General features: G+C 59.9%; 54 protein-coding genes (1 of these 54 running past the window's edge). 39 read left to right on the top strand and 15 right to left on the bottom strand.

Going from position 1 to position 56,926, the window contains the following annotated elements; translation table 11 throughout:
• The 7 genes from cobU to HX868_RS22935 form a co-directional block, all read left to right on the top strand.
• Positions 1-495: the 3' portion of a bifunctional adenosylcobinamide kinase/adenosylcobinamide-phosphate guanylyltransferase gene (cobU, locus tag HX868_RS22965; protein ID WP_177004457.1), read on the top strand. The gene continues 27 nt to the left of window position 1, outside the view; only the last 495 of its 522 coding nucleotides appear in the window; its start codon lies off the left edge, out of view; its stop codon occupies positions 493-495.
• A complete protein-coding gene (gene cobT / locus HX868_RS22960) occupies positions 492-1,547 on the top strand; it encodes a nicotinate-nucleotide--dimethylbenzimidazole phosphoribosyltransferase (RefSeq protein ID WP_177004456.1) in 1,056 nt (351 codons plus the stop codon). The genes cobU and cobT overlap by 4 nt, the downstream gene beginning before the upstream one ends.
• Positions 1,544-2,119: an alpha-ribazole phosphatase family protein gene (gene cobC, locus HX868_RS22955; RefSeq protein ID WP_177004455.1), complete on the top strand. Its 576-nt coding sequence runs from the start codon at positions 1,544-1,546 to the stop codon at positions 2,117-2,119. The genes cobT and cobC overlap by 4 nt, the downstream gene beginning before the upstream one ends.
• A 2-nt stretch (positions 2,120-2,121) precedes the next feature.
• The gene (locus tag HX868_RS22950) at positions 2,122-2,850 is read left to right on the top strand and encodes an adenosylcobinamide-GDP ribazoletransferase (RefSeq protein WP_177004454.1); all 729 of its coding nucleotides are present in this window, start codon (positions 2,122-2,124) and stop codon (positions 2,848-2,850) included.
• 42 nt (positions 2,851-2,892) lie between these two features.
• Complete coding sequence (locus HX868_RS22945) at positions 2,893-3,297, top strand: MarR family winged helix-turn-helix transcriptional regulator (RefSeq protein WP_038847945.1); 405 nt, start codon at positions 2,893-2,895, stop codon at positions 3,295-3,297.
• Positions 3,298-3,360: 63 nt separating this feature from the next.
• Entirely contained in the window at positions 3,361-4,560 is a 1,200-nt protein-coding gene (locus tag HX868_RS22940) for an MFS transporter (RefSeq protein ID WP_161630248.1), read from the top strand.
• Between the two features lie 150 nt (positions 4,561-4,710).
• Complete coding sequence (locus HX868_RS22935; protein WP_122726701.1) at positions 4,711-5,262, top strand: glutathione peroxidase; 552 nt, start codon at positions 4,711-4,713, stop codon at positions 5,260-5,262.
• A gap of 65 nt (positions 5,263-5,327) precedes the next feature.
• Here the strand turns inward: HX868_RS22935 and HX868_RS22930 are convergent, their stop codons facing one another.
• The 4 genes from HX868_RS22930 to HX868_RS22915 form a co-directional block, all read right to left on the bottom strand.
• Positions 5,328-6,614 carry an OmpP1/FadL family transporter gene (locus HX868_RS22930; protein WP_177004453.1) on the bottom strand — a complete coding sequence of 429 codons (1,287 nt, stop codon included), beginning with the start codon at positions 6,612-6,614 and terminating at the stop codon, positions 5,328-5,330.
• A 146-nt stretch (positions 6,615-6,760) separates the two neighbouring features.
• Complete coding sequence (locus HX868_RS22925) at positions 6,761-7,243, bottom strand: hypothetical protein (protein WP_177004452.1); 483 nt, start codon at positions 7,241-7,243, stop codon at positions 6,761-6,763.
• A gap of 280 nt (positions 7,244-7,523) precedes the next feature.
• On the bottom strand, positions 7,524-7,748 hold the full coding sequence (locus HX868_RS22920) for a hypothetical protein (protein WP_005790139.1): 225 nt from the start codon (positions 7,746-7,748) through the stop codon (positions 7,524-7,526).
• 443 nt (positions 7,749-8,191) lie between these two features.
• Positions 8,192-8,497: a hypothetical protein gene (locus HX868_RS22915; RefSeq protein ID WP_177004451.1), complete on the bottom strand. Its 306-nt coding sequence runs from the start codon at positions 8,495-8,497 to the stop codon at positions 8,192-8,194.
• Between the two features lie 457 nt (positions 8,498-8,954).
• Here HX868_RS22915 and HX868_RS22910 point away from each other — a divergent pair, with 457 nt between their 5' ends.
• Positions 8,955-9,278 (top strand): SEL1-like repeat protein, encoded by a 324-nt coding sequence (locus HX868_RS22910; RefSeq protein WP_177004450.1) that lies wholly within the window; start codon positions 8,955-8,957, stop codon positions 9,276-9,278.
• Between the two features lie 175 nt (positions 9,279-9,453).
• Complete coding sequence (locus tag HX868_RS22905; protein ID WP_166794315.1) at positions 9,454-10,818, top strand: DNA recombination protein RmuC; 1,365 nt, start codon at positions 9,454-9,456, stop codon at positions 10,816-10,818.
• A gap of 107 nt (positions 10,819-10,925) precedes the next feature.
• Here the strand turns inward: HX868_RS22905 and HX868_RS22900 are convergent, their stop codons facing one another.
• From HX868_RS22900 to HX868_RS22890, 3 genes are all read right to left on the bottom strand, one after another.
• Positions 10,926-14,396, bottom strand: coding sequence for a hybrid sensor histidine kinase/response regulator (locus HX868_RS22900; RefSeq protein WP_177004449.1), 3,471 nt, complete (start codon positions 14,394-14,396; stop codon positions 10,926-10,928).
• A 118-nt stretch (positions 14,397-14,514) separates the two neighbouring features.
• On the bottom strand, positions 14,515-14,898 hold the full coding sequence (locus HX868_RS22895) for a YbaN family protein (protein ID WP_177004448.1): 384 nt from the start codon (positions 14,896-14,898) through the stop codon (positions 14,515-14,517).
• A 20-nt stretch (positions 14,899-14,918) separates the two neighbouring features.
• Positions 14,919-15,506 (bottom strand): UPF0149 family protein, encoded by a 588-nt coding sequence (locus HX868_RS22890; protein ID WP_016976541.1) that lies wholly within the window; start codon positions 15,504-15,506, stop codon positions 14,919-14,921.
• Positions 15,507-15,781: 275 nt separating this feature from the next.
• Between HX868_RS22890 and recQ the strand changes: the two genes are divergently transcribed.
• Together recQ and HX868_RS22880 are read left to right on the top strand one after the other, a co-directional pair.
• Positions 15,782-17,908 carry a DNA helicase RecQ gene (recQ, locus tag HX868_RS22885; RefSeq protein ID WP_177004447.1) on the top strand — a complete coding sequence of 709 codons (2,127 nt, stop codon included), beginning with the start codon at positions 15,782-15,784 and terminating at the stop codon, positions 17,906-17,908.
• 121 nt (positions 17,909-18,029) lie between these two features.
• Positions 18,030-18,464, top strand: a complete 435-nt coding sequence (locus tag HX868_RS22880; protein WP_028617350.1) for a MarR family transcriptional regulator — start codon at positions 18,030-18,032, stop codon at positions 18,462-18,464.
• A 134-nt stretch (positions 18,465-18,598) separates the two neighbouring features.
• On the opposite strand, the gene HX868_RS22875 is transcribed toward HX868_RS22880, so the two are convergent.
• The gene (locus HX868_RS22875; RefSeq protein WP_095017130.1) at positions 18,599-20,788 is read right to left on the bottom strand and encodes a patatin-like phospholipase family protein; all 2,190 of its coding nucleotides are present in this window, start codon (positions 20,786-20,788) and stop codon (positions 18,599-18,601) included.
• Positions 20,789-20,872: 84 nt separating this feature from the next.
• Here HX868_RS22875 and HX868_RS22870 point away from each other — a divergent pair, with 84 nt between their 5' ends.
• Positions 20,873-21,160, top strand: a complete 288-nt coding sequence (locus HX868_RS22870) for an Rdx family protein (RefSeq protein WP_038849162.1) — start codon at positions 20,873-20,875, stop codon at positions 21,158-21,160.
• A 33-nt stretch (positions 21,161-21,193) separates the two neighbouring features.
• On the opposite strand, the gene HX868_RS22865 is transcribed toward HX868_RS22870, so the two are convergent.
• The 3 genes from HX868_RS22865 to HX868_RS22855 form a co-directional block, all read right to left on the bottom strand.
• Positions 21,194-21,475, bottom strand: a complete 282-nt coding sequence (locus HX868_RS22865) for a hypothetical protein (RefSeq protein ID WP_016976544.1) — start codon at positions 21,473-21,475, stop codon at positions 21,194-21,196.
• A gap of 132 nt (positions 21,476-21,607) precedes the next feature.
• Positions 21,608-22,492 carry a DMT family transporter gene (locus HX868_RS22860; RefSeq protein WP_095017129.1) on the bottom strand — a complete coding sequence of 295 codons (885 nt, stop codon included), beginning with the start codon at positions 22,490-22,492 and terminating at the stop codon, positions 21,608-21,610.
• 99 nt (positions 22,493-22,591) lie between these two features.
• Positions 22,592-23,341, bottom strand: coding sequence for an AraC family transcriptional regulator (locus HX868_RS22855; protein ID WP_177004446.1), 750 nt, complete (start codon positions 23,339-23,341; stop codon positions 22,592-22,594).
• Positions 23,342-23,478: 137 nt separating this feature from the next.
• Between HX868_RS22855 and HX868_RS22850 the strand changes: the two genes are divergently transcribed.
• Positions 23,479-24,288, top strand: a complete 810-nt coding sequence (locus HX868_RS22850; RefSeq protein ID WP_033900731.1) for a UDP-2,3-diacylglucosamine diphosphatase — start codon at positions 23,479-23,481, stop codon at positions 24,286-24,288.
• A 90-nt stretch (positions 24,289-24,378) separates the two neighbouring features.
• On the opposite strand, the gene HX868_RS22845 is transcribed toward HX868_RS22850, so the two are convergent.
• The 3 genes from HX868_RS22845 to phhA form a co-directional block, all read right to left on the bottom strand.
• Positions 24,379-25,575, bottom strand: coding sequence for an amino acid aminotransferase (locus HX868_RS22845; protein ID WP_177004445.1), 1,197 nt, complete (start codon positions 25,573-25,575; stop codon positions 24,379-24,381).
• Positions 25,575-25,931: a 4a-hydroxytetrahydrobiopterin dehydratase gene (locus HX868_RS22840; protein WP_016976549.1), complete on the bottom strand. Its 357-nt coding sequence runs from the start codon at positions 25,929-25,931 to the stop codon at positions 25,575-25,577. The genes HX868_RS22845 and HX868_RS22840 overlap by 1 nt, the downstream gene beginning before the upstream one ends.
• Positions 25,932-26,028: 97 nt before the next feature.
• A complete protein-coding gene (phhA, locus tag HX868_RS22835; RefSeq protein WP_177004444.1) occupies positions 26,029-26,820 on the bottom strand; it encodes a phenylalanine 4-monooxygenase in 792 nt (263 codons plus the stop codon).
• A gap of 257 nt (positions 26,821-27,077) precedes the next feature.
• Here phhA and HX868_RS22830 point away from each other — a divergent pair, with 257 nt between their 5' ends.
• Entirely contained in the window at positions 27,078-28,643 is a 1,566-nt protein-coding gene (locus HX868_RS22830; RefSeq protein WP_177004443.1) for a sigma-54-dependent transcriptional regulator, read from the top strand.
• Between the two features lie 77 nt (positions 28,644-28,720).
• Here HX868_RS22830 and HX868_RS22825 read toward each other — a convergent pair whose 3' ends face one another.
• Positions 28,721-29,509, bottom strand: coding sequence for a hypothetical protein (locus tag HX868_RS22825; protein WP_177004442.1), 789 nt, complete (start codon positions 29,507-29,509; stop codon positions 28,721-28,723).
• 586 nt (positions 29,510-30,095) lie between these two features.
• Here HX868_RS22825 and HX868_RS22820 point away from each other — a divergent pair.
• The 25 genes from HX868_RS22820 (at position 30,096) to HX868_RS22700 (ending at position 56,812) form a co-directional block, all read left to right on the top strand.
• Entirely contained in the window at positions 30,096-30,836 is a 741-nt protein-coding gene (locus tag HX868_RS22820) for a flagellar basal body rod protein FlgF (RefSeq protein ID WP_015885209.1), read from the top strand.
• A gap of 62 nt (positions 30,837-30,898) precedes the next feature.
• The gene (gene flgG / locus HX868_RS22815) at positions 30,899-31,684 is read left to right on the top strand and encodes a flagellar basal-body rod protein FlgG (RefSeq protein WP_005790105.1); all 786 of its coding nucleotides are present in this window, start codon (positions 30,899-30,901) and stop codon (positions 31,682-31,684) included.
• Between the two features lie 53 nt (positions 31,685-31,737).
• Positions 31,738-32,433, top strand: coding sequence for a flagellar basal body L-ring protein FlgH (gene flgH, locus HX868_RS22810; protein WP_033900737.1), 696 nt, complete (start codon positions 31,738-31,740; stop codon positions 32,431-32,433).
• 27 nt (positions 32,434-32,460) lie between these two features.
• Complete coding sequence (locus tag HX868_RS22805) at positions 32,461-33,549, top strand: flagellar basal body P-ring protein FlgI (protein WP_033901075.1); 1,089 nt, start codon at positions 32,461-32,463, stop codon at positions 33,547-33,549.
• 4 nt (positions 33,550-33,553) lie between these two features.
• Complete coding sequence (gene flgJ, locus HX868_RS22800) at positions 33,554-34,825, top strand: flagellar assembly peptidoglycan hydrolase FlgJ (protein ID WP_061449189.1); 1,272 nt, start codon at positions 33,554-33,556, stop codon at positions 34,823-34,825.
• Between the two features lie 10 nt (positions 34,826-34,835).
• Complete coding sequence (gene flgK, locus HX868_RS22795; RefSeq protein ID WP_177004441.1) at positions 34,836-36,890, top strand: flagellar hook-associated protein FlgK; 2,055 nt, start codon at positions 34,836-34,838, stop codon at positions 36,888-36,890.
• 14 nt (positions 36,891-36,904) lie between these two features.
• Positions 36,905-38,500 (top strand): flagellar hook-associated protein 3, encoded by a 1,596-nt coding sequence (locus tag HX868_RS22790; RefSeq protein WP_177004440.1) that lies wholly within the window; start codon positions 36,905-36,907, stop codon positions 38,498-38,500.
• A 275-nt stretch (positions 38,501-38,775) separates the two neighbouring features.
• Positions 38,776-39,705 carry a ketoacyl-ACP synthase III gene (locus tag HX868_RS22785; protein WP_010208730.1) on the top strand — a complete coding sequence of 310 codons (930 nt, stop codon included), beginning with the start codon at positions 38,776-38,778 and terminating at the stop codon, positions 39,703-39,705.
• A gap of 265 nt (positions 39,706-39,970) precedes the next feature.
• Positions 39,971-41,404, top strand: coding sequence for a flagellin N-terminal helical domain-containing protein (locus HX868_RS22780; protein WP_016975629.1), 1,434 nt, complete (start codon positions 39,971-39,973; stop codon positions 41,402-41,404).
• A 74-nt stretch (positions 41,405-41,478) separates the two neighbouring features.
• Entirely contained in the window at positions 41,479-41,835 is a 357-nt protein-coding gene (locus HX868_RS22775; RefSeq protein ID WP_177004439.1) for a flagellar protein FlaG, read from the top strand.
• Between the two features lie 81 nt (positions 41,836-41,916).
• Complete coding sequence (gene fliD, locus HX868_RS22770; protein WP_016975631.1) at positions 41,917-43,308, top strand: flagellar filament capping protein FliD; 1,392 nt, start codon at positions 41,917-41,919, stop codon at positions 43,306-43,308.
• A 137-nt stretch (positions 43,309-43,445) separates the two neighbouring features.
• Positions 43,446-43,835, top strand: a complete 390-nt coding sequence (gene fliS, locus HX868_RS22765; protein ID WP_016975632.1) for a flagellar export chaperone FliS — start codon at positions 43,446-43,448, stop codon at positions 43,833-43,835.
• A 24-nt stretch (positions 43,836-43,859) separates the two neighbouring features.
• Positions 43,860-44,156, top strand: coding sequence for a flagellar protein FliT (fliT, locus tag HX868_RS22760; protein ID WP_177004438.1), 297 nt, complete (start codon positions 43,860-43,862; stop codon positions 44,154-44,156).
• A gap of 168 nt (positions 44,157-44,324) precedes the next feature.
• Positions 44,325-45,800 (top strand): sigma-54 dependent transcriptional regulator, encoded by a 1,476-nt coding sequence (locus HX868_RS22755; RefSeq protein ID WP_016975634.1) that lies wholly within the window; start codon positions 44,325-44,327, stop codon positions 45,798-45,800.
• A gap of 110 nt (positions 45,801-45,910) precedes the next feature.
• On the top strand, positions 45,911-47,122 hold the full coding sequence (locus tag HX868_RS22750; protein WP_095017636.1) for a sensor histidine kinase: 1,212 nt from the start codon (positions 45,911-45,913) through the stop codon (positions 47,120-47,122).
• 7 nt (positions 47,123-47,129) lie between these two features.
• Entirely contained in the window at positions 47,130-48,506 is a 1,377-nt protein-coding gene (locus HX868_RS22745; protein WP_177004437.1) for a sigma-54-dependent transcriptional regulator, read from the top strand.
• Positions 48,507-48,638: 132 nt separating this feature from the next.
• The gene (fliE, locus tag HX868_RS22740; protein WP_015885194.1) at positions 48,639-48,968 is read left to right on the top strand and encodes a flagellar hook-basal body complex protein FliE; all 330 of its coding nucleotides are present in this window, start codon (positions 48,639-48,641) and stop codon (positions 48,966-48,968) included.
• Between the two features lie 16 nt (positions 48,969-48,984).
• Positions 48,985-50,763, top strand: coding sequence for a flagellar basal-body MS-ring/collar protein FliF (fliF, locus tag HX868_RS22735; protein ID WP_016975637.1), 1,779 nt, complete (start codon positions 48,985-48,987; stop codon positions 50,761-50,763).
• Positions 50,756-51,775, top strand: a complete 1,020-nt coding sequence (gene fliG / locus HX868_RS22730; RefSeq protein ID WP_010208743.1) for a flagellar motor switch protein FliG — start codon at positions 50,756-50,758, stop codon at positions 51,773-51,775. Before fliF ends, fliG begins: the two co-directional genes overlap by 8 nt.
• A gap of 10 nt (positions 51,776-51,785) precedes the next feature.
• Positions 51,786-52,550 carry a flagellar assembly protein FliH gene (gene fliH, locus HX868_RS22725; protein WP_177004436.1) on the top strand — a complete coding sequence of 255 codons (765 nt, stop codon included), beginning with the start codon at positions 51,786-51,788 and terminating at the stop codon, positions 52,548-52,550.
• Complete coding sequence (fliI, locus tag HX868_RS22720; protein WP_038847746.1) at positions 52,540-53,898, top strand: flagellar protein export ATPase FliI; 1,359 nt, start codon at positions 52,540-52,542, stop codon at positions 53,896-53,898. The genes fliH and fliI overlap by 11 nt, the downstream gene beginning before the upstream one ends.
• A 3-nt stretch (positions 53,899-53,901) precedes the next feature.
• Positions 53,902-54,351 carry a flagellar export protein FliJ gene (gene fliJ / locus HX868_RS22715; protein ID WP_016975640.1) on the top strand — a complete coding sequence of 150 codons (450 nt, stop codon included), beginning with the start codon at positions 53,902-53,904 and terminating at the stop codon, positions 54,349-54,351.
• A gap of 65 nt (positions 54,352-54,416) precedes the next feature.
• Complete coding sequence (locus HX868_RS22710; RefSeq protein WP_016975641.1) at positions 54,417-54,722, top strand: STAS domain-containing protein; 306 nt, start codon at positions 54,417-54,419, stop codon at positions 54,720-54,722.
• Positions 54,719-56,437, top strand: coding sequence for an ATP-binding SpoIIE family protein phosphatase (locus HX868_RS22705; protein WP_177004435.1), 1,719 nt, complete (start codon positions 54,719-54,721; stop codon positions 56,435-56,437). Before HX868_RS22710 ends, HX868_RS22705 begins: the two co-directional genes overlap by 4 nt.
• Before the next feature lie 30 nt (positions 56,438-56,467).
• Positions 56,468-56,812, top strand: coding sequence for an Hpt domain-containing protein (locus HX868_RS22700; RefSeq protein WP_028617322.1), 345 nt, complete (start codon positions 56,468-56,470; stop codon positions 56,810-56,812).
• The last annotated feature ends 114 nt before the right edge of the window (positions 56,813-56,926 follow it).

The raw sequence follows: 56,926 nt of genomic DNA, 5'->3' as shown, positions 1-56,926 counted from the left end.
CGTTCCGGTAAAAGCCGCCTTGCCGAAAAGCTAGCCAGCGACAGTGGTTTGCCCGTCACTTACATCGCCACCAGCCAACCGCTGGATGGTGAGATGAATCAGCGCGTCGCGCTGCATCGCCAGCGTCGCCCTGACCATTGGGGCCTCATCGAAGAACCCGTCGAACTGGCTCGTGTACTACGCGAAAATGCGGCTGTCGGGCAATGCCTGCTAGTGGATTGCCTGACCCTTTGGCTGACCAATCTGCTGATGCTGGAGGACCCGGATCGCCTGGCGTCCGAACGCGATCAATTGCTGGACACCCTCGCCACGCTGCCGGGTGAAATCATTTTTGTCAGCAACGAGACCGGTCTGGGTGTCGTGCCGCTGGGCGAATTGACTCGCCGCTATGTGGATGAAGCCGGTTGGCTGCATCAAGCCTTGGCCGAGCGCTGTCAGCGTGTTGTCCTGACGGTTGCCGGCCTGCCCCTGACTTTGAAAGGTACTGCGTTATGACTGACACCTGGTGGCTCAACCCTTGTAAGGCGATTGACGCCCAAGCGTACGAACACGCGCTGGCGCGCCAGCAGCAATTGACTAAGCCGGCCGGCTCTCTCGGGCAGCTGGAGGCGCTGGCGGTGCAATTGGCGGGCTTGCAGGGCCAGGTCAAACCGTTGGTGGATCACGTGTGGATTGCCATCTTCGCCGGTGACCACGGCGTGGTCGCGGAAGGCGTGTCGGCGTTTCCTCAGGAAGTCACCGGGCAGATGCTGCTCAACTTTGTCAGCGGTGGCGCGGCCATCAGTGTGTTGGCGCGGCAGCTGGACGCACAGTTGGAGGTGGTCGACCTCGGCACGGTCACGCCGTCCCTGGACCTGCCCGGTGTGCGTCACCTGAATATCGGCGCGGGCACCGCCAATTTCGTCAACGGCCCGGCGATGACCGTGGCTCAGGGGCAGCTCGCCCTGCAGGCCGGCCGCGACAGTGCGCGGCGTGCGTTGGAGAGCGGGGCGCAACTGTTTATCGGTGGCGAGATGGGCATCGGCAACACCACCGCCGCCAGTGCGCTGGCATGTGCCTTGCTCGATTGTCAGGTCAGTGATCTCACGGGGCCCGGTACGGGTTTGAATGCCCAAGGCGTCAGCCACAAGGTGGCCGTGATCGAGCGTGCCCTGGCGCTGCACGCCGGTCAGCGTGGTGATGCGTTGCAGACGCTGTTCAATCTGGGCGGCTTTGAAATTGCCGCGCTGGTGGGCGCCTACCTGGCCTGCGCCCAGGACGGCATCGTGGTGCTGGTGGATGGCTTTATCTGCACCGTGGCGGCGCTGGTCGCGACTCGCTTGAACCCGGCCTGCCGTGAATGGCTGGTGTTCGGCCATCGCGGTGCCGAGACCGGCCATCGTCATGTGTTGCAAAGCCTCGACGCGCAGCCGCTGCTGGAACTGGGCCTGCGCTTGGGCGAAGGCAGCGGCGCGGCGCTGGCAGTTCCGTTGTTGCGTCTGGCGTGTGCATTACACGGGCAGATGGCGACCTTCGCCGAAGCCGCCGTGGCAGACCGCCCGGCATGACTTTGCGCCTGGACCTGTTGCGTCATGGTGAAACCGAGTTGGGCGGCGGCCTGCGCGGTAGCCTGGACGATGCCCTCACCGCCAACGGCTGGGCGCAGATGCGCGCGGCCGTGGTGGCGCAGGGGCCCTGGGACCGTCTGGTCAGCTCGCCGCTGCAACGCTGCGCGCGGTTTGCCGAGGAGTTGGGGGCTCAGTTGAAGCTGCCGGTGACCCTGGAAAAGGATCTGCAAGAGCTGCACTTCGGTGCCTGGGAAGGGCAGAGCGCGGCGGCCTTGATGGAGACCGACGCCGAAGGGCTGGGGTTGTTCTGGGCTGACCCCTACAGCTTTACGCCACCGGAAGGGGAGCCTGTCAGCGCCTTTTCCGACCGGGTCCTGGGCGCTGTCGCACGCTTGCATCAGGCCTATGCCGGTGAGCGTGTGTTGTTGATCAGTCATGGCGGTGTCATGCGTCTGCTACTGGCGCAAGCACGTGGTTTGCCGAGGCAGCAATTGCTGAACGTCGAAGTGGGCCATGGCGGGCTGTTCAGTCTGCACGTCGCTGCTGACGGCTCCCTGAAGGAAGGGGGGTAGACATGTTGCCCTTCTGGATCGCCCTGCAATTTCTCAGCAGCCTGCCGATTCGTCTGCCGGGTATGCCGCAGCCTCAGGAGATGGGGCGCTCGTTGCTGTTTTATCCTGCGGTTGGCCTGTTGTTCGGCGTGCTGTTGTGGGGGCTGAACGCGGTCTTGATGGGCGCGCCGTTGTTGCTGCATGCCGCACTGCTGCTGGCGGCCTGGGTGTTGCTCAGTGGTGGCCTGCACCTGGACGGTTTGGCGGACAGCGCCGATGCCTGGCTCGGCGGTTTTGGCGACCGCGAGCGCACGCTGACGATCATGAAGGACCCACGTAGCGGGCCGATTGCCGTAGTCACCCTCGGGTTGGTGCTGCTGCTCAAGTTCACCGCGTTGGTGGCCTTGATCGAGCAGCGCAACGGCGCCGCACTGATCCTGGCGCCGCTGATCGGCCGCGCGTCGATGCTGGCGCTGTTTCTCACCACGCGCTATGTACGTGCTGGAGGGTTGGGCCAAGCATTGTCGGATCATTTACCGAGAATAGTCGGCCAACAGGTACTGATCCTCAGTGGTTTGGCCTGCATCCTCATTGGCGGCTTCAGTGGCGGGATGGCTGTACTGCTCGCTGTGATCTGCTTCCTAGGGCTGCGCCAGCTGATGGTCAATCGGCTGGGTGGCACCACGGGCGATACCGCAGGCGCCTTGCTGGAGCTGCTGGAAGTCGCGGTTCTGGTCGGCCTGGCGCTGTAACACTTTCTTGCATTTCATTAATCGCGGGTATATACACCTTCCATGCTTGCTTCCCAATGTTTGTGTACCAACCTGCGACGTGCCGCCCGTGGCGTCAGTAGGCATTACGACGGCGCCTTGGATGGCTTCGGGATCAACGTCGCCCAGTATTCTTTGCTGTGTAACTTGCAGCGCCTCGATCAGCCGAGCATTTCCAGCCTGGCGGAAGCCATGGGCCTGGATCGCAGCACCTTGGGGCGCAACCTGCGGGTGTTGGAAGGCGAGGGCCTGGTGCGGTTGGTGGAAGGCGATGACCTGCGCAACCGCCTGGTGATGTTGACCGAGGACGGTGAAGCACGACTGGCCGCGGCATTGCCCGCCTGGGAAGCGGCGCAGCAGAAATTGATCGATCAACTTGGCGCGGAAAAACGCGAAACCTTGTTGGCCTTGCTGGACGAACTCGCCTGAGCGCGGATTTGTTCGAATACAAGCGGGTATATACCCGCGAGCGGAGAATAAGAAATGACCTCGATGTGGCGCACCAGTGGCTGGATTCTTGTAGGGAGTGCGCTGATCCTGGCGTTGTCGTTGGGCGTGCGGCACGGTTTCGGCCTGTTCCTGGCACCGATGAGCAGCGAATTCGGCTGGGGCCGTGAGACCTTCGCCTTTGCCATCGCCTTGCAGAACCTGATCTGGGGCCTGGCGCAACCGTTCACCGGCGCCCTGGCTGACCGCTTTGGCGCGACTAAAGCGGTGTTCGTCGGCGGCGTCCTGTACGCGGCGGGCCTGGTGTTGATGGGCATGTCCGATTCGGCGTGGTCGTTGTCCTTAAGTGCCGGCTTACTGATTGGTATCGGCCTGTCCGGCACCTCGTTCTCGGTGATTCTTGGTGTGGTCGGCCGGGCCGTGGCGCCGGAAAAACGCAGCATGGCCATGGGGATTGCGAGTGCTGCGGGTTCGTTTGGTCAGTTCGCCATGGTGCCGGGCACCTTGGGCTTGATCAGTTGGTTGGGCTGGTCTGCGGCATTGCTGGCACTGGGCCTGATGGTGGCGCTGATTCTGCCGCTGGTGGCGATGCTCAAGGACCGGCCATTGCCGGTGCTGGCGGGTCAGCAAACCTTGCGCGAAGCCTTGAAGGAAGCCTGTTCCCATTCCGGGTTCTGGCTGTTGGCCTTCGGTTTTTTTGTCTGCGGTTTCCAGGTGGTGTTTATCGGCGTGCATTTGCCGGCCTACCTGGTGGATCAGCACTTGCCGGCCACCGTTGGCACCACCGTGCTGGCGCTGATTGGCCTGTTCAATATCTTCGGCACCTACACCGCCGGCTGGCTCGGTGGGCGCATGTCCAAACCGCGCTTGCTGACTGGGCTGTACCTGTTGCGGGCGGTGGTGATCGTATTGTTCCTGTGGGCGCCGGTCACTGAGGTCACCGCCTATCTGTTTGGCATGGCGATGGGCTTCCTGTGGCTGTCTACCGTTCCGCTGACCAACGGCACCGTCGCCACATTGTTCGGTGTACGAAACCTCTCCATGCTCGGTGGGATCGTGTTCCTGTTCCACCAACTCGGTTCGTTCCTGGGTGGCTGGCTGGGCGGGGTGGTCTATGATCGAACCGGCAACTACGATTTGATCTGGCAGGTCGCGATCCTGCTGAGCCTGCTGGCTGCGGCCCTGAATTGGCCGGTACGCGAGCGGCCAGTGGCGCGATTGCAGGCGCAGATGGAGGCGGCATGAGCATAGCGATACGCGGGTTGATACTCGCCGCGGTGTTGGTCTTGATGTTGCTGGCCTGGTGGGGCTGGCAAAACGGCGGGCTGGCGTTGATGCAACTGAGTATGTCGATCTGTTAAGTTCGTGGTTTGACTACTTTCAAGGACACACGACATGCAGATGCGGTGGCTTGCTGTACCCGTCCTGATGGCTATTGGCAGTGCTGCGCTGGCTGCCAGTTGCCCGCCGCTGCTGGAAGGCCAATTGCCCAAGCTGCGCGCTAAGGAATCCATCGACCTGTGCCAGCGCTTTGCCGGCAAGCCCCTGGTCATCGTCAACACCGCCAGCTTTTGCGGGTTCGCCCCACAATTCAAAAGCCTCGAAGCCTTGTACCAGCGTTACAAGGGCGAAGGGCTGGAAGTGATCGGCGTGCCGTCGGATGACTTCAAGCAGGAAGCCAAGACCGGCGAAGAAACCGCCAAGGTCTGCTACGTGAATTACGGCGTGACGTTCACCATGACCGAGCCACAGAAGGTCAAGGGGCCGGATGCGGTGCATTTATTCAAGGTGTTGGCGCAGCAGACCGACGCGCCGCCGAAGTGGAATTTCTACAAGTACGTGGTGGATCGGCAGGGCAAGGTGATCGCCAACTTTTCCAGCCTCACCAAGCCGGACAGTCCGGACATGATCAAGGCGGTAGAGGAGGCGATAGCGTCCAAGCCTTGATCGCCAGCCATTAAAAAGCCCCGACTCCTTTGCAGGAGAGCGGGGCTTTTTTACACCCGTCTGAATCAGAAGGTGTAGGTCATGCCCAGGCCGAAACCGTTGGCACTGTTTTCATACTTGGCGCGGTAGCTGGCGGTCGAAGGGGCTTTGGCGGTGTTGTTCACCTTGACGTCTTCTTCCTGCAGGTACGAGTACGCCAGGTCGATAGTCATGTTATCCATGACCTTGTAGCCCAAGCCGACGCTGAAGATCGTACGGTCGCCGGTCGGAATACGTGGCGAGCGATCGGTATTGTTGGTCGGCGACTGGTCGAAGGTCAGGCCAGTGCGCAGCACCACTTGCTTGGTCAACTGGTACGAGGTACCCACGGCATAGGCCCAGGTGTCGTGCCAGTTCTGCTCTTCGGTGATGGCAGTGAGTTGGCTCGGCGCCAGAGCGCCGCCGCCCAGGCCCGTCACGCCTTCGTTGTTGACGGTGATTTCCTTCAGGCGGCTCCAGCGTGTCCAGGTTGCGCCGCCATAAAGTTTCCAGGCATCAGTCAGGTCTTGAGTGACCGACAGATCGTAGGATTCCGGGGTGTCGATCTTCAACGAGGCGTCGTAGCGGTTGTTACGCAGGAAGCCTTGGGTTTGCGCCGGACCACTCACAGTGGTGTGGCCGTCAAGCTTGTACTTGACCTTGGAGTGGTAGGTCAGGCCGACACGGGTGGTGTCAGTGGCCTGGACCAGTACGCCGATGTTGAAGCCGAGCGCGGTGTCGTCACCCTTGATCTTGACGTTGGTGTCTGAAAAACGAGGGTCGAGCGTCTTGTCCGATTCCAGCACACCGGAAATCCGGTTGATGGTCGGGCCAAAACCGATGGACACGCGGTCGTTGAAGGCATAGCTGACAGTTGGCTGGAAGGTCATGACCTTCACTTCGCTCTTGCTGCCGAAACCTTTGCCTTGGAAGCCGCTTTCGTAGTCGGTTACCAGGCCAAACGGTGCGTACACACCGAAGCCGATAGCCCACTGGTCGTTAAGTTTGTTGGTGTAGAAACCAAATGGCACCGCAGTGAACGGAACCATGTCACCTTTGTTGGAGCCGCGTGAGTTGCCGCCGGTATCGCTGATATCGGTCGAGGCATCAATCGCCGCAACACCGCCCGTGATCTGCTGGCCATTCAGGCGAGCCATACCGGCCGGGTTACCGTAAACAGTGCTTGCATCATCGGCAGAAGAAGAGCGACCTGCGAAACCCGTACCCATCCCGCTGACGCTCTGTTCGTTCAGTGCGAAACCGCTTGCGAACAGTTGGGAGGATGCCATGGCAACGGCGAGGCTAAGTGTGGTCTTGAGCATTACTTTTTTCATTATTAGAACTCCGTGGTGATCACCGCTGCGGAAAGTAACAATAAATTTAAGATCGCGCTATAGGCTGTAATGCAGGAGATAGAGCGGTTTTGTAGGACAATCCGACCAAAATTCAGGTTTTTTGGCGAGTCTTGCAAATTGCCCGGTCAGCAAACCACGTGATTCATGGGTGAAACACAGGTTTGCCAGGCTTGAGTGAAATCGCGCAGCCGTCCTTGTGGGTGAAAAATTTCTTTCCAGATACGTGCCATTGCCAGCACATCACCGGGCGGAGGCAGTGCGGGGGTGTGTTGTTCCACCAACAACCATGCGATGGCCGTGGCGTAACGCAGGTTGACGGTGAGCTCCAGTTGCGGGGCGCTGAGGAACGCGTGCTGGCTTGCGAGCCCGCGTACCAGGCTGGCGCGCTCGGGGTCCAGCGCCAGGTAGTCATCCCACAAGGCGCGGTGGCGCGGTTCGGTGATGCTGTACAGGCCATGCCCACGGCGGTCGTGCAGTGCGGAACCGAGTTCCGACTGGCTGGCGGCAATGCCCAGCAGCAGGGACTCGGCCGTCAGGTTATGGCGGCCGAGGTATATCAAGGTCGGCCGGATCACATAACGACACAATTCGCTGGCAGCGATACCCATACAAGCCTCAATCCGTGAAAGTGGTCGACGAAGCCTGAGAAGGTGGGGGCTTGGCAGCAGTGGATCGGATCTCAGGCTCGCCGGAAGCGGATCATGCCGCTTGAGTTGAAGTGTAGTGTCATATTTGTGATGTAAAGGACTGTTTTTAAAACATCTTCTTCATTTAGTTATAACGTTTATACCTATTTGAACTTAGTGCAAAAGCTCAATTGGCAAATTCCGGGCAATAAAAAACCCTGTTTTTTAAACAGGGTTTTTGTGTTTCAGCGACTCGGGTCGATCAGGCAGTCAGTGCCTGACGGGTACGCTCGATCACGGCCTGCAGCGGTTCTGCGCTGGAGTATTGATCGGGGTACAGGCGTTCGCTGTGACGAGCGATGCCATGTTCGTTGACCAGGGTGAAGCTGAAGCAGCCTTTGCGAGCGGCCATGATCAGGCAGTTCATTGGAGCAAAAGCGTTGGTGAGGGTGCGAATGGCATCCTGAGTATGGATTTGAGCGTTCATATTATTGGTGTTCCTACAAATGACACAGATAAGAACCGTGCCGTATTAAAACGTTCCAGCGACGTTGACCACGATTGATCGAACGAAGAAACCGACTGGAACAAAGCAGCCAGTTTGAAGCGCTGATAAGTTAGGCGCGCTTGGGCTGGCAGGTAGGTACTTAGGAGGGCAGGCAACACAACAGGGGCAAAGGTTCTGGGCCCGGGGTGAAGATCCTGATCAATTTGCAGGTTGGTTCGGTCAGAGTATGGAAACTTCGCAACACCCTTTGCTTGTTCAAAGGCAGTGTCGTCGCAAGTGATACCTGGAAACCATCGAGGTGGTCGATCCCGTGTTGGACAGGGGAGTTGTTCGACCAGAATTGACTTTCAGCTTGGTACTAACGCCGCGGATAGTAACGGATTGAAACAGGTAAGGGAAGTGTGTTAGCTAAAAAACTTTCATCAGCCGCCCAGAAGGCCCCGATAAACCAGCACTGTAGTCGCCGCCGCCAGTGAACAGCCCAGCCCGTAGGCGGCAAGGGTCAGGCGTAGGGATCGGCCGGTCTCGACCACCTTCATCACGTCGCCCATGTCATTTATCCGGCCTTCGCCCAGTTCGATGCACAGGCTCACGGCAGTGAACGCCGCCGACAGCAGGATCGCGATGGCGAACAGCGCCCCATCCGGTGACGGCAGTGCTGCATTGATCCCCAAGGAAACGACGCAGATGGCCAGCAGCAACACGGCGAATAACAGAATCCCTTTCATCAACCCACCCATTGTTGCGTTGTAGGTTGGGGAGTGTGGCGAGCCGGGAAAGATTTGAAAAGTCCCTGGTTTGCCCCTGCGGTAACATTTCTGTAGCGGGTGGCTTCAAAAAAAGCCGACGATATAACCATCGGATGGGTACTTGTGCACATTGGTTGCAGGGTGTGTAACCGTACTGTCAACTGTGCGATGTGACCACCATTTGCCTGCAATGGAAATTTAAGTCAATGAAAAATCTGGCTTTTTTTTATTGGTGAAAAAATCGTCAGTTTGACTGCGGCCCCCATTCCATGGGGCTTTGCGCGAGTTCAAGGGGGGTTGTCCACTGAGTTATCCACAGCTTCTGTGGATTGTCCCGAGCGCTTGCTCTAGAACGGGCGTGCAGAGTTTTTTCAGCTTTACCTGTACGAAAAAAAGAGTAGAGTGGCGCGCCTTCCGTTCTGTCCCACAGTGCTTTATGAAGTTTCGCTCAGTATCACCTTCTGTTACCGACGCCCCTCAAACTGTTACCGCTCCCAAGCGCTTCTCCTTGAAAGTTGCCCTGTGGTTGCTCGACAGCCCGCGCCTGGGTCACAACCCCAACGTCAAGCACTTCGCCGGGCGTTTGCTCAAGCAGCCGGCCCGTGAAGGGGTGGTCGCTGCACAGAGCCGCCTGGGCCAACTGATGTGCCGCGAATGCGGGAATGCCCGCGACCGCCGCATCGGCCACGACCTGCTACGGCTGGCCGCCCGCGCCGGTGACCGGCGCGCCCAGCGCGAATTGGGCCAGGTCGAAGACTGAGCTGTCCTCAGGCCCTGCGCTCCGCTAACCTTGGTTTTTTTCGGTGATGGCAGACATGTCTATGGTTTTTGACTGGACCAGTATTGCCCTGGGCCTCGCTGGCGCGGCCGTGCCTTTATTGGCCGTGTGTTGGCAGCTTCAGCGACGCCTGAGCTCACGCATGTCCGGCTGGGAACTGCTCGAAGAACGCCTGGCCACCGCGCAATTGGCCCAGGAAGGTCTCGCTGCGCAGTTGGATGCCAGCCGCGATGAGATCAGCGATTTAAGCCAGGCCAATGCCGCCAAGCAGGCTGACCTGGCCGCTGTGCGCCGCGAAGTCGAGCTATTGCAGATCGACCGCGATAATGCGCGCGACGCCGCCCATGCGTGGAACCTCGACCGCAGCGCAAAAGAGACCGAGCTGCGCCGCCTCGATGCCTTATCGGCCGCCTTGCGCGCCGAACTGCGTGAACAACAGGACAGTCATCAACAACGCCTGACCGACCTGCAAGGCTCGCGCGATGAGCTGCGTGCGCAATTCGCCGAGCTGGCCGGCAAGATCTTCGACGAGCGCGAACAGCGCTTCGCCGAAACCAGCCAGGAACGTTTGGGCCAATTGCTTGATCCCTTGAAGGAGCGCATCCAGTCCTTCGAGAAGCGTGTGGAAGAAAGCTATCAGAACGAGGCGCGCGAGCGTTTTTCCCTGGCTAAAGAGTTGGAGCGCCTACAGCAGCTGAACCTGCGCCTGTCGGACGAGGCCACCAACCTGACCCGCGCGCTCAAGGGCCAGAAAACCCAAGGTAACTGGGGTGAGCTGATCCTTGAACGGGTGTTGGAGCATGCAGGCCTGGAAAAGGGCCGCGAGTACCAGACCCAGGTCAGCCTCAAAGGCCCGGATGGCGAGCGATTCCAGCCCGACGTGCTGATCATGTTGCCCGGCGACAAGCAGGTGGTGGTGGACTCCAAGGTCAGTCTCACTGCGTATCAGCAGTACGTGGCGGCGGATGACGAAGTGATCGGCCAGGCAGCTCTGAAGCAGCATGTGCTGTCGCTGCGAAACCACGTCAAAGGTTTGGCCGGAAAGGATTACAAACGCCTGGAAGGCCTGCACAGCCTGGATTTCGTGTTGCTGTTCGTGCCGATCGAGGCGGCGTTTTCTGCTGCATTGCAGGCCGAGCCCAACCTCTTCCAGGAAGCGTTTGACCGCCACATCGTGATCGTCAGCCCGACCACCTTGCTCGCGACCCTGCGCGTGATCGACAGCTTGTGGAAGCAGGAACGCCAGAGCCAGAACGCCCGGGAAATCGCCGAACGCGCCGGGTGGCTGTACGACAAGTTCGTACTGTTTATCCAGGACCTGGACGAAGTGGGCAACCGCTTGCAGCAGTTGGATAAGGCTTACAGCGCGGCGCGAAACAAGCTGACAGATGGACGCGGAAATCTGGTCAGCCGCACTGAGCAACTGAGGTTGCTGGGAGCTCGTGCGAGTAAAAGCCTGCCGGCTGACTTGCTGGAGCGGGCGATGACGGATTCAGATGGCGTGGCCCATCTTCCTGAATAAACGATCGCCTTTTGTAGGAGCGAGCTTGCTCGCGAAAAACATTAACGATAACGCGGGCATTTTGAATGACCGTGTTGCCTGTGCGTTCTTCGCGAGCAAGCTCGCTCCTACAGAGGTAGGTGTCTGCTTAAAAGTGCCCGCAACGCCGCCGGCTTCACCGGCTTGGCCAGGTAATCCAACCCCGCCGCATGCACCTCGGCCACCATTTCCGGTCGGCCGTCGGCACTGATCACCACGCCGGGAATCGGCTCGGCCAATTGTGCGCGCAGCCAACCCATCAGCTCAGTACCGGTTTCGCCATGGTCCAGGTGGTAGTCCACCAGAGCCAGTTGCGGGCGCACACCGTCGGCGAGCAACGCCGCACACTGCGCCTGGTCGGTGGCGGTCCACACCTCGCAGCCCCAACGGGTCAACAGGCTGCGCATGCCTATCAGGATGCTCTCTTCATTATCCACACACAGCACCTGTGCACCGCTCAACGGCAGTCCGGTTTCCTGGGGTGTCTTGACCTGCGGGCTGGCCTGGTTGCGCGCCAACGGCACGCGCACGCTGAACACGCTGCCTTTGTCTGGCCATGAACGCACGCTCAACCGATGGCCGAGCACGCGACATAAGCCGTCGGCGATTGCCAGGCCCAGGCCCAGGCCTTTCTCTGCGCGGGTCTGGTGGCTGTCCAAGCGCTTGAATTCTTCGAAGATCACCTTCTGTTTATCCAGCGGGATACCGGGGCCACGGTCCCACACTTCCAGGCACAGCTCGCCCTTGCGTCGGCGTACGCCAAGCAGCACCGGGCCGTCGGCATAACGGAAAGCGTTGGTGAGAAAATTCTGCAGGATGCGCCGCAGCAACTTGATGTCGCTGTCGACGCGCAAGCGACTGCCGCGCAGGCGGAAACGCAGGCCTTGTTCCTGGGCCAGCGCCTTGAACTCCGCGCCCAAGGTGTCGAACAGTTCGTTGAGTACGAACGGCTGGCGCTGCGGATTGATCTTGCCGTTTTCCAGGCGTGAGATATCCAGCAGGTCGCTGATCAGGTCTTCGGCGGAACGCAATGAGCTGTCCAGGTGATGCACCAATTGCCGGGCTTCGCTGGAGAGGCCGTCGTTCTGGTGGGAGAGGGCGGCGGAAAACAGGCGTGCGGCATTCAAAGGTTGCATCAAGTCATGGCTGACCGCCGCCAGGAAGCGGGTCTTCGACTGGCTGGCGGACTCGGCCACGCCCTTGGCGTCGGTGAGCGCCACATTGAGTTGCGACAGTTCATGGGTGCGCTCGGTCACCCGTTGTTCCAAACCTTCGTTGGCCTCGGTGAGCGCCTGCTCGGCTTCTCGGAACGCGGTAATGTCGGTGAAACTCATCACAAAACCGCCGCCGGGCATCGGGTTGCCGATCAACTCGATCACCCGGCCATTGGGGAACAAGCGCTCGGAGGTGTGCGCGCGGCCCTGGCGCATCCAATGCAGCCGTCGCGCCACATGCACTTCGGCCTCGCCCGGTCCGCACAGGCCGCGTTCGGCGTTGTAGCGGATGATGTCGGCGATAGGTCGACCCACGCTGATCAGGCCGTCCGGGTAGTTGAACAGCTCCAGATAACGCCGGTTCCAGGCCACCAACTTGAGGGACTGGTCGACCACGCTGATGCCCTGGGTAATGTTCTCGATGGCGCCTTGTAGTAATGCGCGGTTGAATTGCAACACTTCCGACGCTTCGTCGGCGATGCGGACTACGTCTTCCAGCTGCATTTCCCGCCCTTCGATGGCGGCTTTTACGACCGCACGTGTCGAAGATGCCCCCAGCACGCCAGCCAATAGCCGCTCGGTATGGGCGATCCAATCATTGTCGGCATTCTGGTTAGGGTTGAAGCCTTTGCCCTGGCGATAGGCGAAGCGGATAAAGCTTTGCTGGGCGCGTTCTTCACCGACAAAGCGCGCCGCCAGGCTGAGCAAGTCGCTGATTTGCACCGACAGCATCGAGCGAGCGCTGGCACGTTGGCTGATTTCCTGGCCGATGAAACGTCCGGCTTGCCAGTGCTCGGATACCCGCGTGCGGGACAGCATCGACACCCACACAAACAGCGTGAAGTTACCCGCCAGGGAGAACACGGTGCCCAAGGTCAATGAGGTGACGGACAGACCCAGCGGGTGGGAATGCATCCACGTCAATCCTGGGAAAAGGCTGAGGGACCAGCCCAGGCTTTTCGCCGTCACCGGTAGGACCAAGGTGTAGAACCACAGGAAAGTACCAGCTGCCAGCCCGGCAAACACCCCGCGTCGGTTGGCTTGTTTCCAATACAACGCACCGAGCATGGCCGGAGCCAGTTGCGTCACGGCGGCAAAGGCGATCTGGCCGATGGTCGCCAGGCTCGCGGTGGAGCCCAGCAGGCGATAGCTGACATAAGCCAGTAACAGAATGATCACGATGCTCACGCGGCGTACCGACAGCATCCAGTGGCGGAACACTTCGAACGGCCGCTCGGCGCTGGAACGACGCAGCAGCCAGGGCAGCAGCATGTCGTTGGATACCATGGTCGACAAGGCGATGCTTGCCACGATGACCATGCCGGTGGCGGCTGATGCGCCACCGATAAATGCCAACACGGCCAGCGCGGGATGAGCTTCGGCCATCGGCAGGCTGATCACGTAGGAGTCCGGCAGTACCGAGCTGGGCAGCATCATCTTGCCGCCCAAGGCGATCGGTACTACAAACAGTGCGGCAAGAATCAGATAGGCGGGAAACACCCACTTGGCCAGGCGCAGGTCCTGCGGGTCGATGTTCTCCACCACCGTGACATGAAACTGTCGAGGCAGGCAGATGATCGCCATCATGGCCACACCGGTCTGCACCACCATCGACGGCCAGTTGACGGTCTCTTTCCAGTATTCCTCCAGCCGTGGCGCGAGCATGGCCTGGCTGAACAGGTCGCCGAAGCCGTCGTACAGGCCGTAGGTCACAAACGCGCCGACCGCCAGAAACGCGAACAGCTTGACCAGCGATTCAAACGCAATCGCCAGCACCATGCCACGGTGGTGCTCGGTGGCATCAAGGTTGCGCGTACCAAATACGATGGTGAACAGCGCCAGCACCAGCGACACGATCAGTGCGGTGTCCTGGGCGCGGGTGCCGGTGGTGTCGGCGCCGGCGCCGATCAGCAGGTTGACCCCCAGCACGATGCCTTTGAGTTGCAGGGCGATATAGGGCAGTACGCCGACCAGGCAGATCAGGGCGACCACCACGGCGAGGGATTGGGATTTGCCGTAGCGTGCCGCAATAAAGTCGGCGATGGAGGTGATGTTTTCCTGCTTGCTGATCAGGATCATCTTCTGCAACACCCAAGGTGCCAATACCAGCAGCAACACGGGCCCGAGATAGATTGGTAAAAAAGCCCACAACTGTTCGGCAGCCTGGCCTACAGCTCCGAAGAACGTCCAACTGGTGCAGTAAACCGCCAGCGACAGGCTATACACCCAGGCACGCATGCGCGGCGGCAATGGCGCACGACGGCGGTCACCGTAGAAGGCGATGGCAAACATAATGGCCATATAGGCCAAGGCAACGGCGGCGATCAGCCCGCTGGACAGCGTCATGGTAACTCCGAGCATGAGAACACCCGGGCATTCCGGGCCCGGTTGGACAGTCTCGCATGATGCTTGGGGTTAGTCAGTGTCGACCAAGGTCGTGTGGGATCGAATGTCGCAGGGGCGTTCAGCGCGGCGGCAGGGTTTTCTGACGCAGGATGTAGATCGTCACCAGCACGGCGCTGGTCAGCATGAAGCCACGCGCCCACGGTAGTGGCACCCAGTAGCAGGACACGCCGATACTCAGCCACATTAGGCCGATGGCGTAGACCTTGCCTTTAAGGGGAATGCCGTTGCCGTCCAGGTAATCACGGATCCAGGGGCCCAGGCGTGGGTGTTGCACCAGCCACTGGTAGAAACGCGGGGAGCTTCGGGCGAAGCAGGCGGCAGCAAGGAGCAGGAAGGGCGTAGTCGGCAATACCGGTAGGAAAATGCCGATCACCCCCAACGCTACACTGAGCCAGCCGATGGCCAGGAGCAGGTAGCGCAGGAGCAGAGAGCGATTGCCCATGGGTGTCACGGGCAAGCGACTCAGTGGTGACGTGGCTTGAGGATCGCCGGTTTTTCGTCAGGTGCGTTGCACAGCAGGTACAGCGCGGTCAGGGCTTCCGGGATCTGAACGATCATGTCGTCCATCAGGTTGGCGTCGGCGGCAATGTCGGCGAACTCAGGCTGGTCGTCGAACAGGCCCGAACCGACCATGATCGGCAACAGCATTTCGCTGACTTCTTCCTCGGCGGTTTCAAACCAGGCGGCTTCGCGCAGGAACACGCCTTCCATGAAGCCGATGCACCAGCCGCGCAGGTCGGAGTCATCCGGTTCTTCGCCCAGGTCCAGTTCGCATGGCAGCTCGAATTCCTCGTCGGAGGCCAGTTGGCGACCGATGTGGGCCTTGAGGGCCAGCAGGGTGGATTCGATTTCTTCGCGTTGGGCAGCGTCGGTGTAGTGCGGCTCTTCGGCGAACAGCGCGTCGATCCATTCACGGTCGGGGACGACGTCGGAGCAGATCGACAGGGCGGTCAGGTAGCCGTGGGCGGCCACGTAGTCCAGCGCCTCGTCATGCAGCTCATCGGCGTCGAGGAAGGCTTGCAGGCGGGTTAGTTGCTCAGCGAAGGACATTGAAGGACTACCTTGGGAATAAACGATGCTGAATTCTAGGCTTTCTTGAGCGCACAGGCCAGCCGCACTGCATATTTGCCAGGTTTTAGATAGCGCTCGCTATTCGTCAGTGGCGCCCTTTGCCGGGGAGCGCTCGGGTATACTGCCGCGTTTTGTGATGCCCTTGCAGGCCAAGCCCAGTGCGCGAAAACTTCGCTTACGGATTATTTCCCGTGAAAGCGGTTTTTTTCGGCCAGCCTGTACAGAGGGATTTCGGCACTATTTTGGAGTTTTACATGCTCGAACAGGCACAACGCGTCCTCAAGGACATCTTCGGCTACGACAGTTTTCGTGGCCGCCAGGGTGCGATCATTGAGCGCGTGGCCAGTGGCGGTGACGCCCTGGTGCTGATGCCTACCGGCGGCGGTAAATCGTTGTGCTTTCAGGTGCCGGCGCTGTTGCGCAATGGCCTGGCTGTGGTGGTGTCGCCTTTGATTGCATTGATGGACGACCAGGTGGCAACCCTGGAAGAGCTGGGTGTCGCCGCCGCATCGTTGAACTCCACCCTCAGTGCCGAACAGCAGCGTGACCTCGCCGCTCGCATCAAGCGCGGTGAAGTGAAGATGCTGTACCTGGCCCCCGAGCGTCTGGTGCAGCCGCGCATGCTGGCTTTTTTGCAGAGCCTGGAAATCGCCCTGTTCGCGATTGATGAAGCTCACTGCGTGTCGCAATGGGGTCATGACTTCCGTCGCGAATATTTGCAGCTTGGCCAATTGGCGGAGCTGTTTCCCGATGTGCCGCGCATTGCCCTGACCGCCACTGCCGACAAGCGTACCCGCGAAGAAATCGTCGAGCGCCTGCATCTGCAGAACGCCGAGCGCTTCCTGTCGAGCTTTGACCGACCGAATATTTTCTACCGTATCGTGCCCAAGGAGCAGCCGCGCAAACAGTTGCTGGCGTTCCTTTCCGAGCGGCGCAGCGATGCGGGCATCGTCTATTGCCTGTCGCGCAAGAAGGTCGATGAAGTGGCTGCGTTTCTCTGCGAGCAAGGCTATCCGGCGTTGCCGTATCACGCCGGCCTGCCCAACGACACGCGTTCGGCTCACCAGAAACGCTTCCTCAACGAGGAAGGCCTGATCATGGTGGCCACCATTGCGTTCGGCATGGGTATCGATAAATCCAACGTGCGATTTGTTGCGCACATGGACCTGCCAAAATCCCTTGAGGCGTACTACCAGGAAACCGGTCGTGCCGGCCGTGATGGCCTGCCGGCGGATGCGTGGATGGTCTACGGCCTGCAAGATGTGGTGATGCTCAAGCAGATGCTGCAGAACTCCGAAGGCGACGAGCGTCACAAGCGTCTGGAGCAGCACAAGCTCGACGCGATGCTCTCGCTGTGTGAGGAAACCCGGTGCCGTCGCCAGACCTTGCTGGCGTATTTCGACGAAGACATGCCCGAGCCTTGCGGCCATTGCGACAACTGCGTGGACGGCGTGCAGACCTGGGACGCCACCGAGCCGGCGCGCCAGGGTTTGTCCGCCATCTATCGCACCGGCCAGCGTTACGGCGTCGGCCACTTGGTGGATGTGTTGCTGGGCAAGGACAACGAGAAGGTACGCAGCTTCGGCCATGAAAAACTCTCGGTCTACGGCGTCGGCAAGGCTCGCGCCGAAGGCGAGTGGCGCTCGCTGTTCCGGCAGATGGTGGCGCGCGGCCTGGTGGATATCGACATCGAAGGGTACGGCGGCCTCCGCTTGAACGACAGTTGTCGTCCGCTGCTCAAGGGTGAAGTGACGCTGGAACTGCGCCGTGATCTCAAGCCGCAGACCACCGCCAAGACCAGCACCAGCCAGGCCAGTCAGCTTGTACGTGGCGAAGAACGCGAACAATGGGAAGCCCTGCGCACCCTGCGCCGCAAACTGGCTCAGGAACACAGCGTGCCGCCGTACGTTATTTTCCCCGACTCGACGCTGTTGGAGATGTTGCGCGAGCAACCTACGACTATGTCGGAAATGGCCAGGGTCAGCGGCGTCGGTGCACGCAAGTTGGAGCGCTACGGCCAGGCGTTCCTAGAAGTGCTCGGCGGCCAGGCTGAAGCACCGAAGGAAGTCGCCGATATTCGCCACGAACTGATCAGCCTGGCACGTGCTGGCATGACCCCGATGCAGATCGCTGGCCAATTGCAATGCTCGGAGAAGAACGTCTACACCTTGCTTGCGGAATCCATCGGCAAGCAGCAGTTGTCCTTGGAACAAGCCCTTGATTTGCCGGAGGATCTGCTCGGCGAGATCCAGGATGCTTTCTTGGACGGGGAGGGCGAATTGCCACCTGTGGCGGAGATTGCTCCGCTGTTTACCGGGCGTGTTCCTGAAGGTGTTTTGTACTGCGTGCGGGCGGCTTTGCAGTCAGAATTCGAAATTTAGTGCGCCAATTACGACAATGTAACGAATCAGTACATAGCAACTCTTGCCTACTTGCGAAGCTCATGCTTAGCTGACTAATAATTAGCCACACTTTATTTTCAGTCTAAAACATGAGTTTTTTATGCCGTTAACCGATCAACACCGATTTGGCATGCAGTTGGCGCAGATGTCCCGTGGTTGGCGTGCAGAACTGGACCGTCGCCTGGCCGGGCTAGGCCTGTCCCAGGCGCGCTGGCTGGTGCTGCTGCACCTCGCTCGTTTTGAAGAAGCACCCACCCAGCGTGAGCTGGCGCAAAGCGTCGGCGTCGAAGGGCCAACCCTGGCCCGCCTGCTGGACAGCCTTGAAGGCCAGGGCCTGGTGCAACGTCAGGCGGTGGTGGAAGACCGTCGTGCCAAGCGCATCCTGCTGTGTGACACCGCCCGACCTTTAATCGAACAAATCGAAACCATCGCCACCGCCCTGCGCCATGAGTTGTTTGTAGGCGTGGACGAAGCCGACTTGAGCGTGTGTATGCGCGTGCATGGGCACATACTGGCTAACTTGGAAAAATCCTGACCTTGCATACGCCGCAGGTCGAAAATGTGGGAGCTGGCTTGCCTGCGATAGCGTCACCTCGGAGCAACTGAAAAAATCGAGGTGCCTGCATCGCAGGCAAGCCAGCTCCCACATTGGTTTTGCGAACGACGTTTTTAGAACGTCTGCCCCAGGTTCAGGTACACCGCCTTCTGATTATCATCATTGAACCCATAGCTGAAATTCAGCGGCCCCAGCGGTGTATCGAACCCCAGGAAAATACTCGCGGCGTTGATATACCCGCTGTCGAATTCATTGTCGTTGTTCCACGCCCGTCCACGCTCAAGTGACGCTCCCAGGTACAGCGGGAAATCCAGCGGCAGGTACGAACGCGGTGTGAGCCGGCGGTAGTACACCGCGCGCATCAGGCTGATGTTCTGGCCCGAGATTGCGTCCTGGCGAAAGCCCGACAGCTGCCGCGCGCCGCCCAGCAGGAAGCTGGAAATCACCACATCCGAATCATCCAGTGTGCGCCCGTAGCGACCACCCAGTACCAGGGTGTCCGGGCCGTGGCTCATGGCTTTGTCGAGCTTGAACTCCCATTGACGATAGCGCTGGTCCGAGCCCAGCCCCGGCTCGAATTCGCGGTACGCCAGGCCAATGTCTTCGCCGGTGTGGGGGAAGTACACGTTGTCCAGGGAGTCGAAGGAGTACTTCAGCTCGTAGAAGCCTTCGCTGAAACTCACACTGGGTAAATCCCGGTCGCCGATGCGCACGTCCGCCTTGCCCCAGGCTTCGCCGACGCCAAAGCGGATTTCGCCGCTGTTGCCGATCTGCCGCCCTACGTTCAAGCCGAAGCCGTAGCGTTCCAAGCGATATTCTGAGATGGGATCGTTGTCCAGGATCAGCTCGACGTTCTGTGCTTGAGCGCTGATGTAAGGCGCGACGAAGTAACGCGAGCCCGTGTCCATTGGCTGGTAGAACTCGCTGTACAGCTCTTGGCGATCACCGATCTGCACCCGCGTCAGCCATTCGGCGCCGAGGCGGTTGATGCCGTTCATGCGGTAGCTGGCGCCGAGGTTGAACGCGCTGTCGCCGCGCATGTCATCCGACAGGTTCAAACCCAGGCGCAGGTAGTCGGTGCCGCTGCGTTTGCCGCGCGCGCTGATCACCAGAGTATTGTCCTGGCCCTTTTTTACCACGCGGTATTGCACCTGCTCGAAGTAATCCAGGCCGTACAGGGTGCCCATGTCGGTTTGCAGGCGACCTAGGTTGAGCGGCTCGCCCAAGGGTTGGCGGATGTAGTAGCGGATCACGTCGTCGCTGACTTTCGAGTCGTTCTCCACGTTGATGGCGGTGATCACCGGCGTGCGTTCGCCGGGGGTGCGGGCGGCTACCAGTTGGGGGTCGATCGGCTCGGCGGGGCGCAGGTGGGCCAGGCGGGCATCGAGGGCGCGGGTGGCGCGGTAACCGGCATCGATCATGTCCTTGGCGCGGCCGAAGTCGGTTACCCCATAGGCAGCAAGGGGCGGCTGGATCAGCACGTCCTTGGGGTGCAGGGCTTTGAGTTGTTCTTCAGAGTTGCGCCGGGTCATCAGGGTGATCGACTGGTTGAGCACGTCCACCACCGTCGCCAGTTGCTTGCGCGAACGCAGAGGCGTGCCGATGTCGACGACGATGGCGATATCCACGCCCATTTCCCGCGCCACATCCAGCGGGATGTTATCGGTCATGCCACCGTCCACCAGCAGCCGGCCGTCCAGCTCCACTGGTGCGAAGACCGCCGGGATCGACATGCTGGCGCGGATCACCTGGGGCAGGTGGCCCTTGCGGAACACCACTTTCTCGCCGGTGGTGATATCGGTCGCCACCGCGCGAAAGGGGATCGGCAGCTTGTCGAAGTTACGCGTGTTGCTGCTGTGGGCGAACATGCTTTCCAGCAGCAACGCCAGGTTCTGGCCTTGGATTACGCCCAGTGGCAGGCCCAGGCTGCCATCGTCGCGAAAGCTGAGTTTCTGTTTGACTAGGAAATCCCGGTCATCCTGCTTACGCCGGAACGGCACGTCTTCCCGAGGCGGTGCGTCGGACAGTGCCTGTTGCCAGTCGATGCTCAGCGCCAGTTTTTCCAACTCATCGATCTTGTAGCCCGAGGCGTACAGCCCGCCAATCACCGCGCCCATGCTGGTGCCGGCAATGGCATCGATCTGAATGCCTTGTTCTTCCAGCGCCTTGAGCACGCCGATATGCGCCAGCCCACGGGCGGCGCCGCCAGACAGCACCAGGCCGATTTTCGGGCGTGGCGGTTCAACGGCGTCGGCGATAAGGGGGAGTAGGCACAGAAACAGGCAGGACAGCAGGCGGCGCATCATGAATCTCGAGGCTGGGCGATAAAGGCCGCTATTATAGCCACTCGATCCGCTGAGCCCGTTACGCCTGGAGCCTCTCAAATTATGTCTTCGATCAAACCCGAGATCGTCATCACCTATTGCACCCAGTGCCAGTGGCTACTGCGCGCCGCGTGGTTGGCGCAGGAACTGCTGAGTACGTTTGCCGATGACTTGGGCAAGGTGTCGCTGGAACCGGCCACGGGCGGCGCGTTTCGCATCACTTGCGACGGTGTGCAGATTTGGGAGCGCAAGGCGGACGGCGGTTTTCCCGAGGCCAAGGTGCTCAAGCAGCGCGTACGTGACCAGATCGACCCGCAGCGTGACCTGGGGCATAACGACCGCACTCAGTGAAAGTCACCGCCCCGTAGGGCGGTGACACGGTGGTTATTTGGCCGCCATCTTTTGCTTGATGAAGCCAATCACCCACGTCAGCACCAGTCCGCCGACGCCACCGCCGACAATGTTGCTGCCCACTGCCGCCACGTCCAGGGCTTCGCCGCCCGAGGTGCCCGTGAGTGCCGCGACGACTTGGCCGAGCACCAGCCCGCCGACACCGCCGATCAGGGTATTGAGCCCGGTCCCGAGGCTCTGTTTGGTCATGCCGGCGATGTTGCCGCCGACGGCCCCGCTGATGATCTGCACTAACAAATTGATGAGCATTTCCATGGTAAAGCTCCCGCATCGCGTTGAGGTTGTGACCACTCGCGTGCAGCAACTTCAGAAAATACCCAGGCTGTCATCGAGCTGTCGGTTATCCGTTGAACGACTGCAGACTGTTGCGGATATTCAAAGTATAGATCAGGCCGTTGCCGCAGGCTGCTTGGCCTGGCTGGCACCGCCCATCAACCCCGACAGCACGATTGCGACGATGATCAACACACCACCCAACAGCATGCGCAACGTTGGGGTTTCGGCAAACAGCAGCCAGGCCGCGGTGATGCCGTAGACCGGTTCCATGGCGAACACCACCGAGGCGGTACGTGCCTTGATCACCGCGAGGCTGGCGACAAACAGGCTATGGGCCAGGCCAGTGCAGAACACGCCGAGCAAACCGATCCACAACCAGTCGATTGCGCGCACCTCTGTCAGGCCAGGCGCCGCCACGGGCAGCAGGCACACAGCGACCACTACGTTCTGGCACAGCGCTGCCTGCACCGCCGGGATACGTCCGGAACTGGCGCGGTTGTTCAGTGACAGCAGGGAAAACAGCAACCCCGAGGCTATTCCCCAGAGCAATCCGCCAGTGGCTTCGCTGGCAAGGTTGAAGTCGGGGGTAACCAACACCAGGCCGACGCTGACCAGTACGACCAGCACCACTTCGTTGGCGCGAATGCGTTCGCGGAAAATCAGCCCTTCGAGGATCACGGTAAAGGCCGGAAATGCGGTGAAGCCCAGGGTCGCAACTGCCACGCCGGCCACCTTCACTGCAATAAAGAAGGTCACCCAGTGCGCCGCCAGCAACACGCCGCTGATCAGCAGTCGGCGCCAGTCGCGCAGCTCCAGGGTTTTCCAGGCGGTGCTGCTGGCGAACCGTGCGAAGACTGCCAGTGCTACCACGGCAAATACGGCGCGCCCAAAGACGATGATGGCCGGGGAGGCGGCCGCCAGTTTGCCGAATACGCCGGTGAGGCCAAACATCAATGCGCCGATATGCAGGGCGCCGAGGGCTGAACGGGGAGTCATTGCGATCCTTGAGTCATGGGGGTGACAGAAACGCAGTCTAGTGGGTCGCCCGCGTGGGTGTCTGTCGTCCGGCTCGCGAGGTTTATCGCGAAACTCTTCCTACGGGTTGCGACGCAAAGCGCCCGGCGAGGCGCCAAACTCTCGCAGCATCGCGGCGGCGAAGGCGCTTTGCGAGGCGTAACCGACGCGATCGGCAATTTCACCTATGGGCAGAGGTGTTTGGCGCAGCAGGTCCAAAGCCATGTGCAGGCGACGGCTGCGGATATAGTCCATCGGTGTTTGCCCGCATTCCGCCATGAACCGTGCGTGCAGTCGCGCCACCGACAAGTCAGCGATACGCGCCAGGTCAGCCACTTGCAGCGGATGCGCAAGGTGACGTTCGATATGTTGATTGAATGCTGCGTACGGCAGGCGCCGTCCCTGCAGAGGTGGGTCCAGCGGATGGTTGAGGCTGGCCAGCAACAGCACCGCGCCTTGCTGCACGATCAACGGGTCATGCACCGGGCTGTGCGCCAGCCATTGCACTAGCTGGCTTTGCCGCGAGTCCAAAGTCAGCCGCGCGGGCTGGTCGAGCAGGCGGCGACTGGCATCGGCATGCTCGCCCAGCGATTGCAGCACCCAATGCTCGGTCGGCACATCCAGCACCAGGCAACGGCTGCCATCGCGACTGCCGCACGCATGGTGGGCAGAGAAGGGCAGCACCATCACGCTGCTTTCGCGTACCTGGCTGCCACGGCCGTCCACTTCTAGGTCCAGGTGCCCGGACAGGCCGAACACCAGCTGCGCATGGTCATGGCTGTGGGCGAGGGGCGCTTCGACGTAGTGGCGTAGGGTGAGGGTGGGTCCCATTGCGGTCTCCTGGGCGGCAAGCTGGCAGTCTACAACGCTTTGCGCGCCCTGAGCGCTGTCATCAGACTGACGCACGGTTGTCATGGGCTATTAATAGCCAGGGCGCAAGCTCGCGAAAACACCGTCGAGGGATGCCCATGACCAGTGCCGAGTTCGCCAAGCCCAGCCGCAAGCAACGGGTTCGTACCCTGTGGATTTCCGATGTGCACCTGGGCACCCGGGATTGCCAGGCCGAACATTTGTCGCAGTTCCTCAAGGGCTATCACGCCGACAAGGTCTACTTGGTCGGTGACATCATCGACGGCTGGAAACTGCGCGGTGGCATGTATTGGCCCCAGGCCCATACCAACGTGATCCGCCGCCTGCTGACCATGGCCAAGCGTGGCACCGAGGTGATCTACGTCACCGGCAATCACGACGAATTCCTGCGCCGCTATTCCAAGCTGATCCTGGGCAATATCCAACTGGTCGACGAAGCAATTCACGTGACTGCCGATGGCCGGCATCTGCTGGTGATCCACGGCGATCAGTTCGACGTGATCACCCGCTACCACCGCTGGCTGGCGTTCCTCGGTGACTCGGCCTACGAGTTCACCCTCACGCTGAACCGCTGGCTGAACCACTGGCGTGCGCGCTACGGCTATGGCTATTGGTCGCTGTCGGCGTACCTCAAGCACAAGGTCAAGACGGCGGTGAACTTCATCAGCGATTTCGAAGAAGCCATCGCCCACGAGGTGACCAAGCGCGAGTTGCATGGCGTGGTCTGTGGGCATATCCACCATGCGGAGATTCGCAAGGTGGGCGAGGTGGATTACCTCAACTGCGGGGATTGGGTGGAGTCGTGCACGGCGTTGATCGAGCACTGGGATGGGAGTATCGAGTTGTATCGGTTGGCGGATGCGCAGGCCAAGGAGGCGCAGCTCAAAGCCGAAATGGTTGCTGGCTGAAACACAACCTCCCTCGTAGGAGGCGGCTTGCCGGCGATGGCAATTTTGAGGGCGCCATCGCCGGCAAGCCGCCTCCTACAGGGTGAGGTGTCAGGTGCGGGAAACGTCGGCGATGGCTTCGGCCAGCAACGCCAACCGTGTGGCATCAGCTCCCGCCACGTTGGCGCGTCCCGAACTCACCATATACACGCTGTGTTTCTCGCGCAGTTGCTTCACCTGCTCGGCACTCAAGCCGGTATAGGAAAACATCCCACGCTGCGCCCCGATGTGCGCAAACCGCTCCGACAGACCGTGCGGCGCCAACGCCTCCACCAACCCCGAACGCAGGTGTGCGATCCGCGAGCGCATGGCTTCGACTTCCTCGCTCCAGCGCTTTTTCAGCTCGGCATCCCCCAGGATGGTCGCCACTACCGCAGCACCATGGTCCGGCGGCGTCGACCACAGGTTGCGCGCCGTGTTGGCCAGTTGGCTGCGCACATCCGTCAGTTTTTCGGCATCCGCCGTACACACGATCAACGCGCCTACGCGGTCGCTGTACAGGCCAAAGTTCTTCGAGCATGAACTGGTGATCAGCACTTCCGGCAGTTCGGCCGCAAACAACCGCACGGCCCAGGCGTCCTGCTCCAAACCATCGCCGAAGCCTTGGTAGGCGAAGTCGATCAATGGCAGCAATTGGCGATCACGTACGATCTGCAGCACCTGGCGCCAGTCGTCCTGGGACAGGTCGAAACCGGTCGGGTTATGGCAGCAGGCGTGCAGCAGCACCACGTCGCCCTTGGGCACGCTGGACAGGGTGGCGAGCATCGCCGCCACATCCAGGCGGTTGTCAGCGCCCACGTAAGGGTAATGACTCACCGGGATCCCGGCCTTGGCAAAGATCGTTTCGTGGATCGGCCAGGTCGGGTTGCTCAGCCAGACGCCACGACCGGGCAGGTTGTGCGCGATGAAGTCGGCGCTCAGGCGCAGGGCGCCGGTGCCGCCCGGCGTCTGGGTGGCGCCGGCCCGGTGGTCGCGAAGCAGCGCAGAATCGGCGCCGAGCACCAGCTCGCTGATCAGCTTGCCGAACGCCGCATTGCCGTGGCCGCCGATGTAGGTCTTGGTGGTTTGCGTGTCCACCAGGCGTTGCTCGGCCAGCTTCACCGAGTGTGGAATCGGGGTCAGGCCCTGGTCATCCTTATAGACGCCCACGCCCAGGTCGAATTTGTTCGGGTTGCTGTCCTGGGCATACAGGTCCATCAGCCCGAGGATCGGGTCGCCGGGCACGCGGCCAATGGCATCGAAATGCATTACTTGCGGCCCTCGGCGTCCTTGGCCACTTCGTCGGTGCGCGCGGCCATGATGAAGTCGTTGCGGTGCAGGCCTTTGATGGAATGGCTCCACCAGGTCACGGTAACCTTGCCCCACTCGGTGAGCAGGCCTGGGTGATGGCCTTCGGCTTCGGAGATGTCACCCATGGCGTTGGTGAAGGCCAGGGCGAATTTGAAGTTCTTGAACAGGAAAACCTTTTCCAGTTGCATCACGCCGTCGCGGACTTCGATGTTCCAGTCGGGGATCTGCTTGAGCAGTACCGGCAGTTCTTCGTCGCTGACTTGCGGGGCATCGGCACGGCAGGCTTCGCAGTGGGCTTGGTTCAAGGTGGTCATGGTGGTGTCCTGAATTCGAATGATTGAAGATCAGTAGCGTCACCCTAAAGCAACGCGCGGCCAGGGAACAGACTCACCTGGCCTCAAGATGTAAGGTTCAAGCCGCCTTGGGCTTTGGAGGAAACTTCGGTGCGTGCAGACCCAACTGCATGCCACGTTCCACCATGCCCATGATGTCCTCCTGCGCCACTTCGAACAGGCGCTTGAGGTCTGGCAGTACGAAGTACAGCGGTTGCAGGATGTCGATGCGATACGGCGTGCGCATCGCCTCCAGCGGATCGAACACCTGGTGTTCGGGCTCGGACGACAGGCTGTACACCGTCTCCTTGGGCGACGACAGAATGCCGCCACCGTAGATGCGTCGACCTGCGGGCGTGTCCACCAGGCCGAACTCGATGGTCATCCAGTACAGGCGCGCCAGGTACACGCGTTGCTCCTTGGTGGCCGCCAGGCCGAGCTTGCCGTAGGTGTGGGTGAATTCGGCGAACCAGGGGTTGGTCAGCAGCGGGCAGTGGCCGAAGATCTCGTGAAAAATATCCGGTTCTTGCAGGTAGTCGAGTTCTTCGCGGGTGCGGATAAACGTCGCCACTGGAAACTGCTTGCTGGCGAGTAATTCGAAGAACGTCTGAAAGGGGATCAGCGCCGGCACGCGGGCGACCTGCCAGCCGGTGGTCTCGGCCAGCACTTGGTTGATTTCACCCAGTTGCGGGATGCGGTCATGGGGCAGGCCGAGCTTTTCGATGCCATCCAGGTATTCCTGACAGGCGCGACCTTCGATCACTTTCAACTGGCGAGTGATCAGGGTGTTCCACACCGCATGTTCTTCCGGCGAGTAGTGGATAAAACCTTGCGCATCGGGCTCGCGGGCCACGTACTGCGTCTGCTTCATACGGCTCTCCTGCTAGGCATTCGTTCTTGTTATGTCCTGCGATGAGCTTATTGATAACCCGTGCGCGGCCAGATTCCATCTGTTTAAAACGGCTTGAAGTAGGAAAAGTTACCATTTTCCGTAAAGTATTCGTTACGTCTGTGAGGTTGGCCGTTGTGTCGGGCTGGGAAAAGCTCGCAAGCTGTCACATAATCTTGACGACTATCTGCGCCCGGCGACAAAAAGACGCGGCGCCTCCCCACTTTTCGGGCCTCTACATGCGTATCAAAGTGCACTGCCAGAACCGCATCGGCATCCTGCGGGACATTCTCAACCTGCTGGTGGAATACGGCGTCAACGTCGCCAAGGGCGAGGTGGGCGGTGAGCATGGCAATGCCATCTACCTGTTTTGCCCGAACCTGGTGAACATGCAGTTCCAGGCGCTGCGCCCGCAGTTCGAGGCGATTGCCGGGGTGTTTGGCGTCAAAAGGGTAGGGTTGATGCCCAGCGAGCGGCGGCATATGGAGCTCAATGCACTGCTCGGCGCGCTGGAGTTCCCGGTACTGTCGATCGACATGGGCGGCTCCATCGTCGCCGCCAACCGTGCAGCGGCGCAGTTGCTCGGCGTGCGGGTGGATGAGGTGCCGGGCATTCCGTTGTCGCGGTATGCCGAGGACTTCGACTTGCCGGAACTGGTGCGCGCCAGCAAATCGCGGATCAACGGCCTGCGGGTCAAGGTCAAGGGTGACGTGTTCCTGGCGGACATCGCTCCGCTGCAATCCTCCGAACATGACGACAGCGAGGCCATGGCCGGTGCCGTGCTGACCCTGCACCGCGCCGACCGCGTCGGTGAGCGCATCTACAACGTGCGCAAGCAGGAGCTGCGTGGCTTCGACAGCATTTTCCAAAGCTCCAAAGTCATGGCCGCCGTGGTGCGCGAAGCCCGACGCATGGCGCCGCTGGATGCACCTCTATTAATAGAAGGCGAAACCGGCACCGGCAAGGAACTGCTGGCGCGCGCCTGTCACTTGGCCAGCCCGCGTGGGCAATCGCCGTTGATGGCGCTTAATTGCGCGGGCTTGCCAGAGTCGATGGCCGAGACCGAACTGTTCGGCTATGGCCCCGGCGCCTTTGAAGGTGCGCGGGCCGAAGGCAAGCTGGGACTGTTGGAACTGACGGCGGGCGGTACATTGTTTCTCGATGGTGTCGGGGAAATGAGCGCGCGCCTGCAGGTGAAATTGCTGCGCTTCCTGCAGGACGGTTGCTTCCGTCGCGTAGGCAGCGATGAAGAGGTGTACCTCGACGTACGGGTGATCTGCGCCACCCAAGTGGACTTGTCCGAGTTGTGCGCGCGTGGCGAATTCCGCCAGGACCTCTATCACCGTCTCAACGTGCTGTCGCTGCATATTCCACCGCTGCGCGAATGCCTCGATGGGTTGGCGCCGCTGGTTGATCACTTTCTCGACCAGGCCAGTCGCCAGATCGGCTGCCCGTTGCCCAAGCTGGCGCCAGCAGCCATGGATCGCCTGAGCCACTACCACTGGCCGGGGAACGTACGGCAGTTGGAAAACGTGTTGTTCCAGGCGGTGTCGTTGTGCGAGGGCGGTACGGTCAAGGTTGAGCATATTCGTTTGCCAGACTACGGTGTGCGTCAGCCGCTTGGCGATTTTTCCCTGGAGGGAGGCTTGGAGGCGATTGTTGGTCGCTTCGAGAAGGCGGTGCTGGAAAGCCTGTATGCCGAGTATCCGAGCAGTCGACAGTTGGGCAAGCGCCTGGGAGTCTCCCATACAACGATTGCGAACAAGCTGCGGGACCATGGCGTCAGTAAGGAGAGCGCGGGCTAAAGCACCTGAACACGGTGCTTGATGGGCGCAGTGTTCAGGTGCTTGCGGCGATGAAGGTGTTCATACATTGGAGCGCTTTATCCGTACATCAGATGCTCTCTATACGGGCCAATGACTACGGAATGTCCTGTGCCTTTTTCTACCCACGCCATATAAGGATCGCCTCCTGAGGGTTGGCTGCGAAATGTAGTCAGTGCGTAGTCCTTGTCTTCTTGCAGCTTTTCGAGACTTAGCATGATATCCGGGGGCAGGCGCCCATACTTTCCGGATCTCAGCTCATTGGCAGAAAGCCCTTGGTCGGTATATCGCTCTTCAAGCATGCTCAAGTCTATGGAGTGTAGTACTTCGGCGCCATCGGGAGGGAAGCGAAAGTTATCACTCCATGTCTGGATGACAAGGGGTGTTCCTCCACTGACTGGGGCCCATGCATGTGAACCAATCATTGAGTCATTATCCTCTCTAGTGATTGTGATCAATCGGTAGTCCTGGTTCTTATCCAGTTTTTCAAGTTCCCTTAGAGCGCCGCGTGTCAGTGCGCCATATTGGCCGGCGCGCACATCGTTCGCCGAGACACCCAAGTCGGTTTCAATGATTCTGCCCGCAATGGTGCTGAGCAGCTCATGAAACGCCGATACCGAAGGGTCCAAATCAAAATGGTCCGGGTCTGTTTCAAAGTCGTCTGCCGAGAATAGACTCTCCCAGTATTGCTCGTTATTAGGGCTAAGTTCCGGGTGGGATTCCAGTTGGCGACGTTGGGCGGGTGACAGCGTCGCTAACGGTTCGAAACGGTCTAGCCTGTCATTGTAAGAAAAATGTGATTCCCAGTGTGCGGGAGGCTGCATAAATGCATTTCCAATTCCAGACATTTTGGTGGTCCTGGCAAGTTAATAGAGGAGGTCGTGGCGAACGATCGAAAAGAAGTCGTGACTGCTTTGCGATGAGTGGAAAGTAAGACGGTCGATTTTATTCGCCAAGCGGGATTTGATCAGTAAATGTAAAGTAGGGAGAGGACTCATCTGGCCAGAAGTCGGATTTGTCTGGCGCTGATTAAAATCAATAGAACAACATATATGCTGACGTGTTTTTACCGCCGTGAGGCTGGCGGCGCTCAAGGCGTTGAGCAAACTTGAAAGAGTTGAATACAAAAGAACATGAAAAAGGCCATCCCGTACCCGCCAGAAAAAGGCCGGCGATTCCCACCTCTGTCATGTGTTTCATCAGATTAGCCCCGTAGGCGGAAGCTAGGTGCCATCACCGCGAGTGGTTTTTTGCCGTCAGCGGCATAAGTCCGCCGTTTTTTCGACTCTCCTTCTGAACCCGTTTTTTGAAACCCGCCCGCAAAACCCCGCCCCGCCTGGACTTCACCCTCTTTTAAAAAGTTGGTTCGCAAATTGCTTAAGCCTCATCAGTACAGCGGTGGGCGGCAAGCGTCCGTCAGAAAGAGGAAAGAGCGTGGACAAGTACCTTTATGTGGCAATGACCGGCGCCAGCCAGAATGCTCTGGCGCAGAAGGCCCATGCCAACAACCTGGCGAACATTTCCACCAATGGTTTCCAACGTGACCTGGAGCAGGCGCGTTCGATGCCGGTGTTCGGTGACAGCTTTCCGGCGCGGGCGTTTGCCTTGACTGAGCGCCCGGGCACTGACTTTTCTCCTGGCGCGATGATCGAGACCGGCCGTGACCTGGACGTTGCCGTCAGCGGCAATGGCTGGATGGCCGTGCAGACCCCGGACGGCAGCGAAGCCTACGTGCGCAGCGCGAGCATGAACGTCGATGCATTGGGCGTGCTGCGGGCCGGCAACGGCATGCCAATCATGGGCAACGGTGGTCCGATTGCCGTGCCGCCCCAGCAGAAAATCGAAGTGGGGGCTGATGGCACCATCAGCATCCGCGCCATGGGCGAAGGCCCGCGGGTGATGGCTGAAGTGGACCGCATCAAGCTGGTCCAGCCGGACCTGAAGAACATGAATAAAGGCCTCGACGGCACCATCCACACCAAGGATGGCCAGCCGGCCCAGGCTGACGCGACGGTCACGCTGACCTCGGGTTTCCTGCAGGCGAGCAACGTCAACGCGGTGGAAGAAATGACCGCAGTGCTGGCGCTTTCCAAGCAGTTCGAGCTGCACATCAAGATGATGAACAGCGCCAAGGAAGACGACCAGGCCATGACTCGCGTCATGCAGATGAGCTGATTGCAGCCCACTAATTAATTTGTGATGTAGCGCCAACAAACAGGCGCGCAGAGGAGAACAGCATGCTTCCGGCTCTATGGGTTGCCAAAACAGGCCTGTCCGCCCAGGACACCAACCTGACCACCATTTCCAACAACTTGGCCAACGTGTCGACCACGGGTTTCAAACGTGACCGTGCCGAGTTCCAGGACTTGCTCTATCAGATCAAGAAGCAGCCAGGCGCCCAGTCGACCCAGGACAGCGAACTGCCGTCGGGCCTGCAATTGGGTACCGGTGTGCAGATCGTCGGCACTCAGAAGAACTTCAGCGCCGGTAACCTGCAGCAGACCGGCCAGCCGCTGGACATGGCCATCAACGGCCGTGGTTTCTTCCAGATCCTGCAACCGGATGGCACCACGTCCTACACACGTGACGGTACTTTCCACCTGGACTCCAACGGCCAGATCGTCACCGCCAACGGTTTCGCCCTCGAACCGGCCGTGGTCGTTCCCGCCGACGCCAAGACCTTCACCGTCGGCAACGACGGCACCGTGTCCATCACCGTGGCCGGTAACCCCGCGTCGCAAGTGATCGGCAACCTGCAGACCGCCGACTTCATCAACCCGGCTGGCCTGCAAGCCATGGGTAACAACCTGTTCCTGGAAACCGCCTCCAGCGGCGCGCCGCAAATCGGCACCCCTGGCTTGAACGGTTTCGGCACCACGCTGCAAAGCACCCTGGAAACCTCCAACGTGAGCACGGTTGAGGAGATGGTCAACATGATCACCACCCAGCGCGCCTACGAGATGAACTCCAAGGTGATCTCCACCGCCGACCAGATGCTTTCGTTCGTAACGCAGAATCTGTAATCAAGTCTATGGGGCGCTCTTGAGGGCGCCTGCAACACCGTGAGGTAAGGGTCATGAATCGCTATGTTTCTGTTCTGGCATTGAGTGGGATTGCCGTGCTCGCGGGCTGTGTCGCCCCGACGCCAAAACCCAATGACCCGTACTACGCGCCGGTGTTGCCACGCACGCCGTTGCCAGCGGCCGCCAACAACGGCTCGATCTACCAGGCCGGTTTCGAACAGAACCTGTACAGCGACCGCAAGGCGTTCCGGGTCGGTGACATCATCACCATCACCCTGAACGAGCGCACCCAGGCGAGCAAGAACGCCAACTCGCAGATCGGCAAGACCAGCAAGGCCAACATCGGCCTGACCTCGTTGTTCGGTGCGGTGCCCAACACCAACAACCCGCTCGGTGATGGCGACCTCAGCCTCAGCGCCGGCTACAGCGGCGACCGCGCCACCAACGGCAAGAGCGCGGCAGGGCAGGGCAACAGCCTGACCGGTTCGATCACCGTGACTGTGGCCGACGTATTGCCCAACGGCATCATCGCCGTGCGCGGTGAAAAGTGGATGACTCTCAACACCGGCGACGAGCTGGTGCGCATTGCCGGCATGGTCCGCGCCGATGACATCTCCACCGACAACACTGTGCCGTCGACGCGGATTGCCGATGCGCGCATCACCTACTCGGGTACAGGTTCGTTCGCTGATGCAAGCCAACCGGGCTGGTTCGACCGTTTCTTCCTTAGCCCGCTGTTCCCTTTCTAGGTGGCCACTTTGAACTTCAAACAGCTGATGGCGGCCGCACTCCTGCTTTCCTTGAGCGCTGTCGCCCAGGCCGAACGCCTGAAGGACATCGCCAGCATCTCCGGCGTGCGTTCCAACCAGTTGATCGGCTACGGCCTGGTAGTGGGGCTCAACGGTACGGGTGACCAGACCACCCAGACTCCGTTCACCCTGCAGACCTTCAACAACATGCTCTCGCAGTTCGGCATCAAGGTGCCGGCGGGTTCGGGCAACGTGCAGTTGAAAAACGTCGCGGCGGTGTCGATCAGTGCTGACTTGCCGGCGTTCTCCAAGCCGGGCCAGGTGGTGGACATTACCGTGTCGTCCATTGGTAACTCGAAAAGCCTGCGCGGCGGCACCTTGCTGATGACGCCCCTCAAGGGTATCGACGGCAACGTCTACGCCATTGCCCAGGGCAATCTGGTGGTGGGCGGGTTTGACGCCGAAGGTCGTGACGGTTCGAAGATCACCGTCAACGTGCCGTCAGCCGGTCGGATCCCAGGTGGCGCCACGGTTGAACGCACCGTGCCAAGCGGCTTCAACCAGGGCAACAGCTTGACCCTGAACCTCAACCGTTCCGACTTCACCACCGCCAAGCGCGTAGTCGACAAGATCAACGACATGCTCGGCCCTGGCGTGGCCCAGGCCATCGACGGCGGCTCGATCCGTGTGACCGCGCCACTGGACCCCAGCCAGCGCGTCGACTATTTGTCGATCCTGGAAAACCTTGAGGTCGACCCAGGCCAGGCCGTGGCCAAGGTCATCATCAACTCGCGTACCGGCACCATCGTGATCGGTCAGAACGTCAAGGTGTCGCCGGCAGCGGTGACCCACGGCAGCCTGACCGTGACCATCACCGAAGACCCGATCGTCAGCCAGCCTGGACCGTTGTCCAACGGCCAGACGGCGGTGGTGCCGCGTTCGCGCGTCAACGCCCAGCAAGAAGCCAAGCCGATGTTCAAGTTCGGCCCTGGCACCACCCTGGATGAGATTGTCCGCGCGGTGAACCAGGTGGGCGCTGCGCCCGGCGACTTGATGGCGATCCTCGAAGCATTGAAACAGGCCGGCGCCTTGCAAGCCGACCTGATTGTGATCTGAGGCCATGGCCATGGATATGCGCAAGAGCGGGATCAGCAGCACGGCGGACTCGGGGTCCTACTCCGACTTGAACCGGCTTAACCAGCTCAAGGTCGGTGCCGACAAGAACAGCGAAGGCAACATGCGCAAGGTGGCGCAGGAGTTCGAATCGTTGTTCCTGAGCGAGATGCTCAAGTCCATGCGTTCGGCCACCGAGGCGTTGGGCAAGGACAACCCGATGAACACGCCGGCCGCCAAGCAGTACCAGGAAATGTACGACCAGCAGCTCGCAGTCTCGATGTCCCGCGAAGGCGGTGGTATCGGCTTGGCCGACGTGCTGATGCGCCAGATGCAGAAGAACAAACCAGTGGAGGCCCAGGCCGCCACCTTGCAAGGCCCGGCGGCGGCTGAGCCTGTGAAGAAAGTTGATGTGCCGACAGAAATTGCCGCAGGCACCCAGGCTGATGGGCCTTTGGGCCGCTCCAATGGCCAGCGTCCGCTGTGGGCTTACCGCGTGGCTGAGCCACAGGCGGGTGCCCCGTCGGCCCATAGCAATGACATGGAATTGATGAACCAGCGGCGCATCGCCTTGCCGAGCAAGCTGACTGATCGCCTGCTTGCCGGCATTGTGCCGAGCACCCAGGTGACCGGCGAAGCCAAGGCCGCGCCACTGCGTAACAGCGCCGCTGACGACAATGTCGTCAACAGTGCGGCGCGTACTTTCGCCGTGCCTAGCGGGCGCATGCAGGTCTACGGCCGCGCCGTGGCCCAGCCACCGTTGGCGCCGGCGAAGAAAGCCTTCAGTTCGCAGGATGAGTTTGTCGCCACCATGTTGCCGATGGCCAAGGCCGCCGCCGCCCGTATTGGTGTCGATCCGAAGTACCTGGTGGCCCAGGCCGCCCTGGAAACCGGCTGGGGTAAATCGGTGATGCGCGCCGAAGACGGCAGCAGCAGCCACAACCTGTTCGGCATCAAGGCCGGCCAGAGTTGGCAGGGCGGCCAAGCTCGCGCGATCACCAGTGAGTTCCGTGATGGGGCGATGGTCAAGGAAACGGCGCAGTTTCGTTCCTACGATTCTTACCAGGACAGCTTCCATGACCTGGTGACGTTGCTGCAAAGCAATGATCGCTATAAAGAAGTTGTGAAGTCGGCCGACAACCCGGAACAGTTTGTTCGCGAGTTGCAAAAAGCCGGTTACGCCACCGATCCGGCCTATGCCAGCAAGATTTCGCAGATCGCCAAAACGATGGACAGTTACCAGAATTACGCTGCCGCTGGCGCAACCACACATTTATAAGGTCTGAACCATGAGTTTGCTCAGTATCGGGATGTCGGGGCTCAACGCCTCTCAAGGATCGTTGTCGGTCTTGAGTAACAACATTGCCAACGTGAATACCCCAGGGTATTCGCGCCAGCAGACCACTCAGAACGCGAGTGCGGTGAACCAGTTTGGCGGCGTGTTCATCGGCAGCGGCACTACCCTGTCCGATGTGCGTCGGGTGTATAACGAGTTCCTCGATACGGCTTACCAGAACAGCACTGCGCTCAACAGCGATGCCAAGGCGTACCTGGATCAGGTCAGTGCCGTCGACAAGACCTTGTCGGACAAGACCACCGGCATGTCGGCGGTACTCAGCGCGTTCTTCGCTGCCGCGCAGACTGCTTCTGCCAACCCGAGTGACAGCTCGGCCCGTCAGCTCTTTCTCACCAGTGCGCAAACACTGAGTAATCGTTTCAACTCGATCTCCAACCAGTTAGGTCAGCAGAAAGAGACGATCAACAGCCAATTGACATCGATGAGCGATCAGGTCAACAAGCTGACGTCGTCGATTGCCTCCCTTAACAAACAGATCTCCCAGGCACAGGGTTCGTCGAATTCGGCCCCGGCCAATCTGCTGGATGCGCGTGCCGAGGCGGTGCGTTCGCTGAATGAACTGGTCGGCGTGACCGCCACGGAAAAGAACGGTGTATTCAGTGTCAGCACCGGTTCCGGCCAGTCGTTGGTGCTGGGTGATCAGTCCAACACCATCTCCGCAGTGCCGAGCAAGAACGACACCAGCCAGTTCACCATCCAGCTCAACGTGGGCGGCGGTGAATCGCTCGACCTGGGCGACGTGATCAGCGGCGGCAGCATCGGCGGTCTGTTGCGCTATCGCAGTGACGTCCTGATGCCAGCCATCAATGACCTGGGGCGTCTTGCCATCGTCACCGCAGACACCATCAACAAGCAGTTGGGCCAGGGCCTGGACCTCAACGGCCAGTTTGGCGCCTCGCTGTTCAAGGACATCAACAGCGCCGTCGCCATTGCCCAGCGCAGCCAGGCGTCGGCTGGCAATAGTGCTGGCTCCGGCAACCTGAACGTGACGATCAAGGACAGCAGCAAGCTGACCAACTTCGATTACAAAGTCACCTTCAGCGACAGCGCCAACCCGAACAACGTCACCGTGGTGCGTTCCGATGGCAAGGCCATGGGCACGTTCAATATCAACGCCACCCCACCTGCAGTGATCGATGGCTTTACCCTGGCACTCGACGGCAAGGGCCCGATGGCCACGGGTGACAGCTTCAAAGTCAGCCCGACCGCCAACGGTGCCAAAGACATCGGCACGGTGCTCACTGACCCGAGCAAGATTGCGTTTGCTGCGCCATTGCTGGGCGAAGCCAGCAAGACCAATTCGGGCACCGGTACCTTCACGCCGCCTACCCTGACCCTGCCCGTGGACATCTACGGTGGTGCCAATTCCGCTCAATTGCGTACGGGTATCGAGCATTCGATGCCGGTGAAGATGGTGTTCGGCAAACCGGCCGCCGATGGTACTCAGTCGTATACGGTCAATGATGCGCAGGGTAACCCGATCGGCACCGGCAGCATCGTCCCGGGGCAGGCCAATAAAATTACGATCAACGTCCCTATGCGCGATGCCAACGGTGCGCTGGTGACGCCGGCCAAAAGTTTCAGCTTCGACACTACAGTGGGCGGCTCGCCGGCTGGCGGTGATAGCACCACCTTTTCCTTCAACGCCTCCGGCAAGTCCGACAACCGCAACGCCCAGGAACTGCTCAACCTGCAGACCAAGGCGACTGTTGGTACGGCTGCGGATGGCAGTGGCGGTACCAGTCTGGTGGGGGCCAACAGCAAGTTGGTATCGACCGTGGGCGGCAAAGCCGCTTCGGCAGCTTCCGACAGCACGGCGACCAACGCGCTGCTGACCGCCAACAAAAATGCGCGTAATTCAGTCTCTCAGGTCAACCTGGATGAAGAGGCGGGCGACATGATCAGATTCCAGCAGTACTACACCGCGTCGTCGCAGATCATCAAAGCTGCGCAAGAAACCTTCAGCACACTGATCAATGCCCTTTAAAGGAGTCTGGGACGATGCGTATTTCTACACAGCAGTTTTACGAAGTCAGTGCAAATCAGTATCAAAATAACTATTCCAGTGTGGTGAAGGCCCAGGATCAAGCGAGTTCCGGTGTGCGGGTGCAAACTGCGGGCGATGATCCTGTTGCCGCTGCCCGACTGCTTTTGTTGCAACAACAGAAAGATATGCTGGGGCAGTTCAACGGCAACATTAATAGTTTGAAGAACTCCCTTACGAACGAAGAAAGCGTGCTGGATAGTGTCAACACCGCGCTGCAGAAAGCCAGCGAGCTGGCGCTGCGTGCCGGTAACGTTGGCATCAGTGACGACGATCGCAAGTCAATTGCCAGCGAAGTGGGGGCGCTTGAAGACCAGATACTCGGCCTGCTCAACTCCAAGGATGCCAATGGCAAGTACATGTTCTCGGGAAGTAAGACAGAGACCCCTCCCTATTCCCGTAACAACGATGGCACCTACACTTATCAAGGCGATGAGACCCCGCTGAGCCTGCAGATTTCGAATAGCCTTACGATGTCAGCTGGAGACACCGGCAAATCTCTGCTTGAAGGTTCTCCCAACACGGGGCGAACCCAGGCAACGCGGATCCTGGTACCACCTGCTGTGGATGACGGCAAGGTAGCAATTTCCTCTGGCCTGATTACGTCCGGCACTACCTACAGTAAGAGCTTTGCCGACGGCCAGCCCTATAAGCTGACATTCAGCAGCAGCACCCAATACAGCGTAACCGACAAAGACGGTAACGACATCACGTCGGAAATTCCTGGCAATGGTACCTTTGATGCAACGAAGGAGGGCGCGTCCAGTGTCAATCTGCGAGGTGTGAAGTTCGATATCAGCTTGAACCTGGGCAAGGATGTGGCACCGGGTGCTCCGACTGATGCGGCGGTTGCCGGCAAGTCTTTCAGTCTCAGTACGAAGCCGGATGTATTCAGTGTGTCGCGTACCGCCAGCAACCCGACATCTGCGCAAATGAGTGGAGGCAAGGTGACGGACCCTGCGGCTTACGCCAGCACCTTCCCCAACTCGGGCGCCATGATCAAGTTCGGCGCAGGCGGCACTTATGATGTGTTTGCGCAACCTTACACGCCGGACAGCAAGTCAATTGCTAGCGGCACCCTGGCAGCTGGCGCGACCTCGATCACTGTGGCTGGCGTTACTTTTGATGTGACCGCCACGCCGCCGCCAGGGCCGGGTGATCAATTTGCGGTTGGGGCCACGAGTACCAAGAACGAGAATGTGCTGGATACCCTGAGTCAATTGCGCAAAACCTTGCAGGCGCCAACGGACGGAAATCTTGTTGCGCAAAACAAGCTTAAGGATGTGGTGGCCAAGACCATTGGCAACCTGAACAACGCCAAGACTCAGATTGATCAGGTGCGCGGCTCTATCGGTGCTCGTCAGAACGCTTTGGATATACAGGCAGAGGAGAACGCGAGCTTGGGTTTGGCTAATTCGCAGACGATGAGCTCGCTGGCCAATATCGATATCGGTGAGGCTGCCATCAACCTGACGTTGCAGCAAACCATGCTGCAGGCTTCGCAGCTGGCCTTTGTTAAAATTGCCCAGTTGAGCCTGTTCAACAAGATGTAATCGGCGCCACCCCAAGCGGCCCGCCCTGGAAACAGAGCGGGCCGTTGTCGTTTCCGGGATTTAATTGTTTGAAGGTTTTGCACAAAGCACACACAATTGAGTGACCTGTGAGTCATAAAGCGCATCTTCACTGTATCGTGTGAAAAGGATAAGTCGTCACAGGGTCCTTGCGAGGCGGCTTTCAGCGAGATTTTTATGGGGTTATCCCCTTTATTGTCAGCACTCCGGGCGTGGCCCAGGGGTGTTCTCCAGCTATTTAGTATTGGGAAGCCACAATGATTGGCATAAAAAGCATCGCCAGTTACGTGCCGGCAGACGGGATCGATAACTACGCCCAGGGTGCCAAATTCGCCAAGGATGAAGAGTTCATCATTGGCAAGATCGGGTCGGCGTTCCTGCCGCGCAAGGAAGCGGCGCAGGAAACCTCCGATCTGTGTGTCGAGGCGGTCAACGCTTTGTTTGCCAACAACCCGGATTTGAAGCGCGAGTCGATTGACGCGCTGATCGTCGTCACCCAGAACGGCGATGAAGAGGGCTTGCCGCACACGGCTGCCATCGTCCAGGACAAACTCGGCTTGCCGACCCACGTCGCTGCGTTCGATATTTCCCTGGGCTGCTCCGGCTACGTCTACGGCATCTACGCGATGAAGGGCTTCATGGAAGCCGCCGGCCTGAAAAACGGCCTGCTGATCACTGCCGATCCGTACTCCAAGATTGTCGACCCGGAAGACCGCAACACCACCATGCTGTTCGGCGATGCCGCTACGGCTACCTGGATGGGCGAAGACGCGCCGTGGTTGCTGGGCAAGTCCAAGTTCGGCACCGACGGTTCCGGCGCGCCGCACCTGAAGGTCAGCGATGGCGTGTTCTTCATGAATGGCCGTCAGGTATTCAACTTCGCCTTGCTCAAGGTGCCGGCGCATTTGCACGAGCTGCTCAATGAGTCGGATCTCAAGGCCGACGAGATCGACGCGTTCTGCATCCACCAGGGCAGTGCGGCGATTGTCGACGCCGTGGCGCGACGCTTTGAAGATGCACCGGTGGACAAGTTCATCAAGGACATGGTCGAGACCGGCAACACCGTGTCGTCGAGCATTCCGCTGTTGCTGGAAAAGCACGTGATGGACGCCACCTGGAAACGCGTGGCCATCAGCGGGTTTGGTGTGGGCTTGTCTTGGGGGTCGGCGATTCTCTATCGTCCTTGATGCCTTGATAGTCTCAATAAAAAACGCCGAGGCTCGAGAGAGCTTCGGCGTTTTTTATTTGGCGCCTGAAAACCCAATGAAAACGGGGTTTCGGACCCGCGTAAACCCTTGAATTGCAAGGAGTGGCACGGCGCCAGTAAAAAAATCAAAAAAAATCCTCAAGCAACCGGCTACCACGACGATAACTATTACGTAGGTTCTCTAGGCCACACCCGGCGGATGCCAGGGCCGGAAGCCGCAGTATCCATCCAACGAGGATTTCGTCATGGCTTTAACAGTAAATACCAACCTTGCATCGTTGACCGTTCAGAACAACCTGAACAAGGCTTCCGGCTCCCTGCAAACCTCCATGCAGCGCCTGTCCTCCGGCCTGCGTATCAACAGCGCCAAGGACGATGCGGCCGGCCTGCAAATCTCCAACCGTCTGACCAGCCAAATCAACGGCCTGGGCACTGCCATCAAGAACGCCGGTGACGGTATCTCCATCGCGCAAACTGCTGAAGGCGCGATGCAGGAATCCACCAACATTCTGCAAAAAATGCGTACCCTGGCACTGCAATCCGCCAACGGCTCGCCAAGCGAAGACGACCGTAAGTCGAACAACGCCGAATACGCTGCACTGACTGCAGAACTGACCCGTATTTCCACTACTACCACTTTCGGTGGTCGTAACCTGCTGGACGGTTCTTTCGGTACTACCGCTTTCCAAGTAGGCGCCAACGCCAACCAGACTATCAACATGACTCTGGGTGACGTGTCGGCCAAGGCCATTGGTTCGCAACAACTCAAAACTGCTGCCATCAAAGCAGGTACTGGCTTTACTCCAGACACCCTGACCCTGACCGGTAGCGGCGCTGCTCCTACTGTTGCTGTGACTGCGGCTGACACTGCCGGCTCCCTGGCTTCCAAGATCAACGCTGCGGGCGTAAGTGGCCTGGCTGCAACTGCCAGCACTGAAGCTCAGTTCACTTTCAACTCCGCGACTGTCAACGCTACTGCACCGGCCAACTTCAGCCTGACTATCGGTGGCGCCACTGTTAAGTTCGTGGGTGTAACCGACGCTTCCAGCATGGCAGAACAGTTGAAGTCCAACGCTGCCAAACTGGGTATCAGCGTTAACTACGACGCCAAGCTGGGTAACCTTTCGATCAAGTCCGACACCGGTGAAAACATCACTGTAGGCGGTTCTAACGCTGCTGCGGCAGGCATTAGCATCAACACCAAGGGTGGCGACGGTGCCTATGTTGGTGCCAACGCTACCGCTCTGGCTGACAACCTGGTTGCTGTAGGTGCTATTTCCCTGAACTCCAGCAGCAGCTACTCCGTTGCAGGTGCTGCCGGCGCTACTGCCCTGTTCGGTGCTACCTCTATCAGCTCGCAGAAAACCGCTGTTTCCGACACTAACGTGCTGACTTCCACCAGCGCTCAGAACGCTGTCGACGTGATCTCCCAGGCGATCTCGAACATCGACTCCCAGCGTGCTGACCTCGGTGCGGTCCAAAACCGTTTTGACAGCACTGTTGCGAACCTGCGCAGCATCTCGGACAACTCCACTGCAGCTCGTGGCGTGATCCAGGACGTTGACTTCGCATCTGAAACAGCTCAGCTGACCAAGCAGCAAACCCTGCAGCAGGCGTCCACTGCGATCCTGTCGCAAGCTAACCAGCTGCCGTCTGCCGTACTGAAGCTGCTTCAGTAACAGCGATGCTTGATGACTGACGGAAGGGCGCGTTTACGTGCCCTTTTGTCTTTTTCGTGATGAGGAGATTGGACATGGACATGAGCGTCAAGTTGAACCTGTCTTATCCAGCGCCGGCACCACAGAGTGTGCCTGCACCCGTAAACACAGTCGCTGACCAAGTTGACACTAAGCCGGACGCCAAGATCCAGCCTGCGATTGAGCCCAAGCGTGCTGATCTGGAAAAAGCGGTCTCGGATATCCGAGAATTTATTCAGGCTACCCAGCGCACACTCGATTTTTCCATTGATGATTCGACCCACCAGGTAGTGGTCAAGGTCATTGCTACCGAGAGTGGTGAAGTGATTCGCCAGATCCCTTCGGAAACAGCTTTGAAACTCGCTCAAAGCCTTCACGATGCCAGCAGTCTGCTGTTTGACGCGAAGGCCTGAAGTGGCATGAATTTTGTTGCTGGTGCTGTTCGAGACGTAGTCCGTCAATAAAGCATCAGCCTTTGAATTAGGAGAAAGACGATGGCAGGTCCAACGATTAGCGGCCCGGGTTCGCATATCGATACCCAGGCAATTGTGAAATCTCTGGTGGACGCTGAAAAAGCGCCCAAGCAAACAGCGATCAACAACCAGACGCTGAAAGCTACCACCCAGCTATCGTCGATCGGGAAAATTCAGGCGGCCCTGGATGCTTTCCGTGGCGCCATTGACAATATGTCGAAGAACACCAGTTTCAGTGGTTTGTCGGCAACATCCTCAGATGAGAAAGTCTCCACGGTCACCATGGGGACTGGCGCGTCTTCGGGGAGCTACTCGCTGATCGTTACCCAGTTGGCCACGGCCTCGAAGGTATCTACGGCAAACTTCAAGGGCGGCGCCAACACGGTTGTCAACAGCGGTACAGCCCCTACCACGCTGACGATCACTCAGTCCGGAAAAGACTACGATCTTAATATTCCGGCGGGTTCGACATTGCAGCAGGTACGTGACTCCCTGAATACTCAGTTTGCTTCTGCAGGCTTGAGTGCAAACATTTTGACTGACTCCAATGGCTCTCGCTTGGTTGTTACTTCAACGACCACTGGTAAGGGGACGGACCTGACCCTTTCGGGCAACTCCGGCCTGGATGTGGGGGCGACCGTGGTGGGTAATCCTCCGCAAAACGCCAAGTACACCCTCGACGGGAGTGAGCAAGAGTCCACAAATAATACGCTGGCTGACGCAATTAGTGGCGTTACGATCAAGTTGTTGGCTGAGTCGCCAAAGACGACGGGTACGCCGCCTGTGCCGATTGCAAGCACTATCTCTGTGGCGGCCAGTAACGCCACCTTGAAGTCATCGGTGAAAGGTTTTGTCGACACCTACAACGCACTGATGAAGGCGATCAACACCGAAACCGTTGCCACAAAGAACCCTGATAATTCCATTACCGCCGCAGCGCTTACCGGGGATGCTCAGGTTCGCTCATTGGTGACGTCGGTTCGTAACGAGTTGAACGCGTTATCGGGAACTGGGGCGCTTAAATCTCTTGCGTCTTTCGGTATTTCCACCGATCAGAAAACCGGTTTGCTGTCGATCGATGATAAGAAGTGGGACGCTGCACTGAAGACCAACTCGACGGACATTAACAGTGTTTTCAGTGGTGATAATGGTTTGTTGGCGCGCATGACGAAGGCGACGGCCAGCTTCGCTCAAAGCAACACGGGCGTATTTGCGAAACGATCCTCGAGTCTGAGTGACAGTCTCACTGATTTGAAAAAACAGCAGGATGCCTTGGATCAGCGTATTGCCGGCCTGCAAACCAGCCTGACTGCGAAGTACACGGCAATGGACGGCCTGGTCGCACAGCTGAATGCCCAGAAAGACAGTGTTCTGGGGACTCTCAACGCATTGAACAATGCCAAGAACAACTGATTCCACTGCGTTGCCTGGCGCGCCGAGCCGGGGTGCCGGGTATCTCCCTTGGCGGTTCGGGTTAAAGTTTTTTGCGACACAGTCGACATATTAATCAGAGCCTTCTTATTTAGCTGTGCCGGTTACGAGGTAGAAACATGAATCCCATGAGAGCCCTTCGCCAATATCAGAAGGTCAATTCCCATGCTCAAGTCTCCGAGGCGAGTCCCCATCGCTTGGTACAGATGCTGATGGAGGGGGCGTTGGATCGTATGGCCCAGGCCAAAGGCGCTATGGCCCGTGGCGATATCGCACAGAAGGGGCTGCTGCTGGGTAAGGCGGTGGATATTCTTGTCGGTTTGCGCGACGGTCTGAATCCAGAAAAAACCGATGATCCTGCAGCGTTGCAGCAATTGGATAATTTATACGCTTACATGAGCACGCGTTTAATGGAAGCGAACCGTCAAAACGACGTTGCGATGATCGATGAAGTCGCCGGGCTGATGATTACGTTGAAGGAAGGCTGGGACGGGATTGCAACACTGTAGGCCAATTGGCCTGAGGATGATGTCATGAGTCATGCACTGCAAAAGATCGACGAAACCCGTGATGCCTTGGTTGGCGCGCTGGCTGAGCGTAACTGGGATGCCATTGGTGAGCTGGATTTGGGGTGTCGTGCGGTGATTGATCAAGTGCTCTGCGAAGCGCCGGTGGACGAAGACGTACTGCGCCAAAAGCTGGAGAGCCTGCTTGCTGTCTATGAGCGTTTGCTGGAAGTGACGAAGGGCGAACGCCAGGCGATTTTCGAAGAGATGTCGCAGATCAACCAAGCGAAAAATGCGTCAAAGGTTTACCATCTGTTCGGCTGAACTGGCTCAGTTAATCCGAACGCGCGTCATAAATTTGACTGCGCGCGATTTTTTGACTTAACTAGTGCTGTTTTCAGAATTCAGACGGCTGTTGGCAGAAAAAGCCTACAGCCATCTAGATTGCCCCGACTCGAGGGCATTTGAGTTAACTAGGGAAGTTGCTATTGCATGTGGCGTGAAACCAAAATTCTGCTGATTGATGACGATAGCGTCCGCCGCCGCGATTTAGCGGTGATTTTGAATTTTCTTGGCGAAGAAAATCTGCCCTGCGGCAGCCATGATTGGCAGCAGGCGGTCAGCTCATTGTCATCGAGCCGTGAAGTCATTTGTGTGCTGATCGGGACGGTAAACGCTCCTGGCGCTGTTTTGGGCCTGTTAAAGACACTGTCAACCTGGGATGAGTTCCTTCCCGTGTTGCTGATGGGCGATATTTCTTCCGTCGACCTGCCCGAAGACCAGCGCCGCCGGGTGCTTTCCACCCTGGAAATGCCCCCCAGCTACAGCAAATTGCTCGATTCCCTGCACCGCGCCCAGGTTTATCGCGAGATGTACGACCAGGCCCGCGAGCGCGGCCGTCACCGCGAACCCAACCTGTTCCGCAGCCTGGTCGGCACCAGCCGCGCCATCCAGCACGTACGCCAGATGATGCAGCAAGTGGCCGACACCGACGCCAGCGTGCTGATCCTCGGCGAGTCCGGCACCGGCAAGGAAGTGGTCGCGCGCAACCTGCACTATCACTCCAAGCGCCGCGACGGGCCATTTGTGCCGGTCAACTGCGGGGCGATCCCGGCAGAACTGCTTGAAAGCGAACTGTTCGGCCACGAGAAGGGCGCCTTTACCGGGGCGATCACCAGCCGTGCCGGGCGTTTCGAGTTGGCCAACGGCGGCACGCTGTTCCTCGATGAAATCGGCGACATGCCGCTGCCGATGCAGGTCAAGCTGCTGCGCGTGTTGCAGGAACGTACCTTCGAGCGCGTGGGCAGCAACAAGACCCAGAGCGTCGACGTGCGCATCATCGCAGCCACCCACAAGAACCTCGAAAGCATGATCGAGGTCGGCAGCTTCCGCGAAGACCTGTACTACCGCCTCAACGTATTCCCGATCGAGATGGCCCCGCTGCGCGAGCGCGTGGAAGACATCCCGCTGCTGATGAACGAACTGATCTCGCGCATGGAACACGAAAAGCGTGGTTCGATCCGTTTCAACTCTGCCGCGATCATGTCCCTGTGCCGCCACGGCTGGCCGGGCAACGTCCGCGAGTTGGCCAACCTGGTGGAGCGCATGGCGATCATGCATCCCTACGGCGTGATCGGCGTGGTCGAGCTGCCGAAGAAATTCCGCTACGTCGACGACGAAGACGAGCAACTGGTCGACAGCCTGCGCAGCGACATGGAAGAACGCGTTGCCATCAACGGTCATGCCCCTGACTTCAGCAACACCGCGATGCTGCCGCCCGAAGGCCTGGACCTGAAGGACTACCTCGGCAACCTGGAACAAGGCCTGATCCAACAGGCCCTGGACGACGCCAACGGCATCGTCGCCCGTGCCGCCGAGCGCTTGCGCATCCGTCGGACCACCCTGGTGGAGAAGATGCGCAAGTACGGCATGAGCCGCAAAGAAGGTGATGAACAGGCGGATGATTGACGCCTGTTTTTCAACTGACTGAAAACTAAGCCTATTTTTTTAGGCACGGGTATTGCTACAACCCTCGCAACGTTCCGTTTAACTGACGGTCAGCCAAGCGAGAGAGCATGATGCCCCACGCCGCCCAACATTCTTCCAGTCCTGCCATTGCGGGGCTGGCTCCCTCTGTAGAACAGCAAAGCCGCCAGGGCCTGGAACAGGCCTTTTCGCTGTTCAACCAGATGTCCAGCCAATTGACCGATTCCTACAGCCTGCTCGAAGCCCGGGTTTCCGAGCTTAAAGGTGAACTGGCGGTGGTCAGTGCCCAGCGCATGGAAGAGTTGGCCGAGAAAGAACGCTTGGCCAACCGTCTGCAAAACCTGCTGTCGCTGCTGCCCGGCGGGGTGATCGTCATCGACGAAGAAGGCCGTGTGCGCGAAGCCAACCCGGCTGCCTGCGACATGCTTGGCCTGCCGCTGGAAGGCGAGCTGTGGCGGCATGTCATCACCCGCTGCTTTGCGCCGCGTGAAGATGACGGTCACGAAATTTCCTTGAAAGACGGCCGCCGCTTGTCCATTGCTACCCGTTCCCTGGACGCGGAGCCCGGCCAGTTGGTGCTGCTCAATGACCTGACTGAAACCCGTCACTTGCAAGACCAGTTGGCGCGCCATGAGCGTTTGTCGTCCCTGGGGCGCATGGTCGCTTCTTTGGCGCATCAGATCCGCACGCCGCTGTCGGCTGCCTTGATCTACGCCAGTCATTTGACTGATGAGCAATTGCCCGCCGCCACCCACCAGCGATTTGCCGGTCGTCTCAAGGAGCGCCTGCATGAGTTGGAGCACCAGGTGCGCGACATGCTGGTGTTTGCCCGTGGCGAGTTACCGCTCACCGACCGCATCAAACCAGCCGAGCTGATGCAGGCCCTGCAAGCGGCGGCCGCTACCCATATTCAGGATGTCCAGGTGCGTTGGCAGTGCGACAGCCACCTCGGTGAGCTGCTGTGCAACCGCGACACGCTGGTGGGCTCGCTGCTCAACCTGATCGAAAACGCCACCCAGGCCAGCGGCCCCGGTGCGCGACTCAAGGTGCACCTGTACAGCCGCGAGCAAAACCTGCGGCTGTGTATCAGCGACAGTGGCAGTGGCATCGAGCCCGCCGTGTTGCAGCGCCTGGGCGAACCGTTTTTCACCACCAAGACCAACGGTACCGGCCTGGGCCTGACCGTGGTCAAGGCAGTGGCACGTGCCCATCAGGGAGAATTGCAACTGCATTCCCGTGTCGGGCGTGGCACCTGTGCATTGATGACCTTGCCGCTGTTTTCCAGCGCGGCAAGCGCGGAGTAGAAAGGATATGGCTATCAAGGTTCTGTTGGTGGAAGACGATCGCGCCCTGCGTGAAGCATTGGCTGACACGCTGCTGTTGGCGGGCCATGACTATCGGGCGGTCGGGTCTGCCGAGGACGCCTTGGAGGCGGTGGAGCAGGAGGCCTTCAGCCTGGTGGTCAGCGACGTCAACATGCCCGGCATGGACGGCCACCAGTTGCTCGGCCTGCTGCGTGCGCGTCAGCCGCAGTTGCCGGTGTTGCTGATGACCGCCCACGGTGCGGTCGAGCGTGCGGTCGACGCCATGCGCCAGGGAGCGGCGGATTACCTGGTCAAACCCTTCGAACCTAAAGCCTTGATCGAACTCGTCGCGCGGCATGCCTTCGGCGTGATCCCGGCCAGTGACGGCGAAGGCCCGATTGCCTTCGAGCCAGCCAGCGCACAATTGCTGGAACTGGCGGCCCGCGTGGCGCGTAGCGATTCCACTGTGTTGATTTCCGGCGAGTCCGGCACGGGCAAAGAGGTGCTGGCGCGCTATATCCACCAGCAATCGACCCGCGCCAAGCAGCCGTTTATCGCCATCAACTGCGCGGCGATCCCCGACAACATGCTCGAAGCCACGCTGTTTGGTCATGAAAAGGGCTCCTTCACCGGCGCCATCGCGGCCCAGGCGGGCAAGTTTGAACAAGCCGACGGCGGCACCATCCTGCTCGATGAAATCTCGGAAATGCCCCTGGGCCTGCAAGCCAAGTTGCTGCGGGTGTTGCAGGAGCGTGAGGTGGAGCGTGTCGGCGCGCGCAAGCCGATCCAGTTGGATATCCGCGTGGTTGCCACCACCAACCGCGACCTGGCGGGCGAAGTGGCGGCGGGGCGTTTCCGTGAAGACTTGTTTTACCGGCTTTCGGTATTCCCGCTGGCCTGGCGCCCGTTGCGCGAGCGCCCGGCGGACATCATTCCGCTGGCCGAGCGTCTGCTGAACAACCACGTCAAAAAAATGAAGCACGCCCAGGCGCGCCTGTCGGCCGAGGCTCAGGCCTGCCTGATCGACTACCCGTGGCCGGGTAACGTGCGGGAATTGGACAACGCTATCCAGCGTGCGCTGATCCTGCAGCAGGGCGGGTTGATCCAGCCTCAGGATTTCTGCCTGGCGATGGGCAGCGGTGCTGCGCCGTTGCCGACCCTGGCACCCGCACCCGTGGTGGTCGAAACCGAGACCGCCGGAGCCTTGGGCGACGACCTGCGTCGCCGCGAATTCCAGATGATCATCGACACCCTGCGCGCCGAGCGCGGCCGTCGCAAAGAGGCTGCTGAACGCTTAGGGATAAGCCCGCGCACCCTGCGCTACAAGCTGGCGCAGATGCGCGACGCCGGGATGGATGTGGAAGCGTATCTGTTCGCCACATAACCGGTAACAAGGTCGACAAGGTTTGTCGCCTTTTCTTACGAGTTGATACAGAGCTGGCACCCTTGTTGCTACCTCCCCTAGTAATTGCGGCGTAGCGTCAAAAAACATGCGGGTTGTCGGAGAGAGAAGTTCATGAGCCAGGGTATTGAGTTCAATCGGTTGATGTTGGATATGCGCTCCATGCAAATGGATGCCATGGCTCAACCGAAATCCGTCGCGCCAGCGCCGGAACTGGGCCAAAGCAGCTTCGCCGATATGCTCGGCCAGGCCATCAACAAAGTCAGTGACACCCAGCAAGCCTCCAGCCAGTTGGCCAACGCCTTTGAAATCGGCAAAAGCGGCGTGGACCTCACCGATGTGATGGTCGCCTCGCAAAAGGCCAGCGTTTCCTTTCAGGCCCTGACCCAAGTGCGTAACAAGCTGGTTCAGGCCTACCAAGACATCATGCAGATGCCGGTTTAAGGACGAGATTTAAGTCATGGCAGAAGCAGTCGTGGACAACGCACCCGCCAAGGCAGACGGCAAGCCGCCGCTGTTTGGCCTGTCGTTCCTGGAAAACCTCTCCGAAATGACCATGCTGCGTCAGGTGGGCCTGATGGTCGGCCTGGCAGCGAGCGTGGCGATTGGTTTTGCCGTGGTGTTGTGGTCGCAGCAACCTGATTACCGGCCGCTGTACGGCAGCCTGGCGGGCATGGATTCCAAACAGATCATGGAAACCCTGGCGGCCGCCGACATTGCCTACACCGTGGAGCCCAACTCCGGGGCCCTGCTGGTCAAGGCCGACGACGTGGCCCGTGCGCGTATGAAACTCGCCGCCGCCGGCGTGACCCCGTCCGACAGCAACATCGGTTTTGAGATCCTCGACAAGGACCAGGGCCTGGGCACCAGCCAGTTCATGGAAGCCACCCGCTACCGTCGCGGCCTGGAAGGCGAACTGGCGCGCACTATCTCCAGCTTGAACAACGTCAAGGGTGCCCGCGTGCACCTGGCCATTCCGAAAAGCTCGGTGTTTGTGCGCGATGAGCGCAAGCCAAGTGCCTCGGTATTGGTGGAACTGTTTGCCGGTCGCTCCCTGGAGCCTGGCCAGGTGTTGGCGATCGTCAACCTGGTCGCCACCAGCGTGCCTGAACTGAGCAAATCGCAAATTACCGTGGTGGATCAGAAGGGCAACCTGCTGTCCGACCAGGCGGAAAACTCCGCGCTGACCCAGGCCGGCAAGCAGTTCGACTACAGCCGTCGCGTGGAAAGCATGCTCACCCAGCGTGTGCACAACATCCTGCAACCGGTGCTGGGCAACGACCGCTACAAGGCTGAAGTGTCCGCCGATGTGGACTTCAGCGCCGTCGAGTCGACCTCCGAGCAATTCAACCCGGACCAGCCTGCCTTGCGCAGCGAGCAGTCCACCAGCGAACAACGCACCGCCGCCAATGGCCCGCCGCAAGGTGTGCCGGGCGCCCTGAGCAACCAGCCGCCAGCCCCGGCTTCGGCGCCGCAAACCACCGGTGGCACTGCTGCCAGCGCGGGTGCGATTCAGCCAGGCCAGCCACTGCTGGATGCCAACGGCCAACAGATCATGGACCCGGCCACTGGCCAGCCGATGCTCGCCCCGTACCCGGCGGACAAACGTAACCAGTCCACCAAGAATTTCGAGCTCGACCGTTCCATCAGCCACACCAAGCAGCAACAGGGTCGCGTCAATCGCCTGTCGGTGTCGGTGGTGGTGGATGACCAAGTCAAGGTCAATGCCGCCGATGGCGCCGTTACCCGTGCCCCATGGACCGCCGATGAATTGGCGCGCTTCACTCGCCTGGTGCAGGACGCAGTTGGTTTTGACGCCAGCCGCGGTGACAGCGTCAGCGTGATCAACATGCCGTTCTCCGCCGAGCGTGGCGAAGTGATCGCTGAACCTTCGTTCTACTCGCAGCCGTGGTTCTGGGACATCGTCAAGCAAGTGCTGGGTGTGTTGTTCATCCTGGTGCTGGTGTTCGGCGTGCTGCGTCCGGTGCTCAACAACATCACCGGCAACGGCAAGAAACAGCTGGCCCTGGCCGGTGGCGACGTGGAATTGGGTGGCATGGGCGGCCTCGACGGCGAACTGGCCAACGACCGCGTCAGTCTCGGCGGCCCGCAAAGCATCCTGTTGCCAAGCCCGAGCGAAGGCTATGACGCTCAGCTGAACGCAATCAAGAGTCTGGTGGCAGAAGACCCGGGCCGTGTGGCCCAGGTCGTGAAAGAGTGGATCAACGCAGATGAGTGATAATCGAGCCGCTGTTGCCAAGCTCACCAAGGTCGACAAAGCCGCAGTCCTGCTGCTGTCCCTCGGTGAAACCGACGCCGCCCAAGTGCTGCGCCACATGGGCCCCAAAGAGGTTCAGCGTGTCGGCGTGGCCATGGCGCAGATGCGCAATGTGCACCGCGAGCAAGTCGAGCAGGTGATGAGCGAGTTCGTCGAGATCGTCGGCGACCAGACCAGCCTGGGTGTCGGTTCCGACAGCTACATCCGCAAGATGCTCACCTCGGCCCTGGGCGAAGACAAGGCCAACGGCCTGATCGACCGCATCCTGCTCGGTGGCAACACCAGCGGCCTCGACAGCCTCAAATGGATGGAACCGCGCGCGGTTGCCGACGTGATCCGCTACGAGCACCCGCAGATCCAGGCGATCGTGGTGGCCTACCTCGACCCGGACCAGGCCGGTGAAGTGCTCGGCCACTTCGACCATAAAGTGCGCCTGGACATCATCCTGCGCGTGTCGTCGCTGAACACCGTGCAGCCGGCGGCCCTGAAAGAACTCAACACGATTCTGGAGAAGCAGTTCTCCGGCAACTCGAATGCTTCGCGCACCACCTTGGGCGGTATCAAGCGCGCGGCCGATATCATGAACTTCCTCGACAGTTCGGTCGAAGGCCAGTTGATGGACTCGATCCGCGAGATCGACGACACCCTGTCCGGCCAGATCGAAGACCTCATGTTCGTGTTCAACAACCTCTCCGATGTCGACGACCGTGGCATCCAGGCGTTGCTGCGTGAAGTGTCCTCCGACGTGCTGGTACTGGCCCTCAAGGGCTCGGACGAAAACGTCAAGGAGAAGATCTTCAAGAACATGTCCAAGCGTGCTTCGGAACTGTTGCGCGACGACCTGGAAGCCAAAGGCCCGGTGCGCGTCAGCGACGTGGAAACCGCGCAGAAAGAAATCCTCACCATTGCCCGCCGTATGGCCGAAGCCGGAGAAATCGTTCTCGGCGGGAAGGGCGGCGAAGAAATGATCTAAGGCGCCTCTCATGTCGAACAAAGATGAGGCGCCCAGCGATCTGATTCGCGCGCGGGACGTCGGTGGGTTCGACATCTGGTCGTTGCCCAGCTTCGATCCGCATGTGCCCGAGCCCGAGCCGGAACCGGTTGAAGAGCCACCGGCGGAAATGGAAGAAGTGCCGCTGGAGGAAGTCCAGCCATTGACCCTCGAAGAGTTGGAAGCCATCCGCCAGGAGGCCTACAACGAGGGCTTCGCGGCCGGTGAAAAAGATGGTTTTCGCAGCACCACCCTCAAGGTCCGCCAGGAAGCCGAGGAGGCGCTGAGCGTCAAGTTGGCCAGCCTGGAGCGCTTGATGGGCGGGCTGTTCGACCCCATCGCCGAGCAGGACTCGCAGATCGAAAAAGCCATGGTCGAGCTGGTGCAGCACATTGCCCGCCAGGTGATCCAGCGCGAGCTGGTGCTGGACTCCAGCCATATCGAAAGCGTGATGCGCGAAGCTCTCAAGCTGCTGCCCCTGGGCGTCGGCAATGTACGGTTGTACATCAACCCGCAGGATTTCGAACAGGTCAAAGCCCTGCGCGAGCGCCATGAAGAAACCTGGCGCATCGTCGAGGACGCGTCGCTGCAGCCCGGTGGTTGCCGCGTCGAGACCGAACACAGCCGTATCGATGCTACGGTGGAAACCCGCATCAGCCAGATCATGGCCAAGCTGCTGGACCAGGCCCACGAGCAGGTGTTGAACCCTGCCGAGCCCGACCTGAGCGTGGACCTGGACACTCCCGATGCGCCTTGATCGCACCAGCTTCGCCAAGCGCTTGAGCGGTTACGCCGAAGCTACCGAGTTGCCTGGCCAGCCGATCCTCGAAGGGCGCCTGCTGCGCATGGTCGGCCTGACCCTCGAAGCCGAAGGTCTGCGCGCCGCCATGGGCAGCCGCTGCATGGTGATCAACGACGACAGCTACCACCCGGTGCAGGTCGAAGCCGAAGTGATGGGGTTTTCGGGCAGCAAGATTTTCCTGATGCCCGTGGGCAGCTTGGCGGGCATTGCCCCCGGCGCCCGCGTGGTGCCGTTGGCCGACACCGGCCGCCTGCCGATGGGCATGAGCATGCTCGGTCGTGTACTCGACGGCGCCGGCCGCGCGCTGGATGGCAAGGGCGGCATGAAGGCCGAAGACTGGGTGCCGATGGACGGCCCCACCATCAACCCGCTCAACCGTAACCCCATCAGCGTGCCGCTGGACGTGGGCATTCGCAGCATCAACGGATTATTGACGGTCGGCCGTGGCCAGCGTCTGGGCCTGTTTGCCGGTACCGGCGTGGGTAAGTCGGTACTGCTCGGCATGATGACGCGCTTTACCGAGGCTGACATCATCGTGGTCGGGCTGATCGGCGAACGGGGCCGCGAGGTGAAGGAATTCATCGAGCACAGCCTCGGTGAAGAAGGCCTCAAGCGCTCGGTCGTCGTCGCGTCCCCGGCGGACGATGCACCGCTGATGCGCCTGCGCGCCGCCATGTACTGCACGCGCATCGCCGAATATTTCCGCGACAAGGGCAAGAACGTGCTGTTGCTGATGGACTCGCTCACGCGTTTCGCCCAGGCCCAGCGGGAAATCGCCCTGGCCATCGGTGAACCGCCGGCCACCAAAGGCTATCCGCCGTCGGTGTTCGCTAAGTTGCCCAAGCTGGTGGAGCGCGCCGGTAACGCCGAAGCCGGTGGTGGCTCGATCACTGCGTTCTATACCGTGCTGTCCGAAGGCGATGACCAGCAGGACCCGATTGCCGACTCGGCGCGGGGTGTGCTGGATGGTCACATCGTGCTGTCACGGCGCTTGGCTGAAGAAGGGCATTACCCGGCCATCGACATTGAGGCCTCTATCAGCCGGGTAATGCCGGCGGTAGTGACGCCGGAACACATGATCCGCGCGCAACAATTCAAGCAATTGTGGTCGCGCTATCAACAGAGCCGCGACCTGATCAGCGTCGGCGCCTACGTGGCTGGCGGCGATCGCGACACCGACCTGGCCATCGCCCTGCAACCGCAGTTGGTGACCTACCTGCGCCAAGGCCTCAACGACAAGATCAGCATGGGCGAAAGCGAAGCGCACCTGCAATCGATCTTCGCCCCGGCGCCGGGCGGCTAAACCATGGCCAACAGCCGCGCCGCACGCCTGGCTCCGGTAGTGGACATGGCCGAAAAGGCCGAGAAAACCGCCGTGCAGCGCCTGGGTTACTTCCAGGGGCAAGTCCGTTTGGCCGAAAGCAAGCTGGGCGACCTGGAGCGCTTTCGCGGTGAGTACCAGCAGCAGTGGATCGAGCGCGGCAGCAAAGGCGTGTCGGGCCAATGGCTGATGGGCTACCAGGGCTTTCTCAACCAACTGGAAACCGCCGTCGGCCAGCAGCGCCAAAGCCTGGCCTGGCACCAGAACAACCTCGATAAAGCCCGCGAAAGCTGGCAAGCGGCGTTTGCCCGGGTTGAAGGTTTGCGCAAGCTGGTGCAGCGCTACATCGACGAGGCGCGGGCGCTTGAAGACAAGCGTGAGCAGAAGTTGCTCGACGAACTGTCCCAACGCATGCCGCGCAAAGACGTCTATTGAAAGTTGCCCGCGGCGCCTTCTCCTGCTAAACCTTGTGTCATTGCCAATGACAAGGAAGCAGTCGCATGTCAGTCGAGTCAGAAGTATCCCTGGATGGGAAGAAGTTGACGATCGCCGTCAAGGGGCGGTTTGATTTCGGCAGCCACCAGACGTTTCGCGATGCCTACGAGCGTTTCTACAAAGTGCCCGAGTTGTACGTGGTCGACTTGAAGGACACTACCTACATGGACAGTTCGGCCTTGGGCATGCTCCTGCTCCTGCGTGACCACGCCGGTGGCGACGAGTCGGAGGTCAGGGTGGTCAACAGCAACTCCGACGTGCGCAAGATCCTCGCCATCTCCAACTTCGACAAACTGTTCGACATCAGTTGAGCGCCCTGGCCCCGGTCCTTGAGCCGCTGACGATCCTGATCGCCGAAGACAGCGCCACCGATTTGCTGTTGCTGTCGACCATCGTGCGGCGCCAGGGTCACCAGGTACTCACGGCCACCAATGGCGCTGAGGCGGTCGAGGTGTTTACCCGCGAGCGCCCGCAACTGGTGTTGATGGATGCGCTGATGCCGGTGATGGACGGCTTTGAAGCGGCGCGCCGGATCAAGCAGTTGGCGGGTGAAGAGCTGGTGCCGCTGATTTTTCTCACCTCCCTGCGCGAGAGCGAAGCCCTGGCCCAGTGCCTGGATGCCGGCGGCGATGACTTCCTGCCAAAACCCTACAACCAGCTGATTCTCGCGGCGAAAATCAACGCCATGGACCGCCTGCGCCGGTTGCAGGCCACGGTCCTGCAGCAGCGCGACCTGATCGCCAAGCATCACGACTACCTCCTGCATGAGCAGCGGGTGGCCAAGGCGGTGTTCGATAAGGTCGCGCATTCGGGCTGCATCAATGCCGCGCCGAATATCCGCTACCTGCAATCGCCCTACGCACTGTTCAACGGCGACCTGCTGCTGGCGGCCTATACACCGTCCGGTGACATGCACGTGCTGCTCGGCGACTTCACCGGCCATGGCTTGCCGGCGGCGGTGGGGGCCATGCCCCTGGCGGAAGTCTTCTACGGCATGACCGCCAAGGGCTACGGCCTGGCGCAGACCCTGCGGGAGATGAACGCCAAGCTCAAACGCATCCTGCCGGTGGACATGTTCTGCTGCGCCACCCTGTTGTGCCTGAGCACGCAGCGGCGGGTGGTGGAGGTGTGGAACGGCGGCATGCCGGAAGGCTACGTGCATGAAATCGCCACCGGCAAACGCACGCCGCTGCAATCGCGGCATTTGCCGTTGGGGGTGCTGTCGGCCGAGGCTTTTGATGATCGCACTGAAGTCTGGCCTATGGCCCTGGGTGATCGGGTGTTCCTGTTGTCGGATGGGGTGCTGGATACCGCCGATGCCAACGATCAATTGTTCGGTGCCGAACGCCTACAGCAGGTATTTGCCGCCAATCGCGAGCCTGATCGTTTATTTGAAGAGATCGAACAGGCACTGGCGGCGTTTCGCGGTGAAGTGCGTGATGACGTGAGTATGGTGGAAATCACCTTGCAGTCTGGCCAGCAACTGCGTGCTTCGGGGCCGTTGTATGCGGACAGTGGGCAGTCGTGCCCGTTGGATTGGTCGGTGAGTTTCGAGTTTCGCGCTGAAACCCTGAAACGTTACAACCCGTTGCCCTATCTGCTGCAACTGTTGTTGGAGATCCATGGCCTGCGTGAGCAGAGCGGGGCGCTCTACAGTGTGATGGCCGAGCTGTATTCGAATGCGCTGGAGCATGGCGTGCTGGGGCTGGATTCGCGGCTCAAGCGCGATGCTCAAGGGTTTGCCGACTATTACCGTCAGCGTAATGACCGCCTGGCGCAACTGAACAGTGGGTATATACGGGTGCATGTGCAGGTGGTGCCGGTTGGGGCGGGTGGGAAGATGACCCTGCGCATTGAGGATAGCGGTCCGGGGTTTGATGTGGAGCAGGTGCTGGCGCGGCCGCTGGATATGGACCGTCTGTCTGGCCGGGGTTTGAGCCTGGTACGGCAATTGAGCAGCCATGTAGGCTGGTCGGATGGCGGGCGTAGTGTGCGCGTGGAGTTTTGCTGGGAGGCTCTGGCATAATCCGCCGATTCTTGATCAAGGAGCGAGCAAGTGGTTGATCTACATCTGGACCCGGCGGTGTTGTCGGGGTTGCAGGAAGTCATGGAGGGCGAGTATCCGAAGTTGCTGGATACCTTTCTTGATGATTCCCAGAAGCGTGTCGAGGCGCTGCGCAAGGCTAGGGATGATGCGAAGGCGTTGGGGCGGATTGCGCATAGTTTCAAGGGGAGCAGTGGGAACCTTGGGGCGGTGAGGTTGGCGCAGTTGTGTCAGCGGTTGGAGGTTGAGTCTGTTGAGTCCAATGCGGATTTGGGGGCGTTGGTGGATCAGATTGATCATGAGTTTGCGTTGGTGAAGCCGTTGTATGAGACGGAGCGGCAGCGGTTTCAGATTTGACGATTTGTTGAGTACATATCCGTTGCTGCGGTAACGGCTGCTTATGGTTCCGCTCTTACAGCGGGTCACTTTTGGAAAGGCCCAAAAGTAACCAAAAGGCCTTCGCCCCAACAC

It is taken from the genome of Pseudomonas reactans (assembly GCF_013385825.1).
In the GTDB taxonomy this organism is placed as follows: domain Bacteria; phylum Pseudomonadota; class Gammaproteobacteria; order Pseudomonadales; family Pseudomonadaceae; genus Aquipseudomonas; species Aquipseudomonas reactans.
Note: the sequence above shows the minus strand (reverse complement) of the source record. Positions and strands in the feature narration are given on the sequence as shown.

Excerpts from the sequence above, each read along its gene's own strand:
- cobT (WP_177004456.1), top strand. The coding sequence starts at position 492 with ATGACTGACACCTGGTGGCTCAACCCTTGTAAGGCGATTGACGCCCAA.
- HX868_RS22830 (WP_177004443.1), top strand. The coding sequence starts at position 27,078 with ATGCGTATCAAAGTGCACTGCCAGAACCGCATCGGCATCCTGCGGGAC.
- fliH (WP_177004436.1), top strand. The coding sequence starts at position 51,786 with ATGTCGAACAAAGATGAGGCGCCCAGCGATCTGATTCGCGCGCGGGAC.
- HX868_RS22790 (WP_177004440.1), top strand. The coding sequence starts at position 36,905 with ATGCGTATTTCTACACAGCAGTTTTACGAAGTCAGTGCAAATCAGTAT.
- HX868_RS22710 (WP_016975641.1), top strand. The coding sequence starts at position 54,417 with ATGTCAGTCGAGTCAGAAGTATCCCTGGATGGGAAGAAGTTGACGATC.
- fliI (WP_038847746.1), top strand. The coding sequence starts at position 52,540 with ATGCGCCTTGATCGCACCAGCTTCGCCAAGCGCTTGAGCGGTTACGCC.
- HX868_RS22875 (WP_095017130.1), bottom strand. The coding sequence starts at position 20,788 with ATGCGCCGCCTGCTGTCCTGCCTGTTTCTGTGCCTACTCCCCCTTATC.
- HX868_RS22750 (WP_095017636.1), top strand. The coding sequence starts at position 45,911 with ATGCCCCACGCCGCCCAACATTCTTCCAGTCCTGCCATTGCGGGGCTG.
- HX868_RS22945 (WP_038847945.1), top strand. The coding sequence starts at position 2,893 with ATGCTTGCTTCCCAATGTTTGTGTACCAACCTGCGACGTGCCGCCCGT.
- recQ (WP_177004447.1), top strand. The coding sequence starts at position 15,782 with ATGCTCGAACAGGCACAACGCGTCCTCAAGGACATCTTCGGCTACGAC.
- HX868_RS22930 (WP_177004453.1), bottom strand. The coding sequence starts at position 6,614 with ATGAAAAAAGTAATGCTCAAGACCACACTTAGCCTCGCCGTTGCCATG.
- HX868_RS22755 (WP_016975634.1), top strand. The coding sequence starts at position 44,325 with ATGTGGCGTGAAACCAAAATTCTGCTGATTGATGACGATAGCGTCCGC.
- HX868_RS22775 (WP_177004439.1), top strand. The coding sequence starts at position 41,479 with ATGGACATGAGCGTCAAGTTGAACCTGTCTTATCCAGCGCCGGCACCA.
- HX868_RS22850 (WP_033900731.1), top strand. The coding sequence starts at position 23,479 with ATGACCAGTGCCGAGTTCGCCAAGCCCAGCCGCAAGCAACGGGTTCGT.
- HX868_RS22855 (WP_177004446.1), bottom strand. The coding sequence starts at position 23,341 with ATGGGACCCACCCTCACCCTACGCCACTACGTCGAAGCGCCCCTCGCC.
- HX868_RS22880 (WP_028617350.1), top strand. The coding sequence starts at position 18,030 with ATGCCGTTAACCGATCAACACCGATTTGGCATGCAGTTGGCGCAGATG.
- fliE (WP_015885194.1), top strand. The coding sequence starts at position 48,639 with ATGAGCCAGGGTATTGAGTTCAATCGGTTGATGTTGGATATGCGCTCC.
- HX868_RS22920 (WP_005790139.1), bottom strand. The coding sequence starts at position 7,748 with ATGAACGCTCAAATCCATACTCAGGATGCCATTCGCACCCTCACCAAC.
- HX868_RS22865 (WP_016976544.1), bottom strand. The coding sequence starts at position 21,475 with ATGGAAATGCTCATCAATTTGTTAGTGCAGATCATCAGCGGGGCCGTC.
- HX868_RS22825 (WP_177004442.1), bottom strand. The coding sequence starts at position 29,509 with ATGTCTGGAATTGGAAATGCATTTATGCAGCCTCCCGCACACTGGGAA.
- HX868_RS22860 (WP_095017129.1), bottom strand. The coding sequence starts at position 22,492 with ATGACTCCCCGTTCAGCCCTCGGCGCCCTGCATATCGGCGCATTGATG.
- HX868_RS22785 (WP_010208730.1), top strand. The coding sequence starts at position 38,776 with ATGATTGGCATAAAAAGCATCGCCAGTTACGTGCCGGCAGACGGGATC.
- HX868_RS22910 (WP_177004450.1), top strand. The coding sequence starts at position 8,955 with ATGAAGTTTCGCTCAGTATCACCTTCTGTTACCGACGCCCCTCAAACT.
- HX868_RS22870 (WP_038849162.1), top strand. The coding sequence starts at position 20,873 with ATGTCTTCGATCAAACCCGAGATCGTCATCACCTATTGCACCCAGTGC.
- HX868_RS22890 (WP_016976541.1), bottom strand. The coding sequence starts at position 15,506 with ATGTCCTTCGCTGAGCAACTAACCCGCCTGCAAGCCTTCCTCGACGCC.
- phhA (WP_177004444.1), bottom strand. The coding sequence starts at position 26,820 with ATGAAGCAGACGCAGTACGTGGCCCGCGAGCCCGATGCGCAAGGTTTT.
- fliG (WP_010208743.1), top strand. The coding sequence starts at position 50,756 with ATGAGTGATAATCGAGCCGCTGTTGCCAAGCTCACCAAGGTCGACAAA.
- HX868_RS22805 (WP_033901075.1), top strand. The coding sequence starts at position 32,461 with ATGGCGGCCGCACTCCTGCTTTCCTTGAGCGCTGTCGCCCAGGCCGAA.
- HX868_RS22845 (WP_177004445.1), bottom strand. The coding sequence starts at position 25,575 with ATGCATTTCGATGCCATTGGCCGCGTGCCCGGCGACCCGATCCTCGGG.
- HX868_RS22840 (WP_016976549.1), bottom strand. The coding sequence starts at position 25,931 with ATGACCACCTTGAACCAAGCCCACTGCGAAGCCTGCCGTGCCGATGCC.
- HX868_RS22780 (WP_016975629.1), top strand. The coding sequence starts at position 39,971 with ATGGCTTTAACAGTAAATACCAACCTTGCATCGTTGACCGTTCAGAAC.
- fliS (WP_016975632.1), top strand. The coding sequence starts at position 43,446 with ATGAATCCCATGAGAGCCCTTCGCCAATATCAGAAGGTCAATTCCCAT.
- flgK (WP_177004441.1), top strand. The coding sequence starts at position 34,836 with ATGAGTTTGCTCAGTATCGGGATGTCGGGGCTCAACGCCTCTCAAGGA.
- fliD (WP_016975631.1), top strand. The coding sequence starts at position 41,917 with ATGGCAGGTCCAACGATTAGCGGCCCGGGTTCGCATATCGATACCCAG.
- HX868_RS22935 (WP_122726701.1), top strand. The coding sequence starts at position 4,711 with ATGCAGATGCGGTGGCTTGCTGTACCCGTCCTGATGGCTATTGGCAGT.
- HX868_RS22745 (WP_177004437.1), top strand. The coding sequence starts at position 47,130 with ATGGCTATCAAGGTTCTGTTGGTGGAAGACGATCGCGCCCTGCGTGAA.
- fliT (WP_177004438.1), top strand. The coding sequence starts at position 43,860 with ATGAGTCATGCACTGCAAAAGATCGACGAAACCCGTGATGCCTTGGTT.
- HX868_RS22900 (WP_177004449.1), bottom strand. The coding sequence starts at position 14,396 with ATGACGCTGTCCAGCGGGCTGATCGCCGCCGTTGCCTTGGCCTATATG.
- fliJ (WP_016975640.1), top strand. The coding sequence starts at position 53,902 with ATGGCCAACAGCCGCGCCGCACGCCTGGCTCCGGTAGTGGACATGGCC.
- HX868_RS22950 (WP_177004454.1), top strand. The coding sequence starts at position 2,122 with ATGTTGCCCTTCTGGATCGCCCTGCAATTTCTCAGCAGCCTGCCGATT.
- fliF (WP_016975637.1), top strand. The coding sequence starts at position 48,985 with ATGGCAGAAGCAGTCGTGGACAACGCACCCGCCAAGGCAGACGGCAAG.
- flgH (WP_033900737.1), top strand. The coding sequence starts at position 31,738 with ATGAATCGCTATGTTTCTGTTCTGGCATTGAGTGGGATTGCCGTGCTC.
- HX868_RS22915 (WP_177004451.1), bottom strand. The coding sequence starts at position 8,497 with ATGAAAGGGATTCTGTTATTCGCCGTGTTGCTGCTGGCCATCTGCGTC.
- HX868_RS22940 (WP_161630248.1), top strand. The coding sequence starts at position 3,361 with ATGTGGCGCACCAGTGGCTGGATTCTTGTAGGGAGTGCGCTGATCCTG.
- HX868_RS22895 (WP_177004448.1), bottom strand. The coding sequence starts at position 14,898 with ATGGGCAATCGCTCTCTGCTCCTGCGCTACCTGCTCCTGGCCATCGGC.
- HX868_RS22925 (WP_177004452.1), bottom strand. The coding sequence starts at position 7,243 with ATGGGTATCGCTGCCAGCGAATTGTGTCGTTATGTGATCCGGCCGACC.
- flgG (WP_005790105.1), top strand. The coding sequence starts at position 30,899 with ATGCTTCCGGCTCTATGGGTTGCCAAAACAGGCCTGTCCGCCCAGGAC.
- flgJ (WP_061449189.1), top strand. The coding sequence starts at position 33,554 with ATGGCCATGGATATGCGCAAGAGCGGGATCAGCAGCACGGCGGACTCG.
- cobC (WP_177004455.1), top strand. The coding sequence starts at position 1,544 with ATGACTTTGCGCCTGGACCTGTTGCGTCATGGTGAAACCGAGTTGGGC.